Source organism: Pseudomonas sp. B21-035 (assembly GCF_024748945.1).
Taxonomy (GTDB): Bacteria; Pseudomonadota; Gammaproteobacteria; order Pseudomonadales; family Pseudomonadaceae; genus Aquipseudomonas.
On sequence record NZ_CP087179.1, the window covers coordinates 1 to 55,128 of the forward strand.

A 55,128-nucleotide genomic window follows, 5' to 3' on the forward strand; every position below is an offset into this window, starting at 1 on the left:
GTGTCAGTGGAACTTTGGCAGCAGTGCGTGGAGCTTCTGCGCGATGAACTGCCTGCCCAGCAATTCAACACCTGGATCCGTCCGCTACAGGTCGAAGCCGAAGGCGACGAGTTGCGCGTCTATGCGCCTAACCGTTTCGTTCTCGACTGGGTCAATGAAAAGTACCTGAGCCGTCTGCTCGAACTGCTGGGTGAACACGGCAACGGTATTGCGCCTGCCCTTTCCTTATTAATAGGCAGCAGACGCAGTTCGGCACCACGTGCCGCACCCAATGCGCCGCTGGCTGCAGCCGTCGCCGCCTCGCAGGCCCAGGCTGCCCAAACCGCGGTGGTCAGCGAACCGGTCGCCGCACCTGTTGCAGCGCCGGCACCGGTGGCAGAAGTCGAGCAAGCGCCTTCGCGTGACAGCTTCGATTCCATGGGCGAGGCCAACGCCGCGCCAGCTCCAAGTGGCCGCACCGAACAACGCACCGTGCAGGTCGAAGGTGCGCTCAAGCACACCAGCTACCTGAACCGCACCTTTACCTTCGAGAACTTCGTCGAAGGTAAGTCCAACCAGCTGGCCCGCGCCGCGGCCTGGCAGGTTGCCGACAACCCCAAGCATGGCTACAACCCGCTGTTCCTGTACGGCGGCGTGGGCCTGGGTAAAACGCACTTGATGCATGCTGTGGGTAACCACCTGCTCAAGAAGAACCCGAATGCCAAGGTGGTGTACCTGCACTCCGAGCGTTTCGTCGCCGACATGGTCAAGGCGCTGCAGCTCAATGCCATCAACGAATTCAAGCGCTTCTACCGTTCGGTCGACGCGCTGCTGATCGATGACATTCAGTTCTTTGCCCGTAAAGAGCGTTCCCAGGAAGAGTTTTTCCATACCTTCAACGCCCTGCTCGAAGGCGGCCAGCAAGTCATTCTGACCAGCGACCGTTATCCGAAGGAAATCGAAGGCCTGGAAGAGCGCCTGAAGTCGCGCTTTGGCTGGGGCCTGACCGTTGCGGTAGAGCCTCCGGAGTTGGAAACCCGGGTAGCGATCCTGATGAAGAAGGCCGACCAGGCCAAGGTCGACCTGCCCCACGATGCGGCTTTCTTTATCGCCCAGCGTATTCGCTCGAACGTGCGTGAACTCGAAGGCGCCCTGAAGCGGGTGATTGCTCATTCACACTTCATGGGCCGCGACATCACCATCGAGCTGATTCGCGAATCGCTCAAGGATCTTCTGGCACTGCAGGACAAACTGGTGAGTGTGGATAACATCCAGCGCACCGTTGCCGAGTACTACAAGATCAAGATCTCCGATCTGTTGTCCAAACGTCGTTCCCGTTCGGTAGCCCGTCCGCGGCAGGTCGCCATGGCCTTGTCCAAAGAGCTGACCAACCACAGCCTGCCGGAGATCGGCGACGTATTCGGCGGCCGCGATCACACCACCGTGTTGCATGCGTGCCGCAAGATCAACGAACTCAAGGAATCCGACGCGGATATCCGCGAGGACTACAAGAACCTGCTGCGGACTCTGACGACTTGATGAACGTCAGCGCAGCTTATTAAAGGCAAGGGACTAGACCATGCATTTCACCATTCAACGCGAAGCCCTGTTGAAACCCCTGCAACTGGTCGCAGGCGTCGTCGAGCGCCGCCAGACCTTGCCGGTACTGTCCAACGTACTGCTGGTGGTACAGGGTCAGCAATTGTCGCTGACCGGTACTGACCTGGAAGTGGAACTGGTTGGCCGCGTGCAACTGGAAGAGCCGGCCGAGCCAGGCGAAATCACCGTGCCTGCGCGCAAGCTGATGGATATCTGCAAAAGCCTGCCCAACGACGTGCTGATCGACATCAAGCTCGATGAGCAGAAGCTCGTGGTCAAGGCTGGCCGTAGCCGCTTCACACTGTCGACCCTGCCGGCCAATGACTTCCCGACTGTCGAAGAAGGCCCAGGCTCGCTGACCTGCAACCTGGAGCAAAGCCGTCTGCGCCGCTTGATCGAGCGCACCAGCTTCGCCATGGCCCAGCAGGACGTACGCTACTACCTCAACGGCATGCTGCTGGAAGTGTCCACCGACACCCTGCGCGCTGTCGCCACCGACGGTCACCGTCTGGCCATGTGCTCGATGCGTGCCGATATCGGCCAGGCTGATCGCCACCAGGTCATCGTGCCGCGCAAAGGTATCCTCGAACTGGCGCGCCTGCTTACTGAGCCGGATGGCATGGTCAGCATCGTGCTGGGTCAGCATCACATTCGTGCTACTACTGGTGAGTTCACCTTCACCTCGAAGCTGGTCGATGGCAAGTTCCCGGACTACGAGCGCGTGCTGCCCAAAGGCGGTGACAAGCTGGTCGTCGGTGACCGCCAGGCACTGCGCGAGGCCTTCAGCCGTACCGCGATTCTGTCCAACGAGAAGTACCGCGGCATCCGTCTGCAACTGGCCAATGCCCAGTTGAAGATCCAGGCCAACAACCCTGAGCAGGAAGAAGCGGAAGAAGAAATCAGCGTCGAGTACAACGGTAGCTCGCTGGAAATCGGCTTTAACGTCAGCTACTTGCTCGACGTCCTGGGTGTCATGACCACTGAGCAGGTTCGTCTGATCCTGTCGGACTCCAACAGCAGCGCCCTGCTGCAGGAAGCTGACAACGACGACTCCGCTTATGTTGTCATGCCGATGCGTCTGTAATTTGTCCAGCAGACTCTAGATGTCCCTCAGTCGCGTTTCTGTCACCGCGGTGCGTAACCTGCACCCGGTGACCTTCTCTCCCTCCCCCCGCATCAATATCCTGTACGGCGCCAACGGCAGCGGTAAAACCAGCGTGCTGGAAGCCGTTCATCTGTTGGGTCTGGCCCGTTCGTTTCGCAGCACCCGCCTGACACCGGTGATTCAGTACGAGCAATTGGCTTGTACTGTGTTCGGCCAGGTCGAGTTAAGTGAAGGCGGTTCCAGCAACCTGGGGATTTCGCGGGATCGGCAAGGTGAGTTCACCATTCGCATCGATGGGCAGAATGCTCGCAGTGCAGCCCAGTTGGCAGAGATTCTGCCCCTGCAACTGATCAATCCGGACAGCTTTCGCCTGCTCGAAGGCGCGCCGAAAATACGCCGGCAGTTCCTCGATTGGGGGGTGTTCCACGTGGAACCCCGCTTCATGGCCACTTGGCAACGCCTGCAGAAGGCTTTGCGGCAGCGGAACTCATGGTTGCGGCATGGTACACTTGACGCTGTTTCGCAAGCGGCCTGGGACCGGGAACTGTGCCTGGCCAGCGCGGAAATAGATGAATACCGTCGCAATTACATCAAGGCCTTGAAGCCAGTCTTTGAGCAAACCCTGAGCGATTTGGTCGAGCTCGAAGGGCTGACCCTGAGCTATTACCGTGGCTGGGACAAGGATCGCGAACTCAGTGAAGTGCTCGCCTCCTCCCTGCAACGTGATCAGCACATGGGCCACACCCAGGCCGGCCCACAACGTGCAGACCTGCGCCTGAGACTCGGCGCCCATAACGCGGCTGACATTTTGTCTCGCGGCCAGCAGAAGCTGGTGGTCTGTGCATTGCGTATTGCTCAAGGCCATCTGGTTAGCCAAGCGCGTCGCGGCCAATGTATTTATCTGGTGGATGACTTGCCGTCGGAACTCGACGACCAGCACCGCCGCGCACTTTGTCGCTTGTTGGAAGACTTACGCTGCCAGGTGTTTATCACCTGTGTAGATCAAGAATTATTGAGGGAAGGCTGGCAGACGGAAACGCCAGTTGCTTTGTTCCACGTGGAACAGGGCCGTATCACCCAGACCCACGACCATCGGGAGTGAAGGCATGAGCGAAAATCAAACGTACGACTCCTCCAGCATTAAAGTGCTGAAAGGGCTAGATGCCGTGCGCAAGCGTCCCGGTATGTACATTGGCGACACCGATGATGGTAGCGGCCTGCACCACATGGTGTTCGAGGTGGTCGATAACTCGATCGACGAGGCACTCGCCGGCCACTGCGATGACATCACCGTAATTATTCACCCAGACGAATCCATCAGTGTTCGCGACAACGGTCGCGGCATTCCGGTCGACGTGCACAAAGAGGAAGGCGTATCTGCTGCCGAGGTCATCATGACCGTCCTCCACGCCGGCGGTAAGTTCGATGACAACTCCTACAAAGTATCCGGCGGTCTGCACGGTGTAGGTGTGTCGGTGGTTAACGCCCTTTCCGAGCAGTTGATCCTCACCGTTCGCCGCAGTGGCAAGATCTGGGAACAGACTTACGTCCACGGTGTTCCACAAGCGCCGATGAAAATCGTTGGCGACAGTGAAACCACCGGTACCCATATCCACTTCAAGCCGTCGGCTGAAACTTTCAAGAACATCCACTTCAGCTGGGACATCCTGGCCAAGCGGATTCGCGAACTGTCCTTCCTCAACTCCGGCGTCGGCATCCTGCTGAAGGACGAGCGTTCCGGTAAAGAAGAACATTTCAAATACGAAGGCGGTCTGCGTGCGTTCGTCGAGTACCTGAATACCAACAAGACCCCGGTCAACCAGGTCTTCCACTTCAGTGTTCAACGCGAAGACGGCGTGGGCGTGGAAATCGCCCTGCAGTGGAACGACAGCTTCAACGAGAACCTGTTGTGCTTCACCAACAACATTCCGCAGCGCGACGGTGGTACCCACCTGGTCGGTTTCCGCTCGGCGTTGACCCGTAACCTGAACAACTACATCGAGCAGGAAGGCCTGGCCAAGAAGAACAAGGTTTCGACCACCGGCGACGACGCCCGTGAAGGTCTGACCGCGATCATCTCGGTGAAGGTACCTGATCCGAAGTTCAGCTCGCAGACCAAAGACAAGCTGGTGTCCTCGGAAGTGAAAACAGCCGTGGAACAGGAGATGGGCAAGTACTTCTCCGACTTCCTGCTGGAGAACCCGAACGAAGCCAAGGCCGTTGTCGGCAAGATGATCGACGCCGCGCGTGCTCGTGAAGCTGCTCGTAAAGCGCGGGAAATGACTCGCCGCAAAGGTGCGCTGGATATCGCCGGCCTGCCGGGCAAACTGGCGGACTGCCAGGAGAAGGACCCTGCCCTTTCCGAACTGTACCTGGTGGAGGGTGACTCCGCGGGTGGTTCGGCCAAGCAGGGTCGTAACCGCAAGACCCAGGCGATCCTGCCGCTCAAGGGCAAGATCCTCAACGTCGAGAAAGCACGCTTCGACAAGATGATCTCGTCCCAGGAAGTGGGCACGCTGATCACCGCGCTGGGCTGTGGTATCGGCCGCGAAGAGTACAACATCGACAAGCTGCGCTATCACAACATCATCATCATGACCGATGCTGACGTCGACGGTTCGCACATTCGTACCCTGCTGCTGACTTTCTTCTTCCGTCAGCTGCCGGAACTGGTCGAGCGTGGCTACATCTACATTGCCCAGCCACCGCTGTACAAGGTCAAGAAAGGCAAGCAAGAGCAGTACATCAAAGACGACGACGCCATGGAAGAGTACATGACCCAGTCGGCTCTGGAAGATGCCAGCCTGCACCTGGACGAATCCGCACCACCTGTTTCCGGCGTCGAGCTGGAGCGTCTGGTCAACGAATTCCGCACCGTGATGAAGACCCTCAAGCGCCTCTCGCGCCTGTACCCGCAGGAGCTGACCGAGCACTTCGTCTACCTGCCGGCGGTATCGCTGGAGCAGTTGGGCGACCACGCTGCCATGCAGGAGTGGCTGGGCAAATTCGAAGAGCGTCTGCGCACCAGCGAGAAGTCCGGCCTGCTGTACAAGGCCAGCCTGCGCGAAGACAAAGAGCGCAATGTCTGGCTGCCGGAAGTGGAAATCACCTCTCACGGCCTGGCCAGCTACGTCACCTTCAACCGTGACTTCTTCGGCAGTAACGACTACCGCACCGTCACCGCCCTCGGTGCACAGCTGAGCACCCTGCTGGGTGAAGGCGCCTACGTGCAACGTGGCGAGCGCAAGAAAGCCATCACCGAGTTCAAGGAAGCACTGGACTGGCTGATGACCGAAAGCACCAAGCGCCACACCATCCAGCGATACAAAGGTCTTGGTGAGATGAACCCGGATCAGCTGTGGGAAACCACCATGGACCCAACCGTGCGCCGCATGCTCAAGGTGACCATCGAAGACGCGATCGCTGCCGATCAGATCTTCAACACCCTGATGGGCGACGCCGTTGAGCCACGTCGTGAGTTCATCGAGAGCAACGCCCTGGCGGTGTCCAACCTGGACTTCTGATCAGCTGTAGGTTCAAAGTAAAGCAACATCATCAAGCCCGCTCACGCGGGCTTTTTGTTGTGCTGTTTTTCCTGTGTTGAGCTGTTCGGTTCAGCGCCCCTCTTCCTCGTCCTTTACTTCGCTCCAACTGCTGTCGGGGTCGAAACGGGTAATCGCGGCAGCGCGCTTGGCGCTGTCGCGGCCGAGGTCTTTCTCGAACAGTTCGCCGTCGTGGCTGATCATGAAGCTCATCACGCCCGTGTCGCCATAGTCCGCCGGCCAGGCGATCACGGCAAAGCCGCGGGTCATGTGATTACCGATCTTGTAGTCATAGGCGCCGCCCGGCGCCGAAGGGCCTTGGCCAGTGAGGATGCGATAGTGGTAGCCGTGCCAATCATCGCCCTTTGCGGTATCACCAAAAAGCGGTCCGAGCGGACTTTCTTCAACGCCCTCCTCTTGCGGCCAGTACAAACCGTCGAACTGCCCGTCGCTGCTGATGAGTTTCTGCGCGTACTCGAGTATCCCATCGTCATTGCGATCAACCTCGGCGTAATCCATCTGCGCGTCGTGATAGGCGCGCACTGATTGAATGGTCGCCAGCTCGTTGCGTCCGATGCGGCGCAGGCGGATTTCCGCGGCGCCGGCTTTGGTGTCGAATGCCCAACCGTCAGTACTGTGTCTGATGGGAATCGGGAACACCCAGGGCGTGTCGCCGACGACCAGATGTGCACGCTTCGGGTTGTCGGACTGAACCTGATGTTTTTCCTTGTAGAGGGCGAGAAAGGCATCGACATCTTTGCGATCGATGTTCTTGGTCGGGATGTAACTCTCCCAGTCGTTGCCAAGCAATTTCGCCAACAGTTGGCTATCGGCCTTTTCGCTACCAAGCGCCTGCACCAGTGCTTCGCCGGCGGCTTCGGGGTGTGGGAAATGTTCCTGAGCGTAGCTGCTGGACGTCCAGCACAGCAGCAGAATCAGCACAATTCGGCTAGCAGCATTCATGACTGATTCTCCTCTCAACGGCGACGGCCGCCACCGCCGGATTGCATCCGCGCGGGTCGTTGTACCTGGTGGCCCGCAGCGGCTGCAGATGGTCGGCTGGCGCTGCGTTGGCTGAGCTGGCCACGATTGCTTGCGATGCGTGACTGCGAAGGGTTGCGCACACCGGCCAACGCATTGTTGCGCGGTGCCTGGGCGCTAACATGTTGCTGACGGGCTTGCTGGCGTACTTGTTGGTTGCGCCCCGCCTGCTGAGGCTGGCGGTTGTTCTGCGGCGCCTGTGCTCGCTGGCGGGCCTGACCGTCATTTTTCAGTTGGCGGTCGGCAACCTGAGCGCGCTCGCGTGCGTTGCCGGACGGGTTGATGCCCTGTTTTTCCAGGCGCTGTTGGGCGCGCTCGCGGTCGGCACTCTGCACCCGTTGGCGGGCTTCAAGGTTGCTGGTTGCCGGTGCTTCGATGCCGCGCTGTGCCAGGGTTTCACGGGCTCGTGCGCGATCTTCGACCCGGGCCGGGGTGTCACCGCGGTAGGCTGTGCGCTCTGCACTGCCGGGTAAGCGTCGGTCGAACTGGGCTCGACTGGCCTGGTCGCGGTACGGGACGCCGTCGCGATACGCAGGATTATGGCGCCAGGTGTTCTGGTTGGCATCGAGCCTGCGGTTGACGTTGTTGATATTGTTGTAGCGATTGACGTTGATATCGACGTCATGATCGTCCCAGTCGCAATCCCCCCAGAGTGAATTGACGATTGCGACGCCTGCACCAAAAGCCAGGCCGGAGGCTAACGCCGTGCCGATGGCATACCCCGGTGGCGGCGGATAATACGCGGGTGGGTAGGACGGCGAGGACCAACTGCCGTACACCACGGAGGGGTTGTAGCTTGGTACGTATACAACCTGCGGGTTGGTAGGCTGGATAACGATAGTCTGTGCTGGCGCGGCACCTTGTACCACCGTGGTCGTGCCGCCTGCGGGGGCGCTTGATGGTTGCACGATAACCGTCTGCTGTTCGTTGGACTCCAGGTGCCCGGCAGCCTTGGCCTTGGCGCGCAGGCGCTGCACCGAGTTCATCACCGCGTCGGGCTGGGCGAGAAAGGCATCGCCGACGCGCTGCACCCAGACCGGGTCCTGGCCAAGTGTCGCCAGCACCTGCGGGAAAGCCACCAAGGATTGCACGCTGGGGTCCCACGGCTGCTCGGCGACCTGCTTGACCGCGGCATCACCGCTGACGTTCGGATGCGCCTTGGACCAGGCAACCGCGTCGGCGACATTGCCTGGATAGGTGGTGGCCATCAGCACCTGTGCGAGTAAAGCGTCCGGATACAACGCCAACGGTGCGAGCATTTGATCGAGCTGTTCGGTGCTGAACACCGCCTCGCTCGGCGCCGCCGGCGCGGCTGGTGTAGCCGGTGCAGCCGCTGCGGGTGCCGTAGCCGTGGCCTTGGGTTGCGCGTCCTCTTCGAAACAACCAGAAAGCGCGAGCATGGCGATGCTGAGCAGGATCGCCCGGTGAAGGCAGGAAGACATGACGATGCTCCTGTGGCAGAAAAGACAGAGCGGAACGTCAGGCGTCCTGGCACCTGGTTACCGACTCGGCAATCGACGCATGGAACGCTCTGCGGTGGGTGAGCAGTTTCAGCGTAGAAGAAAAAGCCGCAGTTGGTTGTCTTGCGTCAGTCTCAAAGACCCAGTTCGCGCAGGCGCCGGTACAAAGTGCGTTCACTCATGCCCAGGTGACGCGCCAGCTCGCTGCGTGATCCATTGAAGCTGTCCAGGGCCTGGGCCAGTTGCCCGAGGCTGTCTTTGCTGCGGCGGCTGATGCTTGGCGTCGGCTCAAGTCTCGAACCGAGCTCAGCAGGCAGGTGCTCGGCACGGATCAGTCCGTCGTCGGCGAACAGCCGCGCTCGTTCGAGGATATTACGCAGCTCGCGAATGTTGCCAGGATAGGCGTACAAGCTCAGTCGATTCATCGCATCTGGGTTGACCTTCGGTGCCGCCGCCCCTGCCATCCGTTGCAACAGGCTCTCGATCAACAACGGCAGATCGTCGACCCGTTCGCGCAATGCCGGCAAGCGGATCGGAAAACCGCTGATGCGGTAATACAGGTCTTCACGGAAGGTGCCCGCTGCAGCCATTTCCTTGAGCGGTTTGTGGGTCGCCGAGACCAGCCTGAAGTCGGAGTGAACCGTACGCAGGCTGCCGACCGGGCGAAAGCTGCCAGACTCGATCAGGCGCAGCAGTTTGACCTGCATCGCCAACGGTACTTCGCCGATTTCATCGAGGAACAAGGTGCCGCCATGGGCCGCTTCCGCCAGGCCGATCTTGCGCTGATGGGCGCCGGTAAAGGCGCCCTTCTCGTAACCGAATAGCTCGCTCTCGAATAACGACTCAGTCAGGCCGGTGCAGTCGACCACCACCAGTGGGCCGCTGGCCCGAGGGCTGCCCAGGTGCAGAGCGCGCGCAAACAACTCTTTGCCGGTCCCGGATTCACCCTGGAGCAACACCGGAATTTGCGCAGGTGCCGCGCGCTGCAGGCTGGCCAGTGCGTCCTGGAACGCCGCTGAGCGGCCGACCAAGCCTTGTTGCTGGGGCTGCGCCGAGGCGACGGTGATGCTGGTCAGGCGCTCGACGAACGCCACCACCTCACCTTGCTCATCGAGGATCGGGCGCAACTCGACATCCACATGTTCCGGCCCGCGCGGGGTGTGGTGCACATGCAGAACACGCTCGGGGACACGGCTGTCCCAGGCCTTGCGCATCGGGCAGTGTTCGCCGGCCTGGTCGCAAGGCACGGCGTAGTGATGGGACACCCGGTGGCACTTGGCGCCGATGGGCGGTTGGCCGTCGATGCCGAACTGGCGTCGGTAGGCGCCGTTGGCGGCAAGAATGTTGTAGTCGGTGTCCAGCACGATGGTCGGCTGGGCGTCGTGTTCGAGGTAGGACACCAGGGCCTGCACGGCAGGATGAGGAACAACAGTGGACGAGAAGGACATGGCGACACCTGGGCAAGCTCGGGCGAAGCTTAACTGAAGCTGCCAGGGACTGCCAAAAACTGCCAACTGCTGCCATGTCACTGCCAACTATGCTGACAGTCTGGCAGTGTTTTTCCCTACGCAGCCCGCGAACATTGGGAAACAGCCTACCGGTTCGATGGCACATATCTTGATGACAGCCTGTCCATTGCCAGCAAGGCTTGATAGCTGGCACCTGTGATGAATTCGGAGCGTGGTAAATGATCATCGGCGGCAACTTGTATGTGGAGGCACTGTTCGACAGTGTCACCTCGACCATCAGCTATTTGCTGATGGACCGGAGCAGTGGCGACTGTGCCTTGATCGACAGTGTGCTGGATTACGATCCGAAGTCCGGACGCACCAGCAGTGCTTCGGCAGACAAGCTGATCGAGCGGGTGACTGAACTGGGCGGCAAGGTCCAGTGGATTCTCGAAACCCACGTGCACGCCGATCACCTGTCGGCGGCGGCTTACCTCAAGCAGGCGCTGGGCGGCCAGATTGCCATTGGCAGCCAGATCACCCAGGTGCAGAAAGTCTTCGGTGCGCTGTTCAATGCCGATGGCGGCTTCGCCCGCGATGGCAGCCAGTTCGATGTGCTGTTCGACGACGAGCAGCCCTTCACCATCGGCAACCTCAAGGCACGTGCCCTGCACACGCCCGGCCACACGCCGGCGTGCATGACCTACGTGGTGGAGGTCGACGGGCAAAGCATCGCCTTTGTCGGCGACACGCTGTTCATGCCCGATTACGGCACCGCCCGTTGCGACTTCCCTGGCGCCAGTGCGCGCACTTTGTATCGCTCGATCCAGCGCATCCTTGCCCTGCCCGCCGAGACGCGCCTGTTCATGTGCCACGACTACCTGCCGGGTGGCCGCGAACTGCGCTACATGACCACGGTGGCCGAACAGCGCGCCAGCAACATCCACATCCGTGAAGGCATCAGCGAAGACAGCTTCGTCAGCATGCGCGAAGCCCGCGACGCCACCCTGGAGATGCCGGTACTGATCCTGCCTTCGGTGCAGATCAACATGCGCAGCGGCCAACTACCTGAACCTGAAGACAACGGAGTGCGCTACCTGAAGATCCCGCTCAACGTGCTCTGAGTTTCACCCCAGAATTATTATTAGAAGGACCCTGCCATGCTTGCTCAACCCTCCCCTGCCGAGGTGCCGAAAGGCGACCACCATAAAGTGCTGATCGTCGGTGCCGGTGCTGCCGGTGTCGCTGCCGCCTCCAGCTTGATCTGCCGCGACCCTTCGCTGGATGTCGCGATCATCGACCCGGCCGATGTGCACTATTACCAACCGGGCTGGACCATGGTCGGCGCCGGTATCTTCCAGGCGCCTTCGACGGCGCGCACCATGGCCTCGACCATTCCCGGCGGCGTGCAGTGGATCAAGGCGCGGGTCGAGAGCTTTGATCCGCAGGCGCAAACGGTGACGCTGAATGACGGGCGACTGCTCAGTTACGAACAGCTGGTGGTCTGCCCTGGGCTGAAGCTCGACTGGGATGCCATCGAGGGCTTGAGCGAAACCCTTGGGCGTAACGGCGTGACTTCCAACTACCGCTATGACCTGGCGCCCTACACCTGGCAACTGGTGCAGAACCTGCGTGAAGGCCGGGCGTTGTTCACCCAGCCGCCGATGCCGATCAAATGTGCCGGCGCACCGCAAAAGGCCCTGTACCTGTCGTGTGACCACTGGCTGCGCAACGGTCGGCTGGGCAACATCCAGGCGCAGTTTTTCAATGCCGGTGGCGTGCTGTTCGGGGTGCCTGACTATGTGCCGGCCTTGATGGAGTACATCGACAAGTACGCGGTAGACCTGCAGTACGCGCATCGCCTGGTGGCGGTCGATGGCCCGGGCAAGCGCGCTACCTTTGTGCGCACCTTGCCCGATGGCAGCAGCGAAACCCGGGTGCAGCCTTTCGACATGCTGCATGTGGTGCCGCCGCAGGTTGCCCCTGATTTTATTCGCAACAGCCCACTGGCTGACCAGGCCGGCTGGATCGATGTCGACCCGGCTACCCTGCGTCATAAACGCTATGGCAACATCCACGCCTTGGGCGATGGCATCAACACCAGCAATGCCAAGACTGCAGCGGCTGCGCGCAAGCAAGCGCCGGTGGTGGCCAACAATGTGCTGGTGGCGCTGGGGCGCCTGCCCAACCTCGCCCACTACGATGGTTATGGCTCCTGCCCGTTGACTGTCGAACGCGGCAAGATCGTGCTGGCCGAATTTACCTATGGCGGCAAGCTGGCGCCGAGCTTCCCGCGTTGGCTGCTCGATGGTCGCCGGCCAACGCGCCTGGCTTGGCTTCTGAAGGCGCAGATCCTGCCACCGCTGTACTGGCGTTGCATGCTCAAGGGCCGTGAGTGGCTGGCCAAGCCGCGGGTTGCCGCCGAGGGCCTGCGGTGATCGAGCATCAATTTCTTGCGGCTGGGCTGGGCGCGATCATTGGTGCGGTGCTGGCGCTGACCGGCGCCGGTGGCGGCATTCTGGCCGTACCCTTGCTGGTATTCGGTCTGGGCTTGTCGATGGTCGAGGCGGCGCCAGTCGGCTTGCTCGCCGTCGGCATGGCGGCGGCGGTGGGTGCCCTGTTGGGCCTGCGCCAAGGTCTGGTGCGTTATCGTGCGGCGTTGTTTGTGGCGGTGATCGGCATTGCGATTGCGCCCTTCGGCTTGATGCTTGCCCATCGCTTGCCGAACGGGCCATTGGCTCTGACTTTCGCCGTGGTGCTGGTCTATGCCTGTGCACGCATGTTGCTCAAGGCGCACCGCGAACTTCGTGGTCAGCCACCACTGGGCCAACGCATGGTCATGCCTTGTGTGCTCAACCCCTTGCAGGGGCGGCTGCGCTGGACCCTGCCCTGCGCCCGCGCCCTGGCGTTTACCGGCGCGATGTCCGGATTGCTGTCGGGGTTGCTCGGGGTTGGCGGCGGCTTTGTGATCATCCCGGCGCTGAGCCGTTACACCAACCTGGACATGAAGAGCATCGTTGCCACTTCGCTGGCAGTGATCGCCCTGGTGTCGACCGGCAGCGTGGTCAGCGCCACGGTTGGCGGCGTCATGCATTGGTCTGTGGGCGCGCCGTTTGCCGGCGGTGCGGTGCTCGGGCTGCTGCTGGCGCGTCAGGTCGCCAGCAAACTGGCCGGGCCACGACTGCAGCAGATGTTTGCGACCGTGGGTATCTGTGCGGCGGTGCTGTTGGCGGCGAAAACCCTGGGCGGCTGAGGCCCTACTCCGCCAGCAAGGCGTCCTGCTCCTGCGCGCACAGGGCCAGGAGAAAATCCCAGACCACGCGCAGGCGCACCGACTTGTGCAGCTCACGGCGGGTACAGATCCAGTAGCTACGCTGGATGGTCTCGCTGGGCAGCACCCGCACCAGCGCCGGATCGTGGCGGGCCATGTAGTTGGGCAACACGGCAATGCCCAGGCCGGCGCGAGCCGCTTGTTGCTGGGCGATCACGCTGGTGCTGCGAAACACCACGTTGGGTGCCCGGCAGAAGCTGTTCAAAAACAGCAGCTCCTGGCTGAACAGCAGGTCGTCGACGTAGCCGATCCAGCTGTGCTTGGCCAGGTCTTCGCGGTGATTGAGCGCTGGTGCGTGGGCCAGGTACTCGGGGCTGGCGTACAGCGCCAAGCGGTAATCGGTAAGTTTGCGGGTTATCAACAGGTCGGCGTTGGGCCGCTCCAGGTGAATGCTGATCTCCGCTTCGCGGTTGAGGATGCTGACAAACCGCGGTACCGCCACCAGCTCCACCTCAAGGCCTGGGTAGCGTTCGAACAGGCTGCCCATGCGCGGGGTGAAGAACATGATGCCGATGCCTTCGGTGACTCCCAGGCGAATCTTGCCCAGCGGGGTGATGGCCTGGGTGATTTCTTCCTGGGCCAGCAGGGCGACGTTTTCCATGGCTTCGGCGTGCTTGAGCAGGGCCTGGCCGGAGGGCGTCAGTTCGTAGCCCTGGGCGTGCTGGACGAACAAGGCGGTACCCAGGCTCTGTTCGATATTGTCGATATGCCGGGCCACGGTGCTGTGGGTGGTGTTCAGACGTTTGGCCGCAGTCAGCAGCCGGCCGCTGCGCTGCAACTCGAGAAAAAACCGCAGATCATTCCAGTCGAACATGCTTTTCCTTGTGAATCAGGTGTTCACGGACGTTGTGTTAAAACGCACAGCACTTGAGTGAAATCTAACGTTTTCATCCCGAAATTAATCAATAACATGGGCTGGGACAAGAATAATAATCAGGCGCGAGGTTGCCCATGCCATCAGCCGATCCTGTCTACGACTATGTGGTGGTTGGTGCCGGTCCTGCCGGGTGCCTGCTAGCCAATCGCTTATCCGCCGACCCAGGCTGCCGGGTGCTGTTGCTCGAAGCGGGTGGGCGCGACAACTACCCCTGGATTCACATTCCGGTGGGTTACCTCTACTGCATCGGCAACCCACGCACCGACTGGTGCTTCAAGACCGAAGCGCAACCCGGCCTCAATGGCCGTGCCCTGGGTTATCCACGGGGCAAGGTGCTCGGTGGCTGTTCTTCCATTAACGGCATGATCTACATGCGTGGTCAGGCGGGCGATTACGATCGCTGGGCCGAGCAGGGCAATGCCGGTTGGGCGTGGAAGGATGTGCTGCCACTGTTCAAGGCCAGCGAAAACCACTTCGGTGGCGCCAGCGAAGCCCATGGCAACGAAGGCGAGTGGCGGGTCGAGCAGCAGCGCTACTCCTGGCCGATCCTCGACGCCTTCCGCGAAGCCGCGGCGCAGAGTGGTATCCCTAACGTTGCTGACTTCAACACTGGGGATAACCAGGGCTGTGGATACTTCCAGGTCAACCAGCGTTCCGGCATTCGCTGGAACTCGGCCAAGGCGTTTTTGCGCCCGATCCTTAAGCGCCCCAATCTGACGGTACTGACCGATGTGCTGGTTGACCAGGTGGTGCTGGTAGAAGGCCGCGCTTCGCAGGTACGTGCTCGCTGGCAAGGCAATTGGCAGAACTTCAGCGCACGCCGGGAGATTATCCTGTGTGCCGGCTCCGTGGGTTCACCCGGTATTCTCCAGCGCTCGGGCATCGGCCCGCGTGGCTTGCTCGAGAGCCTGGGGATAACTGTTCGCCACGAATTGCCCGGGGTTGGCGGCAACCTGCAGGACCATCTGCAACTGCGCCTGATCTACCAGGTTACCCAGGCGCGCACCCTCAACCAGGTTGCCAACAGTCCCTGGGGCAAGCTCGGCATGGGCCTGCGTTACCTTTACGATCGCAGCGGCCCGCTGGCGATGGCGCCGAGCCAGTTGGGGGCGTTCGTACGTTCCGGGCCCGAGCAGGCTTCGGCCAACCTGCAGTACCACGTGCAGCCCTTGTCGCTGGAGCGCTTTGGCGAGCCGCTGCACCGCTTCCCGGCGTTTACCGCCTCGGTGTGCAACCTGCGCCCGGCCAGCCGCGGGCGTATCGATATCCGCTCGGCCAACCCGGACGACGCGCCACTGATCGACCCCAACTACCTGAGCGACCCTGAAGACCTGCGCGTCGCCGCCCAAGCCATTCGCCTGACCCGCAAGATCGTCCAGGCCCCTGCCCTGGCGGCGTTCAGCCCGCGTGAGTATCTGCCAGGCGCCGACCTGCAAAGCGAACAGCAGTTGCATGAAGCCGCCGGGCAGATCGGCACTACCATTTTCCACCCGGTAGGCACCTGCCGCATGGGCAACGGGCCGCTGGATGTGGTCGACGACCAGTTGCGCGTGCACGGCGTGCCGGGGTTGCGGGTTGCCGACGCCTCGATCATGCCGCAAATCGTCTCCGGCAATACCTGCTCCCCTACCCTGATGATTGCCGAAAAGGCGGCGCAATTGATTCGCCGGGAAAGCTTATCCACAAGCCGCATCGATAAAAAAAACGCAGTACCGACGCCCTGACCAGGGTGCGTAGCAACAACGACGCCGGACGCAGTCTGCCGGCGTCGACAGTGGAACAACAAGAATAATCACTGGGGCCTGCAGGCCGAGGACAGCAACGATGTCGGATTACATTCAAGAGCAGGGCGCTGCAACGGCGAGCACCAGCCGCCGGGAAGAACGCAAGATCATTTTCGCGTCATCCCTCGGGACAGTTTTCGAGTGGTATGACTTTTTTCTTTATGGGGCATTGGCCGCGGTCATCAGCAAGCAGTTCTTTGCCGGGGTGAACGACACCACTGCCTTTATCTTTGCCTTGATGGCCTTTGCCGCCGGCTTTCTCGTGCGGCCCTTCGGCGCGCTGGTGTTCGGCCGCCTGGGCGACATGATCGGGCGCAAGTACACCTTCCTGGTGACCATCGTGCTGATGGGCTTGTCGACCTTTGCCGTCGGCCTGTTGCCGACCTACGCCAGCATTGGCATTGCTGCACCGATCATTCTGGTGGTGTTGCGCATGCTGCAGGGCCTGGCGCTCGGTGGTGAGTACGGCGGCGCGGCGACTTATGTTGCCGAACACGCACCACCTGGCAAACGCGGCTTCCACACCGGTTTTATCCAGTCCACCGCGACCCTCGGCCTGCTGTTGTCGCTGCTGGTGGTGCTCGGCAGCCGTTACATCAGTGGCGACCAGTTCGAAGTCTGGGGCTGGCGCCTGCCGTTCCTGCTGTCGATCGTGCTGTTGGGGATTTCCACCTGGATCCGCATGAGCATGCACGAGTCGCCAGCCTTCGTGAAGATGAAGGCCCAGGGCAAGGCCAGTAAAGCGCCGATCCGTGAATCGTTCGGCTCCTGGCCCAACCTCAAGGTAGTACTCACTGCCCTGTTCAGCATCAACGCCGGGCAAGCGGTGACCTTCTACACCGCGCAGTTCTATGTGCTGTTCTTTCTTACCCAGATGCTCAAGATGGACCCGGCCCAGGCCAACACTTTGCTGATTATCAGCGTGGTGATCGGCGCGCCGTTCTTCGTGTTCTTCGGTTGGTTGTCGGACCGGGTCGGGCGCAAGCCAATCCTGATGCTCGGCTTGCTGCTGGCCACGGTACTGTACTTCCCACTGTTCAAGGCTCTGAGCCATTACGCCAACCCGCAGATCGACGCCGCCAGCCGCCAGGCCCCGATTGTGGTGATGGCCGATCCGCAAGGCTGCACCTTCCAGTTCGATCCGGTGGGCAAGGCGCGTTTTGACAGCCCCTGCGACAAGGTCAAAACCTTCCTGGTCAAACAGGGCCTGCCCTACAGCTCGGCTGAAGCGGCTGCTGGTGCCGAAGTGGTGGTGAGCATTGGCGAGCAGAAGATCAATGGGTTTGACGAAGCAGCCCTGCGTGCAGCGATCGAAAAAGCCGGCTACCCGGCCAAGGCCGATCCAGCCAGCGTCAACCAGCCGATGGTGGTGGTGCTGATCGTCGCCATGATCCTGATCGCGACCATGACCTACGGCCCGCTGGCGGCGGTGATGGTCGAGCTGTTCCCAACGCGTATCCGCTACACCTCGATGTCGCTGCCCTACCACATTGGCAACGGCTGGTTCGGCGGCTTCCTGCCCACCGTGTCCTTTGCCCTGGTGGTGTACACCGGCGACATCTTCTACGGGCTCTGGTACCCGGTGCTGATCACCGGTATCAGCCTGGTGGTGGGGCTGTTCTGCCTGAAAGAAACCCGTGATGTGGATATCGACAAGGTGTGAGGATTTGCAGGCATAAAAAAAACCGGCGTAAGCGCCGGTTTTTTTATGCCGCGAAAAAACTTATGCACGATTTTCAGAAAACAGTCATACAGAGAAATAAGTAGCTAAATTAATCACTTAGCGAATTTTTCGTTAAGAAATCCAAATACTGTACACAAGTTATCCACAGATCGGTCAGGCCACGCCCTGTGCCGCGTTCGGCGCCGCTGCAGGCAGTGAGCCGAGCTCGCGCTGGGTCTGTTCATTCCAGGCTGCAGCACGATCGTTTAACTCGGCAATCGCCCGTGGGCCGCTGCCTTCGGCAAACATCGGGGCGCCAATTACCACCTCGATGGTGCCGGCACGTTTGCCCCAGCCCTGCTTGGGCCAGAACTTGCCGGCGTTGTGGGCGATCGGCAGTACCGGTAGGCCAGCGTTGACCGCCAACGCGGCCCCGCTGCGCGAGAACTTGCCAATCTGGCCGAACGGCACACGGGTGCCTTCGGGGAAGATCAGCACCCAGACGTTCTCCTTGAGCAATTTATCGCCCTTGCTGGCGACTTGCTTCAAGGCTGCCTTGGGGTTATCGCGGTCAATGGCGATCGGCCGCAGCATGGCCATGGCCCAGCCGAAGAACGGCACGTACAGCAGTTCACGCTTGAGCACTTGGCTCAAGGGCGAGAAATAGGCGGAAAGGAAAAAGGTTTCCCAGGTGCTCTGGTGGTTAGAGAGGATCACACAGGGTTGCTTGGGGATGTTTTCAGCCCCGGTGACCTTGACCTTGATGTTGAGAAACACCCGTACCAACACCAGCGCAAAGCGGCACCAGTAGACGTTGATGAAGCGGTAGCGGGCGCTGAAAGGCAAAAACGGCGCGATAAAAAAGCTCAGGGTGCACCACAGCAAGGAGCTGGTACCCAGCAGCAGGTAAAAAAGAAAAATTCTGATCGCCTGCAAGATCGACATAGCGGCATGTACCGTTGCGGGCTTGCCCGCCTAGTAAAAGTGCGCCTGTTATGCAGACGCGCTATTTGTGGATAAGTTCTCTGGCGATGGCTGCCAGATCATCGAAAATCAGCGTGTTTTCTGGAATTCCCTTGCTCAGGGTCTTCTCGCCTTTTCCGGTTTTTACCAGAACTGGTTGAGCATCGACGGCCAAAGCGGCTTCCAGGTCACCCTTACTATCACCGACAAACCACACGCCGGCCAGATTCACGCCGTAGTGCGCGGCAATGGTGGTGAGCATGCCCGGCTTGGGTTTGCGGCAGGCGCAGCCCTCATCGGGCCCGTGCGGGCAATAGACGATCAGCCCGACCTCGCCGCCCTGCTCGGCCACCAGCGTGCGCAATTGCCCGTGCATGGCCTCGAGGGTCGGCAGGTCGTAGTAGCCACGGGCAATGCCGGACTGGTTGGTGGCCACCGCCACCGTCCAGCCGGCTTTGCTCAACTGCGCAATCGCTTCGATCGAACCCGGGATCGGAATCCACTCGTTCAGCGACTTGATGTAGGCGTCGGAGTCCTGGTTGATCACCCCGTCCCGATCGAGAATCAGCAGCTTCAAGACTTACCCCAGCAGCGAAATGTCGGCCACGCCCAGGAACAGACCGCGCAGGCGGCTGAGCAGGGCATAACGGTTGGCGCGGACATTGGCGTCGTCGGCATTGACCATCACCGCCTCGAAGAAGGCGTCGACCGGTTCACGCAGAGCGGCCAGGCGTGCCAGCGATTCGCTGTACTGGCGCGCCGCAGCCATTGGCTGAACGGCCTGGTCGGCTTGCTGGATCGCCGAGTACAGGGAGAACTCGTTGGCGTTGTCGAAGTACTTCGGCTCGACCGTGGTGGCGACAGCGCCTTCGGCCTTGCTCAGCAGGTTTGACACGCGCTTGTTCACCGCGGCCAGGGCAGCGGCTTCCGGCAGCTGGCGGAAGGCCTGTACGGCCTGCACGCGCTGGTCGAAGTCCAGGGCCGAGCCTGGCTTGAGGGCACGCACCGACAGGTAGGTGGCAACGTCAATGCCTTCGTCTTCGTAACGGGCACGCAGACGATCGAAGACGAATTCCAGCACCTGCTCGGCCAGGCCCGCGGCCTTGACCTTGGCACCGAACTGGCTGACGGCGAAGTTCACTGCTTCGTTCAGGTCCAGGTCCAGCTGCTTCTCGATCAGGATGCGCAGTACGCCCAGCGCTGCACGACGCAGGGCATAGGGGTCTTTGCTACCGGTCGGGAGCATGCCGATACCGAAGATACCGACCAGGGTGTCGAGCTTGTCGGCAATCGCCACGGCCGCGCCGGTCAGGGTCGACGGCAGTTCGGCACCGGCACCGCGCGGCATGTACTGCTCGTTCAGGGCCAGGGCGACGTCTTGCGGCTCGCCGTCGTTGAGGGCGTAGTAGTAACCGGCAACACCCTGCATTTCAGGGAATTCACCGACCATCTCGGTGGCCAGGTCGCACTTCGACAGCAAACCTGCACGCGCCGCGCGCTGGGCGTCGCCGCCAATGCGCTGGGCGATGAAGGCGGCCAGTTTGGCAACCCGCTCGGCCTTGTCGAAGACGCTGCCCAACTGGGCCTGGAACACCACGTTCTGCAGGCGCTCGTTGAAGCTTTCCAGCGGCTGCTTCTTGTCTTGCTTGAAGAAGAACTCGGCGTCGGTCAGGCGCGGGCGCACGACCTTCTCGTTGCCTTCGACGATCTGCTTCGGATCGCGGCTCTCGACGTTGGCCACGGTGATGAAGCGCGGCAGCAGCTTGCCGTCGGCATCCAGCAGGCAGAAGTACTTCTGGTTGTCCTGCATGGTGGTGATCAGCGCTTCTTGCGGCACTTCCAGGAAGCGCTCTTCGAACGAGCACACCAGCGGCACAGGCCATTCAACCAGGGCGGTCACTTCATCGAGCAGGGCTGGCGGCACGATGGCGCTGCCTTCCTGCTGCAGGGCGAGTTCGGCGGTACGCTTGCTGATCAGCTCGCGGCGCTCGGCAAAATCGGCCAGCACGTAGGCCTTGCGCAGGTCTTCCTGGTAATTGGCCGGGGCGCTGATGCGCACGTTTTCCGGGTGGTGGAAGCGGTGGCCACGGGATTCGCGACCGGCTTTCTGCGCCAGCAAGGTGCAGTCGACCACCTCGTCACCGAGCAGCATCACCAGCCACTGGGTTGGACGCACGAACTCTTCCTTGCGCGCACCCCAGCGCATGCGCTTGGGGATCGGCAGGTCGTTGAGCGAGTCTTCGACGATGGTTGGCAGCAGGCTGGCGGTGGCCTTGCCCGGAATGTGCTGGGAGAAGCGCAGCTTGGCGCCGCTCTGGTCGATATCCGACAGCTCTACACCGCACTTCTTGGCAAAACCCAGGGCGGCCTGGGTCGGGTTGCCGTCAGCGTCGAAGGCGGCCTGACGCGGCGGGCCGTCGAGGTTGACGCTGCGGTCCGGCTGCTGGGTGTCGAGGTTGCGGATGAGTACGGCCAGGCGGCGCGGCGCGGCGAACACCTGCTTGTCGGTGTAGTTCAGGCCAGCGGCCTGCAGGCCTTTCTCGATACCGGCGAGGAAGGCGTCACCGAGGCTGCTCAGGGCCTTGGGTGGCAGTTCTTCGGTGCCCAGTTCAACCAGGAAATCTTGAGCACTCATTGTGCAGCCTCCAGCTTAGCCAACACTTCATCACGCAATTCAGGGGACGCCATCGGGAAGCCCAGCTTGGCGCGGGCTTGCAGGTAGCTCTGGGCCACCGCCCGAGCCAGGGTCCGTACGCGCAGGATGTAACGCTGACGCTCGGTCACCGAGATGGCGCGACGGGCATCGAGCAGGTTGAAGGTGTGCGAGGCCTTGAGGACCATTTCATAGGTCGGCAGCGGCAGTTCCAGCTCGATCAGGCGGTTGGCTTCGCTTTCGTAGAAGTCGAACAGTTCGAACAGCTTCTCGACGTTGGCGTGCTCGAAGTTGTAGGTCGACTGCTCCACTTCGTTCTGGTGGAACACGTCGCCGTAGGTCACCGTGCCGAACGGGCCGTCGGTCCAGATCAGGTCGTAGACCGAATCAACGCCCTGCAAGTACATGGCCAGGCGCTCCAGGCCGTAGGTGATTTCACCAGTGACCGGGAAGCATTCGATGCCGCCCACTTGCTGGAAGTAGGTGAACTGCGTGACTTCCATGCCGTTGAGCCAGATTTCCCAACCCAGACCCCAGGCGCCGAGGGTCGGCGATTCCCAGTTGTCTTCGACGAAACGGATGTCGTGCACCAGCGGGTCGAGGCCGATGGCTTTCAGCGAGCCCAGGTACAGTTCCTGGAAGTTCGCCGGGTTCGGCTTGAGGACCACCTGGAACTGATAGTAGTGCTGCAGGCGGTTCGGGTTTTCGCCATAACGGCCATCCGCCGGACGACGGCTAGGCTGCACATAGGCGGCGTTCCAGGTTTCCGGGCCGATGGCGCGCAGGAACGTGGCAGTATGGAAAGTGCCGGCGCCTACTTCCATATCGTAGGGCTGAAGCACCACACAACCTTGCTCGGCCCAGTAGTTCTGCAGGGCGAGGATCAAGTCTTGGAAGGTACGCACGGCTGGCGTAGGCTGGCTCACGAAAATCACCTGTTTCTAGGGCTGCGAATATAAAGAGCGGGAGTATAACCCGATTCGCGCAGGCCTCTACCCTTGGAGCCTTATGCCACGTTGCTTTTGGTGTACCGACGATCCGCTTTACCAGGCGTACCACGACCAGGAATGGGGCACGCCGCAGCGCGATCCGCGCCAGCTGTTCGAGATGCTCCTGCTCGAAGGCTTCCAGGCCGGGTTGTCGTGGATTACCGTGCTGAAAAAGCGCGAACGCTACCGCCAGGTGCTGTTCGGTTTCGACCCAGAGCGTCTGGCGCAGATGAGCGACGACGAAATTGAAGAGCGCATGCTCGACCCGGGCATCATCCGCAATCGCCTCAAGCTCAACGCCGCGCGGCGCAATGCGCGGGCCTGGTTGGCGCTGGAAAACCCCGGGCAATGGCTCTGGTCGTTCGTCGGCGGCGCGCCGAAGATCAATCATTTCGTCCAGCGCAGCGAGGTGCCGGCGGTCACCGACGAGGCCAAGGCAATGAGCAAGGCGCTGCAGAAAGCTGGCTTCACCTTTGTCGGACCGACCATTTGCTATGCCTTCATGCAGGCCACCGGCATGGTCATGGACCACACCACCGATTGTGATCGCTACGCCGCTCTGCTGCGCTGAGGGTTACAATGGCCGGCTTGCAGAAAGAGGAACCAGCCTGTGGATAAATTCAAGGGCGCCTTGATGGTCGGGGCGTTGCGGTTGTTTGCCAAGCTCCCCTGGGGCGCGGTACAGCGGGTCGGCGCGGCCATCGGCTGGATCATGTGGAAGGTGCCGAACAGTTCGCGCAACGTGGTGCGCATCAACCTGGCCAAATGCTTCCCGGAAATGGACCCGGTTGCCCGTGAGCAACTGGTGGGCCGGACCCTGATGGACATCGGCAAGTCCTTTACCGAAAGCGCCTGCGCCTGGATCTGGCCGGCCCAGCGTTCGCTCGACCTGGTGCGCGAGGTCGAAGGCCTGGAAGTGCTTGAGGCGGCCCTGGCATCGGGTAAGGGCGTGGTTGGCATCACCAGCCACCTGGGCAATTGGGAAGTGCTCAACCACTTCTATTGCAGCCAGTGCAAACCGATCATTTTCTACCGCCCGCCCAAGCTCAAGGCGGTCGATGACCTGCTGCGCGAACAGCGCGTGCAATTGGGCAACCGCGTCGCGGCGTCGACCAAGGAAGGCATCCTGAGCATCATCAAGGAAGTGCGCAAAGGCGGTCAGGTGGGCATTCCGGCCGACCCGGAGCCGGCCGAGTCGGCGGGTATCTTCGTGCCGTTCTTCGCCACCAAGGCGCTGACCAGCAAGTTCGTGCCGAACATGCTCGCTGGCGGCAAGGCGGTAGGGGTGTTCCTGCATGCCTTGCGCCTGCCGGATGGCTCGGGCTTCAAGGTCATCCTGGAAGCCGCGCCCGAGGCGATGTACAGCGAAGACACCGAGACCTCGGCGGCGGCCATGAGCCAGGTGGTCGAGCGCTATGTGCGGGCGTATCCGAGCCAGTACATGTGGAGCATGAAGCGCTTCAAGAAGCGCCCGCCGGGCGAGCCGCGCTGGTATTGAAAGCCCTGTCGCGGGGCAAGCCCGCTCCCACAGTTATCCACAATCCCTGTAGGAGCGGGCTTGCCCCGCGATGGCTCAACCAGCCTTATCGAGCTTCTTCAGAAACACCGTCATCTCTTTCTCTGCCTGCTTGTCGCCGTGCGCGCGAGCCGCTTCCAGCCCCTGCTCCCAGGCCTTGCGCGCAGCTGCCAGGTCACCCTCGAGCTGATGCGCCTTGCCCAGCAGCTTCCACGCCGCCGAATACTTCGGGTCCTGCTCGACGCAGCGCTGTAAATGCACGGCCGCCTCGGCGCCGTTGCCTTCATCGAGCCAGGCCTTGCCCAGGCCAAAGCGCAACAGGGCGTTATCCACACCCTTGGCCAGCATCTTTTCCAGTGATTCGCGCATTCCAGCTCCCTCTTTAGAAGAAGCTCAACCCTACATGGAAGAGCTTCTCGACGTCACGGATGTACTTTTTATCCACAACGAAGAGGATCACGTGGTCGCCCGCTTCGATCACCGTGTCGTCATGGGCGATCAGCACTTCTTCGTCGCGGATGATTGCGCCGATGGTGGTGCCTGGTGGCAGGGCGATGTCTTCGATGGCCTTGCCGATTACCTTGCTCGACTTCGAGTCGCCATGGGCGATCGCCTCGATGGCCTCGGCCGCACCGCGGCGCAGTGAGTGCACGCTGACGATATCGCCGCGGCGCACGTGGGCCAGCAAGGTGCCGATGGTGGCCAGCTGCGGGCTGATGGCGATGTCGATTTCGCCGCCTTGGACCAGGTCGACGTAGGCCGGGTTGTTGATGATGGTCATCACCTTGCGCGCGCCCAGGCGCTTGGCCAGCAGCGAGGACATGATGTTGGCTTCGTCGTCGTTGGTCAGGGCCAGGAAGATGTCGGCTTCGGCGATGTTCTCTTCAAGCATCAGGTCGCGGTCCGAGGCACTGCCCTGCAACACCACGGTGCTTTCCAGGGTGTCGGACAGGTGCCGGCAACGGGCCGGGTTCATCTCGATGATTTTCACCTGGTAGCGGCTTTCGATTGCCTCGGCCAGGCGCTCGCCGATTTGCCCGCCGCCAGCGATGACCACGCGCTTGTTGGTTTCGTCGATGCGCCGCAACTCACCCATCACCGCGCGGATGTGCGCCTTGGCGGCAATGAAGAACACTTCGTCGTCGGCTTCGATGACCGTGTCGCCCTGCGGCAGGATCGGCCGGTCGCGGCGGAAGATTGCCGCTACGCGGGTGTCGACATTGGGCATGTGCGCGCGGATCTGGCGCAATTGCTGGCCCACCAGCGGCCCGCCGTAGTAGGCCTTGACGGCTACCAGCTGGGCCTTGCCCTCGGCGAAGTCGATCACCTGCAGGGCGCCGGGGTGTTCGATCAGGCGCTTGATGTAGTGGGTGACCACCTGCTCGGGGCTGATCAGCACGTCGACCGGAATGGCGTCGTTGTCGAACAGCCCGGCGCGGGTCAGGTAGGCCGATTCGCGCACCCGGGCGATCTTGGTCGGGGTGTGGAACAGGGTATGGGCAACCTGGCAGGCGACCATGTTGGTCTCGTCGCTGTTGGTGACCGCCACCAGCATGTCGGCATCGTCGGCGCCGGCCTGGCGCAGCACGGTCGGGAAGGAGGCGCGGCCCTGCACGGTACGGATGTCGAGGCGGTCGCCGAGGTCGCGCAGGCGGTCGCCATCGGTGTCGACCACGGTGATATCGTTGGCTTCGCTGGCCAGGTGTTCAGCCAGCGTGCCGCCGACCTGCCCTGCGCCGAGGATGATGATCTTCATCCGCTGTTCCTTTCTCTTGTTATCCGCGCGCGGCGGCGATTTTGATCAGCTTGGCATAGTAGAAGCCGTCGTGTCCGCCTGCCTGGGCCAGCAACTGGCGGCCATGGGGCTGGCGGATACCGGCCTGGGTCGCCAGGTCCAGCTCACGGGCGCCGGGAGTGCGGGCGAGGAAGGCCTCGATCACTTCGGTGTTTTCCGTCGGCAGCGTCGAGCAGGTGGCGTAGAGCAGGATGCCGCCGACCTCAAGGGTTGGCCACAGGGCGTCAAGCAGCTCGCCTTGCAGGCTGGCCAGGGCGGCAATGTCATCGGCCTGGCGGGTCAGCTTGATGTCCGGATGGCGGCGGATTACGCCGGTGGCCGAGCACGGCGCGTCGAGCAGGATGCGCTGGAAGCCCTTGCCGTCCCACCAGCTGGCGGTGTCGCGGGCGTCGCAGGCGATCAACTGGGCGTCGAGGCCGAGACGATCGAGGTTCTCGCGCACGCGGGTCAGGCGCTTGGCTTCCAGGTCGATGGCGACCACGGCGTCGAGCCCGGTCTGGGCTTCGAGCAGATGGCAGGTCTTGCCGCCCGGGGCGCAGCAGGCGTCGAGCACGCGCTGGCCGGGGGCCAGGTCGAGCAAGTCGGCGGCCAGTTGTGCGGCTTCGTCCTGGACGCTGATCCAGCCCTGGTCGAAACCGGGCAGGCCACGTACATCGCAGGCTTCAGCGAGCAAGATGCCGTCGCCGCTGAACTGGCACGGCGCCGCTTCAAGGCCGGCTTCACCCAGCAGTTCGAGGTAGGCATCACGGCTGTGATGGCGTCGGTTGACCCGCAGGATCATCGGCGGGTGGGCATTGTTGGCGGCGCAGATGGCCTCCCACTGCTCGGGCCAGAACGCCTTGAGCGACTTTTGCAGCCAGCGCGGGTGCGCGGTGCGCACGACCGGGTCGCGCTCAAGCTCGGCGAAGATATCGCCGCTTTCGCGTTGCGCACGGCGCAGCACGGCGTTGAGCAAACCCTTGGCCCAGGGCTTTTTCAGCTTGTCGGCGCAGCCGACGGTCTCGCCGATGGCGGCGTGGACGGGGATGCGCGTGTAGAGCAACTGGTACAGGCCGACCAGCAGCAGCGCCTCGACGTCGGCATCGGCGGCCTTGAACGGTTTTTGCAGCAGGCGTTCGGCCAGGGCCGACAGCCGTGGCTGCCAGCGCGCAGTGCCGAAGGCCAGGTCCTGGGTCAGGCCACGGTCACGCACTTCGACCTTGTCCAGCTGGCTTGGCAGCGAGCTGTTCAGCGACGCCTTGCCACTGAGTACTGCCGCCAGGGCGCGGGCGGCTGCCAGACGTGGATTCATTGGCCAAGCACCGTGCCGGTGGTGAATTTCTCGCGGCGGCTGTTGAACAGGTCGCTGAAGTTCAGCGCCTTGCCACCCGGCAATTGCAGGCGGGTCAGGCACAGCGCCTGCTCGCCGCAGGCGACGATCAGGCCGTCCTTGCTGGCAGAGAGGATTTCACCCGGGTTGCCGGAGCCTGTGGATAAGTTCGCGCCGAGCACCTTCAGCGCTTCACCGTTGAGGGTGCTGTGGCAGATCGGCCACGGGTTGAAGGCGCGAATCAGGCGCTCCAGCTCAACGGCCGGGCGGCTCCAGTCCAGGCGCGCTTCGTCCTTGTTCAGCTTGTGTGCATAAGTGGCCAGGCTGTCGTCCTGGACTTCACCCTGCAAGGTGCCCGCGGCGAGACCGGCAACGGCCTCGAGCACGGCCGGCGGGCCCATTTCGGCCAGGCGGTCGTGCAAGCTGCCACCCGTGTCGCTGGCGCTGATCGGGGTGCTGACCTTGAGCAGCATCGGCCCGGTGTCCAGGCCCGCTTCCATGCGCATCACGGTGACGCCGCTTTCGCTGTCACCGGCTTCGACCGCGCGCTGGATCGGCGCGGCGCCACGCCAGCGCGGCAGCAGCGAGGCGTGGCTGTTGATGCAGCCCAAGCGCGGAATATCCAGCACCGCCTGGGGCAGGATCAGGCCATAGGCGACCACTACCATCAGGTCCGGCTTGAGCGCCGCCAGCTCCGCTTGGGCCTCGGCATTGCGCAGGGTCGCTGGTTGCAGCACCGCAATGGCGTTATCCACAGCCAATTGCTTGACCGCGCTGGGCATCAGTTTTTGCCCACGACCGGCCGGACGGTCCGGTTGGGTGTAGACCGCTACCACTTCATAGGGGCTGGCGATCAGGGCCTTGAGGTGTTCGGCGGCAAACTCTGGGGTGCCTGCGAAGACAATGCGCATGGAGTTCTCGCTTAAAAAGAAAAAGGCTTGCCGGAGCAAGCCTTTGGGAAGAGCAGATCAAGCTTGCTGGCGATGCTGTTTTTCCAGCTTCTTCTTGATCCGGTCGCGTTTGAGCGTCGACAGGTAATCAACGAACAGCTTGCCGTTGAGGTGATCGCATTCGTGCTGGATGCACACCGCCAGCAGGCCTTCGGCGATCAGCTCGTACGGCTTGCCGTCGCGGTCCAGCGCCTTGACCTTGACCCGCACCGGGCGGTCAACGTTCTCGTAGAAGCCGGGCACCGACAGGCAGCCTTCCTGATACTGGTCCATTTCGTCGGTCAGCATCTCGAGCTCGGGGTTGATGAACACCCGTGGCTCGCTGCGATCTTCGCTCAGGTCCATGACCACGATGCGCTTGTGCACGTTGATCTGGGTAGCGGCAAGGCCGATGCCAGGGGCTTCGTACATGGTTTCAAACATGTCATCGATCAACTGGCGAACGCCGTCGTCGACTTCGGTCACCGGCTTGGCGATGGTGCGAAGGCGCGGGTCCGGGAATTCGAGGATGTTCAGAATGGCCATAAGCGTATGAGCTGCACTGTGCGATGAATTACAAACATGAGTACACATAATAAAGGGATTCGGCGCATTCGGCACCTGGCAAAGGTCAGCTAAGGTTTCAGGGTGCTTTTCCACCCATGGCGCCAAGCCTGAAAGAATGCCGCCGAGGGAAATCCGTCAACCGGTTGTCAAAGTATTATCAACAGAGTTATCCACAGCTTGTTCACGGCTGGCCCACGCTTCCCGATCAAGGATGATCGTCATGTCGCAACCCTTATCGCCGGCGTGTTCTCCCGCCGAACTCGAAGCGCGATTGCGCCTTCACTTGCTGCCGTCCCTAGGGCCGCGGCGTTTTCACACATTGATCCAGGCCTTTGGCAATGCCTCGGCAGCGCTCAGTGCGCCGGCCACGGCCTGGCGTACGCTGGGCGTACCCGCAGACAGCAGCGATGCCCGGCGCAGCCTTGAAGTACGCGAAGGCGTCGCCGCGGCAATGCGCTGGCTAGAGGCCCGCGACCAGCATTTACTGATGTGGGACGACCCTGGCTATCCAGGTTTGCTGGCGGAACTGGGCGACGCCCCACCGCTGCTGTTCATCGCCGGCAACCCGGCGATTCTGGAAAAACCCCAGCTGGCGATCGTCGGCAGCCGCAGGGCATCGAGGCCGGCGCTCGATACGGCTGCGGCCTTCTCGCGCAGCCTCGCTCGGGGTGGTTTTGTCATTACCAGCGGCCTGGCCCTGGGCGTCGATGGCGCCGCACACCAGGCTGCCCTGGACGCTGGCGGGCAGACCATCGGCGTGCTCGGCACAGGGCTGCAAAAACTTTATCCACAGCGGCACAGAGCGCTGGCGGCGGCGATGATCGAGCAAGGTAGCGCGGTGGTCTCCGAGTTTCCGCTGGATGCCGGGCCCGTTGCGGGCAACTTTCCCCGGCGTAACCGGATCATCAGTGGCCTGTCGCTGGGTGTATTGGTGGTCGAGGCGAGCCTTGCCAGTGGCTCGCTGATCACCGCGCGTTTGGCGGCCGAGCAAGGCCGCGAGGTATATGCCATTCCGGGTTCGATTCATCACCCGGGATCCAAGGGGTGTCACCAGTTGATTCGCGACGGCGCCTTGCTGGTGGAGACTGTCGATCAGATCGTCGAAACCCTGCAGGGTTGGCAACGCTTGCCGCCGTTGCAGGTGGACGCCATTGCCGGCCATGAACTGGTCGATCTGTTGCTGGCCGCACCGCAAACTACCGAGGGCCTGGCCAGCAGCAGCGGCTGGCCGTTGCCCCGGGTGCTGGCGGCGCTGACCGAGCTGGAACTGGCTGGAAGGGTCTGTAGTGAAGCCGGGCGTTGGTTTGCCCGGCCCGGCTAAGTACACTGCTCATCTGCCTTTATGCGGAGTGAAAACAATGGTGAGCAGTTGGCGTGTGCAACAAGCCGCGCGTGAAATTCGGGCCGGTGCGGTGATTGCCTATCCGACCGAGGCGGTCTGGGGCCTGGGCTGTGACCCATGGAACGAAGAGGCGGTGGATCGCCTGCTGGCGATCAAGTCGCGTTCGGTCGATAAGGGTCTGATCCTGATCGCCGACAATATCCGCCAGTTCGACTTCCTTTTCGAGGATTTCCCTGAAACCTGGCTCGACCGCATGTCTGCCACCTGGCCGGGGCCGAACACCTGGCTGGTGCCACATCAGAACCTGCTGCCCGAGTGGATAACCGGGGTGCACGACACCGTGGCGTTGCGCGTTAGCGATCACCCGGTGGTACGTGACCTTTGTGCATTGGTCGGCCCGCTGATTTCCACTTCAGCCAACCCGCAAGGTCGCCCGGCAGCCAAGACCCGCTTGCGCGTCGAGCAGTACTTCCGTGGACAGTTGGACCTGGTGCTCGGTGGCGCTTTGGGCGGGCGGCGTAACCCGAGTGTGATTCGCGATTTGGCGAGCGGTGAGGTTGTGCGGGCTGGTTGAGGCCAATCGCGGGACAAGTCGGGTCGCCGCACCGCCGCTCCTAGCGACTGTGTAGGAGCGGGCTTGTCCCGCGATCAATTCACCACTGTTTCAAGGCAGCAACACCGTCGACCCCACTGTCCTGCGCGCCGACAGCTCGCTCTGCGCCTTGGCCGCCTCGCTCAGTGGATAACGCTGGTGGATATCCACAGCCAGCTTGCCGCTGGCGATCATCGCAAACAGGTCGTCGGCCATGGCCTGGGTGTTCTCGGCGTTGTTGGCGTAGCTGGCCAGGGTTGGCCGGGTGACATACAGCGAGCCCTTCTGCGCCAGTATTCCCAGATTGACCCCGCTCACCGCCCCTGAGGCATTGCCGAAGCTGACCATCAGCCCGCGCGGCGCCAGGCAGTCCAGTGAGGTCAGCCAGGTGTCCTGGCCAACGCCGTCGTACACCACCGGGCATTTCTTGCCGTCGGTCAGCTCCAGCACTCGCTGGGCGACGTCTTCCCGGCTGTAGTCGATGGTTGCCCAGGCGCCCAGGGCCTTGGCCCGCTCGGCTTTCTCGGCAGAACTGACAGTACCGATCAACCTGGCGCCCAGGGCTTTGGCCCATTGGCAGGCCAGGGAACCGACGCCACCAGCGGCGGCGTGGAACAAAATGGTCTCGCCCGGCTGCACTGCGTAGGTCTGCTTGAGCAGGTACTGCACGGTCAGGCCCTTGAGCATCACCGCCGCCGCCTGCTCAAAGCTGATGCTGTCGGGGAGTTTGACCAGATTGGCTTCGGGCAGCACGTGCACTTCGCTGTAGGCTCCGAGCGGGCCGCCGGCGTAGGCGACGCGATCGCCAACCTTGAGCCGGCTGACCTGCTCGCCTACCGCCTCGACCACCCCGGCGCCTTCGGTACCCAGCCCGGAGGGCAGCGACGGCGGAGCATAGAGGCCGCTGCGAAAGTAGGTGTCGATGAAGTTCAGGCCGATCGCCTGGTTTCGCACGCGAACCTGCTGCGGGCCGGGCGCTGCCGGCTCGAAGTCGACCAGGGTCAGGACTTCGGGGCCGCCATGCTGGCTGAACTGGATACGCTTGGCCATCTGCACTCTCCTGAAGCTAGCGGGAAAACCCCTATCGGACGCCTTTGCTTGATCGCCGTCAACTGCGGCCAGCCCGCCGCCGGTGGTATGCTACGCGCCGAATTTGCCTTAGCCCGCTTCCAGGTGACCTGATGACTAGCCGCACCGAGGCCGTGAAAGCCTACCTGCTCGACCTGCAAGACCGTATCTGCACCGCCCTCGAAAACGAAGACGGCGGCGCCCGTTTTGTCGAGGACGCCTGGACGCGCGAGGCCGGCGGTGGCGGGCGGACCCGGGTGATCGGCGACGGCAAGGTCATCGAAAAAGGCGGTGTGAACTTCTCCCACGTATTCGGCAGCGGTTTGCCGCCGTCGGCCAGTGCTCATCGACCAGAACTGGCCGGGCGCGGTTTCGAAGCCCTGGGGGTGTCGCTGGTGATCCACCCGCACAACCCGCATGTGCCGACTTCCCACGCTAACGTGCGGTTTTTCATCGCCGAGAAAGAAGGCGAAGAAGCGGTCTGGTGGTTTGGCGGCGGCTTCGACCTGACCCCCTACTACGGCAACGAAGAAGACTGCGTGCACTGGCACCAGGTTGCCGAGCGCGCCTGTGCGCCGTTCGGTGCCGATGTTTATCCGCGCTATAAGGCCTGGTGCGACCGCTACTTTCATCTCAAGCACCGTGGCGAGCCTCGCGGCATCGGCGGTCTGTTCTTCGATGACCTCAACGAGTGGGACTTCGACACCTGCTTCGCTTTCATCCGCGCCATCGGCGATGCCTATGTCGAGGCCTACCTGCCGATCATCCAGCGCCGTAAAGACCAGCCCTATAGCGCCGAGCAGCGTGAGTTCCAGGAATACCGTCGCGGCCGTTATGTCGAGTTCAACCTGGTTTACGATCGTGGCACGCTGTTCGGCCTGCAATCGGGCGGACGTACCGAATCGATCCTCATGTCGCTGCCACCGCAGGTGCGTTGGGGGTACGATTGGAAGGCCGCGCCAGGCAGCGAAGAAGCGCGCCTGACCGAGTATTTCCTGCAGGACCGTGACTGGCTTGGTGAGGCCAAGGCCAGCCACTGAGCCGTTGTGGATAACTTTCCGGCCCTGCCCGACCTTGACCCAGGAACCGCCTGAATGGACCAGTACGTTGTATTCGGCAACCCGATCGGCCACAGCAAGTCACCGCTGATCCATCGCCTGTTCGCCGACCAGACCGGCCAGCAACTGGAGTACAGCACCCTGCTGGCGCCGCTGGATGACTTCAGCATGTGCGCCCAGGGCTTTTTCAAGCAGGGCCTGGGTGCCAACGTCACCGTGCCGTTCAAGGAAGAAGCCTATCGCCTGGTCGATAGCCTGACCCCACGGGCCCAGCGCGCGGGGGCGGTAAATACCCTGAGCAAGCTCGCCGATGGCACCTTGCAGGGCGACAACACCGATGGCGCCGGCCTGGTCCGCGACCTTACCGTCAATGCCGGGGTGCCACTGAGTGGCAAGCGCATCCTGTTGCTCGGCGCCGGCGGTGCCGTGCGCGGGGTGCTGGAGCCATTGCTGGCGCACAAACCGGCTTCGCTGGTAATCGCCAACCGCACGGTGGAAAAAGCCGAGCAACTGGCCCGTGAATTCGCCGACCTGGGGCCGGTGGCTGCCAGCGGCTTCGACTGGCTTGAAGAGCCGGTCGACCTGATCATCAACGCCACCTCGGCGAGCCTTGCCGGTGAGCTGCCGCCGATCTCCCCTAGCCTGATCGAGCCCGGCAAGACCGTGTGCTACGACATGATGTATGGCAAGGAGCCTACGCCTTTCTGCCGTTGGGCCAGCGAGCACAAGGCGGCCAAGGTCCTCGATGGCTTGGGTATGCTTGCCGAGCAGGCCGCCGAGGCGTTCTACATCTGGCGCGGCGTGCGCCCCGACACCGCGCCGGTGCTCGACGAACTGCGCCGTCAACTGGCGCGCGGCTAATCTTCGAAGCGGATCGGGCAGTGCGCTGCCCCCTCCAGCTTGTGCAACTCCTCGATCACTTGCGCCCGCGCCCGGCGCAGCGTCAGGCTGCCGCCAGCACGACCCAGGCGGCGCGCTTCGCGATGAAGCATGTCGACCCCGGAATAATCGATGAAGTTGATCTGCCGGGCATCGATCACTACCTGCGGCCCTGGGCAACGCTGCAAGCGCACCTGCAGGTAGTGGCTGGCGCCGAAGAAGATTGACCCACCCACCCGCAACACGTCGGCATCCCCTTCGCGGGACTGCTGCACCCGTGGCCGTGAGGTGCGTTTGAGGTAAAAGAACAGCGACGCCAGCACCCCGGCGTAGATCGCCGTTTGCAGCTCGAGCAACAGTGTTGCTGCTGCCGTTAGGGCCATCACCAGGAATTCCGAACGGCTGACGCGAAACAGCGCGCGGATCGCCCGATGATCGACCAGGCCCCAGCAGATCAGCAGGATGCTGCCGGCCATGGCCGGGATCGGAATATGCGCGATCAGCCCCGCCCCTGCTACTGCAAACAACGTTACCCACAGGGCGGAAAACACCCCGGCCAGGGGCGAGCGGGCGCCGGCCTCATAGCTGAGCCCGGAGCGGGTGAAGGAACCGGATGACAGGTAGCCGGAGAAAAACCCCCCGACCATGTTTGAAAGGCCCTGGGCGCGGATTTCCTGGTTGGCATCGATCAGTTGCTCGGAGCGTGCTGACAGCGAGCGGGCAATCGACAGGCTGGTAACCAGGCCAAGCATGCCGACCGCCACGGCGCTGGGTAGCAGACGCAAAATCAGCTCCAGGTCCAGCAGCGGCAAGGGGCTTATCGGTGGAAGCTGACCGATGAAGCCGGGCACCAACTGCACATGGCCGAAAACACCTGGGAGCAGCCAGACCAGCACGCTGGCCACCGCCAGAGTTATCAACAGGCCCGGCCAGCGCGGCTGCAACAGCTTCAACGCAATACCCAGCAGCAGCGTACCCAGCCCCAGCAACAACGAGGGCCAATCCACCTCCGGGGCATGCGCCAGCAGGTTTTGCACGGTCTTCAGCGCGGTGGCCTGGCTGGGCAAGTCGATACCCATCAGGTTGGGCAATTGCCCGAGGGCAATGACCAGCGCAGCACCGAGGGTGAAACCCAGCACTACCGACTGCGAGACGAAATTGACCAGCGCGCCGAAGCGCAGCAGCCCCAGCAACCACTGAAACACCCCGGCGAGGAAGGTCAGCAGCAGGATCAGGGTGATGTAGTCACTGCTGCCCGCAACTGCCAGGGGGCTGATGCTGGCATAGAGGACAATCGAGATTGCCGCCGTCGGCCCGCAGATCAGGTGCCAGGACGAGCCCCACAGGCAGGCGATGATCACCGGTACGATCGCTGCGTACAGCCCGTACTCGGCCGGCAGCCCGGCAATCAGGGCATAGGCGATTGATTGCGGCAGGGCCAGGATCGCCCCGCTCAGGCCCACCAGCAGATCGCGACGCACGCTGGCCCCGGTCTGGCGCGCCAACCAGGTGAGAAACGGCAGCAGTCGATGGCGGTCAGGCCAGGCCATGAGCACTCTCTATTGCAGGCGGAAGCTGTTCAGGGTGCGATGTCGGGCGCTCGGGTGCAAGCCGCGTCAGAAAACAAAGTTCACATGCTCGCCATGGTGCAGCTTGAGCTCCAGGGCATCGACCATGGCCGCTGCCACTCGGGCCAGGCGTTGCAGTGGTTCGGCCAGGCCCGGCTCGAGGGTGCCATGGGTCTGGTGAAAATGCTCGATGCCCAGGCCGGCAACTTGCTGCGGGGTGTTGATCAGGGTCCAGTGCAGCGGGCTGCGCTGCAACAGGTCGACGATCCGTTCGGCGCAGGCCCGTTGCTGCCGATTGTGCCCCTCGCTTTGCTCCAGTACGGTGAAATCGCCCACCAGCAATAGCCGGCGTATAGTGGTGCGGGACATGCCGGCGATCAGCGCCTGGCTCATGCGCAGTTGCGCGGCAAAGTCATCGGGCGCCAGTGCTGGCAACAGGCAGACCACCGCCGAGCCGCCGGCCACGCTTTGTTCGGCCTGATCGGCAGTATCGAGGCCGCCGGTCTTGAAGTGCAGGCCGGGGCGTGGTGCCAGGGTATTGAGATCATCGAGCACGGCGATCACCTCATGCTGGCGCTTGAGCAATTCGGCCATCAGGGCGCTGCCCAGGCTGCTCAAACCTCCAAGCAGGACCAGTTTGAACACTGGGGTTTCGGCATTTTTCACCAGATCACTCCATTGGCAACGGGTGATCGTTTGACCCGCGTAGCCAGGCGCAGGTTCGTTGCGATTAAGGAGTTTTCGTGCAAAGGATCAAGGGCTATCACGCGCATATCTACTATGACGCCAGCACCCTGGAGCAGGCTCGCCAGTTGTGCGAAGAAGCCGCTCGGCTGTTTCCGGTGACCATGGGGCGCATGCATCAGAAGCCGGTCGGGCCGCACCCGGACTGGAGCTGCCAGTTGGCCTTCGGGCCTGAAGTGGTGGGGGTGGTGCTGCCCTGGCTGGCGTTATATCGCCAAGGGCTGGTGGTGTTTCTGCATCCGTTGACTGGTGACGAGCTGGCCGATCATCGTGATCATGCGATCTGGATGGGGGCGGTGCGGCCGCTGGATCTTTCGATTTTCAAGTAATTTTTGGTTCCGGGGTAGGAGCGGGCTTGCCCCGCGATTGCGATCTGTCTGATGGACCGCAATCGTGGGGCAAGTCGAGGCGTCGCACCGCCGCTCCCACAGGGATCAGGCCTTGCGTGCACCCCGCACACCCTGGGCCAGCGCCGAGCACAGCTCGAGCACATCACCCACAGCCTGCTCGGCAGTGGCCGCATTGGCTATCTTGTCGACCAGCGCCGAACCGACCACGACGCCATCCGACAGCCTGGCAATCGCCGCAGCCTGCTCTGGCGTGCGGATACCGAAGCCGACGCTGATCGGCAGGTCGGTGTGCCGGCGCAGGCGCTTGATGGCGCTGCTGACGTGTTCAGTGGACGCAGAACCGGCACCGGTAACACCGGCAACCGACACGTAGTAGACGAAGCCCGAGCTGCGTTCCAGCACGCGCGGCAGGCGCACGTCGTCGGTGGTCGGGGTGGTCAGGCGAATGAAGTCGATGCCCGCGGCCTGGGCCGGGGTGGCCAGCTCGGCGTCGTGCTCCGGCGGCAGGTCGACGATGATCAGGCCATCCACGCCCACTTTCTTGGCTTCAGCCACGAAGGCCTCGACGCCAAAGCGGTGAATCGGGTTGTAGTAGCCCATCAGCACGATCGGCGTGGTCTGGTTGTCGACGCGGAACTCGCGAACCATTTGCAGGGTTTTCGCCAGGGTCTGACCGGCGTCCAGGGCGCGCAGGGTGGCGAGCTGGATTGCCACGCCGTCGGCCATCGGGTCGGTGAACGGCATGCCCAGTTCGATGACGTCGGCGCCAGCAGCCGGCAGGCCTTTGAGGATCTGCAGCGAAGCGTCGTAGCCAGGGTCGCCTGCGGTGATGAAGGTGACCAGTGCCGAGCGGCCTTCGGCCTTCAGTTCGGCGAAGCGTTGTTCAAGACGGCTCATGCCTGTTTCTCCTGGGCGGCCATATGGCTCATCACGGTTTGCATGTCTTTGTCGCCGCGCCCGGACAGGCACACCACCATCAGGTGATCCTTGGGCAGAGTCGGTGCGCGTTTGATCGCTTCGGCCAGGGCGTGGGAGGTTTCCAGGGCCGGAATGATGCCTTCCAGGCGGCAGGTAGTGTGGAACGCGGCCAGGGCTTCGTCGTCGGTGATGCTGACGTACTCGACGCGTTTCACTTCGTGCAACCAGGCGTGTTCCGGGCCGATGCCGGGGTAGTCGAGGCCGGCGGAAATCGAGTGGGCGTCGGTGATCTGGCCGTCGGCATCCTGCAGCAGGTAGGTGCGGTTGCCGTGCAGCACGCCCGGTACGCCACCGTTGAGGCTGGCGGCATGCTTGTCGGTGTCGACCCCGTGGCCACCGGCTTCGACGCCGATGATTTGCACACTGGCGTCATCGAGGAAGTCGTGGAACAGGCCCATGGCGTTGGAGCCGCCGCCGACGCAGGCGATCAGGCTGTCGGGCAGGCGCCCTTCCTTGGCTTGCAGCTGTTCACGGGTCTCTTTTCCGATGATCGACTGGAAGTCGCGGACCATTGCCGGGTACGGGTGCGGGCCCGCTACAGTACCGATCAGGTAGAAGGTGTCGTCGACGTTGGTGACCCAGTCGCGCAGGGCTTCGTTCATCGCGTCCTTGAGGGTGCCGGTGCCGGCGGTGACCGGAACGATTTCTGCGCCCAGCAGCTTCATGCGGAACACGTTGGCTTGCTGGCGCTCGATGTCGGTGGCGCCCATGTAGATCACGCAAGGCAGGCCGAAGCGCGCGGCGACGGTGGCAGTGGCCACGCCGTGCATGCCGGCGCCGGTTTCGGCGATCAGGCGTTTTTTGCCCATGCGCTTGGCCAGCAGCACCTGGCCGATGCAGTTGTTCACCTTGTGCGCGCCGGTGTGGTTGAGCTCTTCACGCTTGAAGAAGATCTTTGCACCGCCGCAGTGTTCGGTCAGGCGTTCGGCGAAGTAGAGCGGGTTCGGGCGGCCGATGTAGTCGCGCTGAAAGTACGCCAGTTGCTCGAGAAATTCCGGGTCGGCTTTGGCTGCTTCATATTCGCGGGCAAGGTCGAGTACCAGCGGCATCAGGGTTTCTGCCACGTAGCGGCCGCCGAATGCGCCAAACAGGCCATTGGCATCGGGGCCGGCGCGGAAGTTGGTCTGGGTCATGGGTCGCTCCAGGGCGGTAGTGAAGTCGGGAATGGCTTTACTCTAACCACGACACGCGCAACTGAAAACCGATAAGATTGCGACAACCTGTCAGGAAAACTCACACGTCATGCGCCAGGACCTGCCCCCACTCAATGCCCTGCGGGCCTTTGAAGCCACTGCCCGGCTCAATAGCGTCAGCCAGGCGGCCGAACAGCTACACGTTACCCACGGCGCGGTCAGCCGGCAATTGAAGGTGCTCGAAGAACACCTTGGGGTGGCCTTGTTCGTTAAGGAAGGACGTGGCCTTAAACTCACAGATGCCGGGGTGCGTTTGCGCGATGCCAGTAGTGATGCCTTCGAGCGCTTGCGCGGCGCGTGTGCGGACATCAGCCAGAGCGGCGCCGATGCGCCGTTCGTCCTCGGTTGCTCCGGCAGCCTGCTGGCGCGCTGGTTCATCCCACGGCTGGGGCGATTAAAAGCGGATTTGCCGGAACTGCGCCTGCACCTGTCGGCCGGTGAAGGTGATCTCGACCCGCGTCGCCCAGGGCTGGATGCCTTGCTGGTGTTTGCCGAGCCGCCCTGGCCTGCGGATATGCAAGTGCATGTGCTGGCGCAGGAGTGTATTGGCCCGGTGCTCAGCCCGCACTTTGCCGGGTTCAGCCGCTTGCAGCAGGCGCCAGCCGAGGCGTTGCTGACGCAAACCCTGTTGCAGACCACTTCGCGCCCGCAAGCCTGGCCAAGTTGGGCGGCGCAGCAAGGTATCGACCCGCAGGCGCTGCGTTACGGGCAGGATTTCGAGCATTTGTATTACTTGCTGGAGGCTGCAGTGGCAGGGTTGGGCGTGGCGATTGCGCCGCAACCGCTGGTAGCCGACGACTTGCGCGCCGGGCGCCTGGCGGCGCCATGGGGTTTTTGCGAAACCCAGGCCGCGCTGGCCCTGTGGGTGCCGCGACGCGCCGCAGACGGGCGCGCCGAGCAATTGGCCGGCTGGTTGCGCGCGGAGCTTGCGCGCCAGGCCGCTTAGTTACCGCGTTTGCACATCAGGTAGGCGGCCAGCAAGCCGAGGGCGCCAACGGCGACGCCGGCGGTGGTCCACGGGTGTTCCTGGGCGTAATCGCGGGTGGCCAGGCCAGTCTCGCGGGTCTTGGTTTTTACTTCTTCGTAGGCATCGCTGAGCAGGCTGCGCGAATGGCGCAGGGCATTCTCGGCGTTGCCCTTGAGCGTCTTGAGGGTTTTGCGCGACTCATCCGAGGCATCGTCCTTGAGGCTTTCCAGTGACTTGAGCAGGCTTTCGATTTCCGCTTCCATGCTTTGCAGCGAAGCTTTACGCAGCGAGGTGTTGGCCATGGTGACTCTCCTTCGAGGTTGAGTTGAGCTGTGTAGGTTCCGACTACAGGCTGCTGGGAAAGTGCAGTCGAACTTTTAACGGCATTTACCCCTCGCAGGTAAAACAGCCCGGCGCTGCTAGGCTCTATCTCACATTAAAAAAGGAGATTGCTTATGTCTGATCATCACACCTACAAGAAAATCGAACTGGTCGGCTCGTCGCCCACCTCTATCGAAGAGGCGATCAACAATGCCCTGGCCGAAGCAGGCAAGAGCATCAAGCACCTTGAGTGGTTCGAAGTGGTCGACACCCGAGGCCATATCAAGGACAACAAGGCCGCGCATTTTCAGGTCACGCTCAAAGTGGGCTTTCGCATCGTCAACAGCTGATGCGGCGACACTGGCTTGTGCGGGTCAATTGCGTTACACAGTCCTGAGGCGCCCGGCCTTCCTGGCGCCCTTCTCTATTTTGATCTGAACAAGGAAAGCGATCGATGAAGAAGTTGGTAGTAGCGATAGGTTTGATGACGCTGGCCGGTACTGCGCTGGCAGCCGGCAAGCCATGTGAAGAGCTCAAGGGCGAAATAGCAGCCAAGCTGGACGCCAAGGGTGTCAGCGGCTACTCGCTGGAGATCGTCGATAAAGGCGCTGCCGCAGACGGCAAGGTCGTGGGTAGCTGCGAAGGCGGTACCAAGGAAATCGTCTACAAGCGCGGCTGATCGATATTGAATCCATCGCAGGTCAAGTCGAGTCGTCGCACCGCTGCTCCTACATGTGGGAGCGGCGGTGCGACGACTCGACTTGACCCGCGATGGGGCCCTCAGCTGCGCAAAACCGTCTGCGCCAGCAGCTCATAAGAGCGTATGCGGTCGGCATGCTCATACAGGTCGCAGGTGAAGATCAGCTCATCCGCCTCGGTCTGCTCCAGCAACACCTCCAGTTTGGCGCGGATTTTCTGCGGACTGCCGACCATCGCCAGGCCCAGGAAGCTGCCCACCGCTTCCCGCTCATGCGGCAACCACAGGCCGTCCATGGTCTCCACTGGCGGGCGTTGCACCAGGCTTTGCCCGCGCATCAGGGCGAGGATGCGCTGATACACCGAGGTGGCCAGGTAGTCGGCCTGTTCATCGGTCTCGGCCGCCACCAGTGGTACGCCAAGCATGACATAAGGCTTGTCGAGCACCGCCGAGGGCTGGAAGTGGTTGCGGTACACGCGAATCGCCTCGTGCATGTAACGTGGAGCGAAATGCGAGGCGAAGGCATAGGGCAAACCGCGCATGCCGGCCAGTTGTGCACTGAACAGGCTCGAACCCAGTAGCCAGATCGGCACTTCGGTACCGTAACCCGGCACGGCAATGACCTTCTGCTCCGGCGTGCGCGGGCCCAGGTAGCGCATCAGTTCTTCGACGTCATCGGGAAAGTCGTCGGCACTGCCCGAGCGTTCGCGGCGCAGGGCGCGGGCGGTCATCTGGTCGGAGCCCGGCGCGCGGCCCAGGCCCAGGTCGATTCGCCCGGGATACAGGCTGGCGAGTGTGCCGAACTGTTCGGCGATCACCAGTGGCGCATGGTTGGGCAGCATCACCCCGCCGGCGCCAACACGAATGGTTGAGGTACCACCGGCCAGGTAGCTGAGCAGCACCGAGGTTGCGGAGCTGGCGATACCATCCATGTTGTGGTGCTCGGCCACCCAGAAGCGGTTGTAGCCAAACTTCTCGACGTGTTGCGCCAGGTCCAGTGAGTTGCGCAGGGACTGCGCCGGGCCGCTGTCGGCGCGTACTGGCACCAGGTCGAGGGTGGAAATCTTGATATCGGCAAGTTGCTTCATGGGCGTTGGCGCCTCCTGGGCAGTCGAGTGGCCGCAAACAATCCAACGGCCTTTCTAGCTCTGTATGGGCACATCTGCAGGAATCAATGCCGGGGCTTGTAATCCTTCTGAACTTGCCTGCGTCAGGGCTCTCTGAAATTAAGGCAAGGCGCGATATCCCGCGCCCCAGGGAGCTCAGGAGGCTTTATGAAAAAGACAGCATCAGCTATCTGGCAAGGTGGCTTGAAGGATGGCAAGGGCCTGCTTTCCACTGAAAGCGGCGCTCTCAAGCAGAACCCTTATGGCTTCAATACCCGCTTCGAAGGCCAGCCGGGTACCAATCCGGAGGAACTGATTGGCGCGGCGCATGCAGGCTGCTTCTCCATGGCCCTGTCAATGATGCTCGGTGAAGCGGGCCTGACCGCCGAGCGCATCGATACCATCGCCGAAGTGACCCTCGACAAACTGCCGGATGGCTTTGCCATTACTGCCGTGAACCTGATCCTCAAGGCCAAGGTCCCCGGGGCTAGCGAAGCGCAGTTTCTTGATATTGCCAACAAGGCCAAGGCCGGTTGCCCGGTGTCGAAAGTGCTCACCGCGAAAATCAGCCTGGATGCGACGCTGCTGAGTTAAGGCAGAACCGGGGCGCGCTTCTTGTGGTCAAATGAGGGTCGGTAGAACGACTGCCGCCACAAGGAGCTGTCCCATGATCCGTGTTGCAATCGCTGTGCTGGCTTCGCTGCTGGCAACCGCTGCGCTGGCCGCGCCGAAACCCTGTGAAGAGCTCAAGGCCGAGATCGAAGCCAAGATCCAGGCCAACAACGTGAGTTCCTACACCTTGGAAATCGTCAAGAATGACGAGGTCCACGACCAGAACATGGTGGTCGGCAGCTGTGAAGGCGGCACCAAGAAGATCATTTACCAAAAGAACGATCGCTAGGCCTCAGGGGGTGCAGAAGACGTCGTTGGACTCTTCGGCGACCATCTTGCGCTGGGCATCATAGAGGTAGGCGCTGGGCTGCATGGCCGGGGCCCGGGCTTCCAGGCGATAGCGCTGGCCGGCCTTGAAATGCGCGAACTTGATGGTCAGGTAGCAGGTGCGCTCGGTCGGGTCGGTACTGAATCCACCGGAGTAGATCTCGTAGTCGAACCGCACCACCAGCTCGTGGGCACCGGGCGTCACCTGAAAGAACCGGCCGTCGGTCAGGCGTTTGCCATCGAGCCGTTCGGCCATCAGTGTCTTGCCCGGCGTGATGGTGTAGAGGTCGACCCAGGCCTGTTTGTTATCCACAGGTGGCAGGGGGCTAACGCAAGCTCCAAGGGTACTGATTGCGAGCAGCATCACAGGCTGGCGCATGGCGAACTCCGACGTGCGGGTTACAAAGCATAAGCATAGCGCCATTCACGCCTTTAGGTACGCTGGCAGCCCGCCGGCTGGCCTTTGCCGACCACTTTGCGCTGTTCGTCATAGAGCTTGGCCCAGGGGCGGAAGCCGATGCTACCGGCTTCAAGCTGGTAGCGCTGGCCGGCACTGAAATCCTTGAATTTCACATTGAGCTGGCAATCGCGCCACAGTGGCTCTTCGACCGGGCCGATATTGCTTGGCGTAACCGCAAACAGATAGCGCACGGTCAGCTCATGGCTGCCTGGCGGTACTTCGAAATAGCGTTTGTCGGCCCAGGCGCGCTCGTCTACTTCGACGGCGTGCAAGGTGTCGTCCTCACCAGGGGCAAGGTCGATCCAGGCCAGGTTGGGGTCAGGCGCAGGAAGGCCGGCGCAGCCGGACAGAAGCACAACAGTGCTGACGACGAGCAGTGTACGCATGGCAAAACTCCAGCCGGGCAGGATAGTCTTGAAGCGGATGAGTACTTGAGCGGATACAGGACACCAATGCTTCGACTATTTCTTTTGTTGCGCTCAAGTCATGGGGCACTCGACCGTCTTTTTCGCTACTTGGTTCCCTTGTTGGCCATCGGGCTGCTGAGCGGTTGTGCCAGTGTCAGTTACTACGGGCAACTGGCCAGCGGTCAGTGGCAGCTGTTGCGGGCGCGCCAGCCGGTTGCCGAACTGGTAGCAGACCCGGCCACCGACAGTAAATTGCGCCAGCAGTTGCTGCACGCCGAGCAAGCTCGCGCCTTCGCCAGCGCGCAGCTGAAGCTGCCGGACAACCGCAGCTATCGGGTTTATGCCGATATCGGTCGGCCCTTCGTGGTCTGGAACGTATTCGCCACACCCGAGTTGTCGCTGGAGCCGCAGACCCATTGCTTCCCCATTGCCGGCTGTGTTGCCTACCGTGGTTATTACAACCAGGGCGCCGCGCGCGGGGCGGCTGCGCTGCAGAAACAACAAGGGCTGGATGTCTATGTCGGCGGTGTCGAAGCCTATTCGACCTTGGGCTGGTTCGACGATCCGATCCTCAGCTCCATGCTTGGCTGGGGTGATGAACGCCTGGCCACGGTGATCTTTCATGAGTTGGCCCATCAACGCGTCTATGTCCAGGACGACACTGCGTTCAACGAGTCCTTCGCCACTTTTGTCGAGCAGGAAGGCACTCGCCAATGGCGGGCGGCGCGGGGCCTGCCAACGCTGGTCGAAGATGGCAGCCAACAGCGCGAGCAGTTCGTCGCCCTGGTGCTGGCCAGTCGCGAACGGCTCAAGGCGTTGTATGCGGCGCCGCTCACCGAACCCGCCAAGCGTGCGGGCAAGCAGGCCGAATTCGAACGCTTGCGCCGTGAATACCGGGCCTTGCGCGATAACCAGTGGGGCGGTGTCGGACGCTATGACGCCTGGATCAATGCGCCGATGAACAATGCCAAGTTGTTGCCGTTTGGTCTGTACGACCAGTGGGTGCCGGCGTTTTCCCAGCTGTTTGCCGAGGTGGGCGGCGATTGGCAGGTGTTTTATCAGCGAGTAGAAGCATTCGGGCGGCTACCCCTTGAGCAGCGTCAGCAGGCGCTGAAAAGCATTGCGGGGCAAGTCGAGTCGTCGCACCGCCGCTCCTACAGTGGGAGCGGCGGTGCGGCGACCCGACTTGCCCCGCGATAGGGTCTCAGCCGCGCTGGAACGCCTGGTGCAGTTGCGCCAAGGTCGCAAAGTGGTAGGCCGGCTGCTCCGCCGTCAACTCTTCATGGCTACCAAAGCCATACCCCACCGCTACCGCTTCCAGGCCGTTGCTGCGGGCGCCGATCAGGTCGTGCTTGCGGTCGCCGATCATCAGGGTGTGCGCAGGGTCCAGGGCTTCTTCGGCCAGCAGGTGGCGGATCAGCTCGACCTTGTTGGTGCGGGTGCCATCCAGCTCGCTGCCGTAGATCACCTTGAAGTGTTTGGCGAAGTCGAAATGGCGGGCGATCTCGCGGGCAAACTCCCAAGGTTTGGAGGTGGCGATATACAGGGTGCGGCCCTGCCCTTGCAGGGTTTCGAGCATTTCGCTGACGCCGTCGAACACCTGGTTTTCGTATAGGCCGGTGACCTTGAAGCGTTCGCGATAGAAATTCACCGCGTCCCAGGCCTTGGCCTCATCAAAATCATAGAACTGCATGAAGGCCTGCAGCAGCGGCGGGCCGATGAAGTGTTCCAGGCGCGTCAGGTCCGGCCCGTCGATGCCCAGCTTGGCCAGTGCGTACTGGATCGAGCGGGTGATACCCAGGCGCGGGTCGGTCAGGGTACCGTCGAGGTCAAAGAGGATGTTTTGCTGGTGCATGGCGGTCTCGAATAAGGCGGTGGACAGGTTCACTCGGGCAGGTGATAGCCTTCGGCCAGGTGCTGGTCCTTGAGTTTGACGTAGTTGCCGGCGCTGTAGGGGAAGAACGCGCGCTCCTTCTCGCTCAGGGCGCGGGCCTGCTTGACCGGGCTGCCGACGTACAGAAACCCGCTTTCCAGGCGCTTGCCCGGCGGTACCAGGCTGCCAGCGCCGATGATCACTTCGTCTTCGACCACGGCGCCATCCATGATGGTACTGCCCATGCCGACCAGGATGCGGTTGCCCAGGGTGCAGCCGTGGAGCATGACTTTGTGACCAATGGTTACCTCATCGCCGATCAGCAGCGGGAAGCCGTCCGGGTTGAACGGCCCGGCATGGGTGATGTGCAGCACGCTGCCATCCTGCACGCTGGTGCGCGCACCGATGCGGATGCGGTGCATATCGCCGCGGATCACCGTCAATGGCCACACCGAGCTGTCGGCACCGATCTCGACATCACCCAGTACCACGGCACTGCGGTCGACAAAGGCGCGTTCGCCAAGCCTGGGAGTGTGATGCTGGAAGCTACGGATGGCCATGATAGTAATTCTCTTTGGTATGGATAGGGCTGCGGTCGGCGTCGATTGTAATTAAGATGGGTAAGTGTTTCTTCTGCCAAGGTGTTTAACCGTGAGTGCGAACAACCCGCTTCTGCAGTCTTATGACTTGCCGCCCTTCTCGGCGATCCGTGCCGAGCATGTGCAGCCGGCGATTGAACAGATCCTGGCCGACAACCGTACAGCCATTGCCGACATCCTCAAGGCCCAGGGCAAGAGCCCGAGCTGGGCCGGCCTGATCCTGGCCATGGACGAACTCAACGACCGCCTGGGCGCCGCCTGGAGCCCGGTCAGCCACCTCAATGCCGTGTGCAACAGCGCCGAACTGCGCGAAGCCTACGAGGCTTGCTTGCCGGCGTTGAGCGCGTATGCCACCGAAATGGGCCAGAACCGCGAGCTGTTTCAGGCCTATGAGGCATTGATCGCCAGCCCCGAAGCTGCCGGCTTCGATGTGGCACAAAAAACTATTCTTGAACACGCCCTGCGAGACTTCCGCCTGTCGGGTATCGACCTGCCGGCCGAAAAGCAGCAGCGTTACGCGCAAGTGCAGAGCAAGCTCAGCGAGCTGGGCAGCCGTTTCTCCAACCAACTGCTAGACGCCACCCAGGCCTGGACCAAGCATGTCAGCGACGAAGCGGCGCTTGCCGGCCTGACTGATTCGGCCAAAGCACAAATGGCCGCCGCGGCGCAGGCCAAGGGCCTCGACGGCTGGCTGATCAGCCTGGAGTTCCCCAGCTACTACGCGGTAATGACCTACGCCGAAGACCGCGCCCTGCGCGAAGAAATCTACGCCGCCTACTGCACTCGCGCCTCCGACCAGGGCCCGAATGCCGGCCAGTTCGACAACGGCCCGGTGATGGCCGAGATTCTCGACCTGCGTCAGGAGCTGGCCGAGCTGCTCGGTTACGCCAACTTCGCCGAGCTGAGCCTGGCGACCAAGATGGCCGAGTCCAGCGACCAGGTGCTGAGCTTTCTGCGTGACCTGGCCAAGCGCAGCAAGCCGTTTGCCACCCAGGACCTGGCCCAGCTCAAGGCCTATGCCGCCGAGCAGGGTTGTCCGGACCTGCAGAGCTGGGACAGCGGCTTCTACGGGGAAAAACTCCGTGAACAGCGCTACAGCGTTTCCCAGGAAACCCTGCGCGCCTACTTCCCGATCGACAAGGTGCTGAGCGGCCTGTTCACCATCGTCCAGCGCCTGTACGGCATCGAAATTGCCGAACTCAAGGGCTTCGACAGCTGGCACCCGGACGTGCGCCTGTTCGAAATCAAGGAGCACGGCCAGCACGTCGGGCGCTTCTTCTTCGACCTCTATGCCCGCGCCAACAAGCGTGGCGGTGCCTGGATGGACGGCGCCCGCGACCGTCGCCTGACCGCTGACGGCCAGCTGCAGAGCCCGGTGGCCAACCTGGTGTGCAACTTCACCCCGGCCGCCCCCGGCAAGCCGGCGTTGCTGACCCACGACGAAGTCACCACCCTGTTCCACGAATTCGGCCATGGCCTGCATCACCTGCTGACCCGCATCGAGCATGCCGGTGTCTCCGGTATCAACGGCGTGGCCTGGGACGCGGTCGAGCTGCCGAGCCAGTTCATGGAAAACTGGTGCTGGGAGCCTGAAGGCCTGGCGCTGATTTCTGGCCACTACGAAACTGGCGCAGCCCTGCCCCAGGATTTGCTGGAGAAGATGCTGGCGGCGAAGAACTTCCAGTCCGGGCTGATGATGGTTCGCCAGCTGGAATTCTCGCTGTTCGACTTCGAACTGCATGCCAGCCACGGCGACGGCCGCAGCGTGCTGCAAGTGCTCGAAGGCGTGCGCGACGAGGTTTCGGTCATGCGCCCACCGGCGTACAACCGCTTCCCTAACAGCTTTGCGCATATCTTTGCCGGTGGCTACGCAGCCGGTTACTACAGCTACAAGTGGGCGGAAGTGCTGTCGGCCGACGCCTTCTCGCGCTTCGAAGAAGAAGGCGTGCTCAATGCCGACACCGGCCGCGCCTTTCGCGAAGCGATCCTGGCCCGTGGCGGTTCCCAGGAGCCGATGCTGCTGTTCGTCGACTTCCGTGGCCGCGAGCCGTCAATCGATGCACTCTTGCGCCACAGTGGCCTGAGTGAGGAAGTGGCGGCATGAGTGATGGGCCTGTGGTAACGAAAAAGCGCTTTATCGCCGGGGCGGTCTGCCCGGCGTGCAGCGAGCCGGACAAACTGATGATGTGGAGCGAAGACAGCGTTCCGCACCGGGAATGTGTGGCCTGCGGTTTTTCTGACACCCTTAACGAGCAAGGGCTGTCGGTGCCCAAGGAACTGGGTACGCGGGTCAACAAGGTCGAGGTGAAACCTGCCGCGACCACGGTGCAGACGGTGCAGTTCTTCCCCAATCCGAAGTTGAAGAAGACAACCGAGTAAACGCGCCAGCGCCAGCATTTTCGGCTGGCGCCCAGCGGTACTGGAATCGAACACTAGTCCCGTGTACTGTATATAAAAACAGTATCCGGGGTTTTTCATGTTCAATCCTCAAGGGCCGGTGCGGGGTCGTGGCACCGCGAGCAATCCCCATAACCGCTTCGCCCCGAATCGCTCGGTGGCCGAGGATGACGGTTGGTACCAGGAAGTGCCCCTGACCCAGGGTACCGAAGTACGCATCGAAACCGCCAAGACCATCATCACCCGCAACAACTCGCCCGACCTGCCCTTCGATCGTTCGATCAATCCTTATCGCGGCTGCGAGCACGGCTGTATCTACTGCTATGCCCGGCCCAGCCACGCTTATTGGGATCTGTCGCCGGGGCTCGACTTCGAAACCAAGCTGATTGCCAAGACCAACGCTGCCGCCGTGCTCGAACAGCAACTGAGCAAGCCTGGCTATGTGTGCGCACCGATCAACCTGGGCTCCAACACCGACCCCTACCAGCCCATCGAACGCGAGCAACAACTGACCCGGCGCCTGCTCGAAGTGCTGCTGCGCTACCGGCACCCGGTCACCATCGTCACCAAGGGCTCACTGATTCTGCGCGACCTGGACCTGCTCGCCGAGCTTGCCCGGCAGAATCTGCTACAGGTGATGATCAGCCTGACCACCCTGGACGACGAGCTCAAGCGTACGCTGGAGCCACGGGCAGCGGCGCCCAAGGCACGTCTGCGGGCGATCCGGGTGCTGACCGAGGCCGGTGTGCCGGTGGGTGTGCTGTGTTCGCCGATGATCCCGATGATCAACGACAGCGAGCTTGAGCACTTGCTCGAGGCGGCCAAGGCTAGCGGCGCCCTGAATGCGGCCTACATGATGCTGCGCCTGCCGCTGGAGGTGGCACCGCTGTTCGAGCAATGGTTGCTGGACCATTACCCCCAACGGGCCAATCATGTCCTTAGCCTGATTCGCCAGAGCCGCGGTGGTGAGTTGTACGACAGCCGCTTCGGTACGCGCATGCGCGGCGAGGGGGTATTTGCCGAGTTGCTGGCGCAACGCTTCAGCAAGGCGATCCGCCGCCTGGGGCTGAATCGGCGCGAAGGCTACGCGCTTGATTGCACAGCGTTTTGTCCTCCAGGCGGGCAGATGTCGCTGCTCTGATTTCATTAATGGGTATTGGCCATTAATGTTTTTTTGCTATTATCCAGACACCTCTTTGAATCTCTGGAACGCCCGTTCTAGAGCCTCGCAATTCAGTTTGAGTTAAGTTTCGCCGAGTAGCGTAGGAATTCAGTCAACAACTGATGTGATGGTTGGCGCGCGTATTTCATCCAACTGTCATACGCCGTTTGAATCATCAACCCGGTAAAATGGACTTAACCCAAAACCGTCAAAGAGGATGAATCATGCCCGTCAAGGACCCATCCAAGGTTGTCCCGCAAGCCCCAGCCGAGAGCGCCGATGCCGCTCTGAAGCATATCGTCGACGGCTTCCTGCGCTTCCATCATGACGTTTTTCCCGAGCAGCAAGAGCTGTTCAAGAAACTCGCCACCGCGCAAAAGCCCCGTGCGATGTTCATCACCTGTGCCGACTCGCGCATCGTGCCCGAATTGATTACCCAGAGCTCCCCTGGCGACCTGTTCGTGACCCGCAACGTCGGTAACGTCGTGCCTCCTTACGGGCAGATGAACGGCGGTGTGTCCACCGCCATTGAGTATGCGGTGCTGGCCCTGGGTGTTCACCACATCATCGTCTGCGGTCACTCCGATTGCGGCGCCATGCGCGCGGTGCTCAACCCCCAGAGCCTGGAGAAAATGCCGACGGTCAAAGCCTGGCTGCGCCATGCCGAGGTCGCCCGCACGGTGGTCGAAGACAACTGCTCCTGTGGTAGCGAGCATGAAAGCATGCAGGTGCTGACCAAAGAAAACGTCATCGCCCAGCTGCACCACTTGCGCACTCACCCGTCGGTGGCTTCGCGCCTGGCAGCCGGCCAGCTGTATATCCATGGCTGGATCTACGACATCGAAACCAGCCAGATCGAGGCCTATGACGCCGCCAGCGACAGCTTCCTGCCGCTAGCCCAAGGCCAGCCGATCCCCTGCGCCACCCCAAAAGGCCGCTACTAAGCGTCCCTGACACCCCCGCGAATCGCTGATTGACGGCTGCACCTGCCTGGTGCGGCCTGGTCATCGGCTGCCTTGAATCTCCCTGATTGCCGTGCCGGCGCCCGCTGGCGGTATGCGGCTGCGCGTAAGTCAGGGGTTGTGCCAGCGGCCATTGGAATGGCCATGAAACGTGAGAGAAGGAGTAACAGGGTGAACAAGACACAAGTGAAAGCGGCCTTGCCGCGTGAATTACTGGCGTCAGTAGTCGTGTTTCTGGTCGCCCTGCCCTTGTGCATGGGCATCGCCATCGCCTCGGGCATGCCACCGGCCAAGGGCCTGATCACCGGGATCATCGGCGGTATCGTCGTTGGCTGGCTGGCCGGCTCGCCGTTGCAGGTCAGCGGTCCGGCCGCCGGCCTGGCGGTGCTGGTGTTCGAACTGGTGCGCCAGCATGGCGTGGCGATGCTCGGCCCGATCCTGCTGTTGGCCGGCCTGCTGCAACTGCTCGCCGGCCGTTTGCGCCTGGGCTGCTGGTTCCGGGTCACGGCGCCGGCGGTGGTGTACGGCATGCTCGCGGGTATCGGCGTGCTGATTGTCTTGTCCCAGGTGCATGTGATGTTCGACAGCGCCCCGCAACCTTCGGGCCTGGCCAACCTGCTGGGCTTTCCGGCGACCCTGGCCCAGGCATTGCCGCTGGAAAGCCCGGGCAACGGCTGGAAGGCCGGTGCGCTCGGGCTGGGCACCATCGCCATCATGTGGGGGTGGGAGCGCTTGCGCCCGCAGTCGCTGCGCTTCGTGCCTGGGGCTTTGCTAGGCGTGGCCTTGATGACCGCGATCAGCATCTGGCTGGCAGTGCCGGTGAACCGCGTCGAAGTGCCGGCTAACCTCAGCGAAGCCATCGACTGGCTGAGCCCGGCCGACCTGCTCCACCTGGCCGACCCCAACCTGCTGGTCGCCGCCTTTGCCCTGGCCTTTATCGCCAGCGCCGAAACCTTGCTATCTGCAGCCGCTGTCGATCGCATGCACAACGGCCAGCGCTCGGACTTTGACCGCGAACTGTCGGCCCAGGGCCTGGGCAATATGCTCTGTGGCGTTCTGGGGGCACTGCCAATGACCGGGGTTATCGTGCGCAGCTCGGCCAACGTCCAGGCCGGGGCGCAAACGCGCCTGTCGGCGATCCTGCATGGGGTCTGGTTATTGGCTTTCGTGGTGGTGCTCAGCAGCGTGCTGCAGCAGATTCCGGTGGCTAGCCTGGCGGGTGTGCTGGTCTACACCGGGATCAAGCTGGTCGACTTCAAGGCCTTTCGCGGGCTGGGGCGGTATGGCCGGATGCCGATGTTCACCTATGCGGCGACAGCGTTGGCGATCATCTTCACCGACCTGCTGACCGGCGTACTGCTCGGTTTTGCCCTGACCCTGCTGAAGCTTGCGCTCAAGGCCGCACGCCTGAAAATCAGCGTGGCCAGCCTTGATCAACCGGGCCATATGCAACTGCGCCTGAGCGGTGCGGCGACCTTTCTCAAGGTGCCGGCACTGGCCCAGGTGCTGGAAGGCATTCCGCCCGGGACCACCCTGCACGTGCCGTTGGCCAACCTCAGCTACATCGACCACTCCTGCCTGGAGCTGCTCGAGGACTGGGGCCGGGCCAATTCCGGCAAGGGCTCGCGGCTGCTGATCGAGCAGCGGCGGCTCAAGCGCCGGGTCGAAGGGCGGGTGCGGACAACCGCCGGGTTGGGGGCTTGAACCGAATCAGCCTCAAGCCGACTGATCCAGCTCCAGGCCCACACCCAGCTGACGCGACAGGCACGGCCAGCGCTTCCAGGCTTCGCCGGTGTTCGGGCTGCTGAGCTTGTCGCGGTACTGCTCGACCGACTCCAGGGCAAAGCTTTCTTCGTTGAGCATCTCGTCCACCGAGTGGTGCACCACTTCATCCAGCTGATTGGCAAACTGCTCGCCGATCAGCTGGTGGGCGATCAGGTTGGCCACCGTGGTGTCGAGCGGGATCAGCGGCTGGTTGAAGTGCTTGATGTACAAGTCGTTAACTTCTTCCACCAGGCGATGGGCCAGGTAGGCCTCATCCAGCAGGCAGCCCAGGCCGAGGTGGGTATCGGTGATGGCGGGCGGTTGCAGGAAGTACTGCTCGGCGATTTTCAGCACCGGTTTGATCTGCGACTCGATGCCGGCTTCGCGGGCAACCTCGTTGGCCGCCTCCAGCAGTTCCGGTACCTGATCGATATAGGCGTCGACGAAGCGCACCAGGGCGCCTTGGGCATCGGCCTCTGGCAGATGGATCGAAGGGTGCAGGCGGGGCAGCTGGTTTTCCAGTTGAGTTTTCAGTTGGCCGGTTTCGGTCTCATGTTGACGGGCACGGGTAATCTGCTCGCGCAAAGCGGCGATGTTCATGACAACTCCAGGGTAAAGGCGTGACAAACGGAAGACATAAGGTAGCTCGGTTCTGAAAATGCCTAAGACGCATTTGGCATAACCATTAACAACTTAATATTCGCCAATTATATCTAAATGCCATCATTGTGCCTCAAGCCAGGTAATTAGCGGCTTTGCGCGCAAACGTTCAACTTCTGCCGATGTTTTCCCTGTGCGCATTGCGGCGCCGGGGTCGCTGTCTATACTCCGGTTTGAAAGTGATTCGCTGATGAGGCCCGACTGCAGTTCGCAGGGGCTCGGTCGTCGAAGTTCGCAGTCTTGGCCGCCGTACCCTTAGCCGTAGGTCCACGCCTCCGGGATAACAAGAACGATAAGGGGAACCCGCAATGATGCGACATCCACATGTCTGGATGGGCCTCCTGTTGTGGTCGGTATTCGGTCAGGCGCACGCCGCCTGGACCGTGAACATGGCGCCAGGGGCGACTGAAGTCAGCAACGCAGTGTTCGACCTGCACATGACCATTTTCTGGATTTGCGTGATCATCGGCCTGGTGGTCTTTGGCGCAATGTTCTGGTCGATGATCATCCACCGTCGTTCCACCGGCCAGCAGCCCGCGCATTTTCACGAGCACACCTGGGTCGAGATCATGTGGACGGTGGTGCCGTTCCTGATCCTGGTGGCCATGGCCATTCCGGCGACCAAGACCCTGATCGATATCTACGATGCCAGCGAGTCGGACGTCGATATCCAGGTCACCGGCTACCAGTGGAAATGGCATTACAAATACCTGGGCCAGGATGTCGAGTTCTTCAGCAACCTGGCTACCCCCGCCGATCAAATCCACAACAAAGCACCCAAGGACGAGCACTACCTGCTCGAAGTCGACCAGCCGCTGGTGCTGCCGGTGGGTGCCAAGGTGCGCTTCCTGGTCACCGCCGCCGACGTTATCCATTCCTGGTGGGTGCCGGCCTTTGCGGTCAAGCGCGATGCCATTCCAGGCTTCGTCAACGAAGCCTGGACCCGGGTCGAGAAGCCCGGCATCTACCGCGGCCAGTGCACCGAGCTGTGCGGCAAGGACCACGGCTTCATGCCGGTGGTGGTCGAAGTCAAGTCCAAGGCCGACTACGACACCTGGCTCGGCGAGCGCAAGGCCGAGGCGGCCAAGCTCAAGGAGCTGACCAGCAAGGAATGGACCCTGCAAGAGCTGGTCGAGCGCGGCGACAAGGTTTACCACACCACCTGCGTGGCCTGTCACCAGGCCGAAGGTCAGGGCCTGCCGCCGATGTTCCCGGCGCTCAAGGGCTCGAAAATTGCCACCGGGCCCAAGGAAGATCACCTGAGCCTGGTCTTCCACGGCAAGCCGGGCACGGCCATGGCCGCCTTCGGCAAGCAGCTCTCGGAAGTCGATATCGCCGCCGTAGTGACCTACGAACGCAACGCCTGGGGCAACAACAAGGGCGATATGGTCACGCCAAAAGACGTGCTGGCGATCAAACAGGCAGAAAGCAAATGAGCCGGGTTGATGCCTATCCGCGCCCCCGCCACCGGACTGCAGGAGACAGGACATGAGCGCAGTGATCGACGACCACAGCCACGGTCATGAGCACGCCCACGGGCCGGCCAAGGGCCTGATGCGCTGGGTGCTGACCACCAACCACAAAGACATCGGCACCATGTACCTGTGGTTCAGTTTCATGATGTTCCTGCTCGGCGGCTCGTTCGCCATGGTCATCCGCGCCGAGCTGTTCCAGCCCGGGCTGCAGATCGTCCAGCCGGAGTTCTTCAACCAGATGACCACCATGCACGGCCTGGTGATGGTCTTCGGCGCGGTGATGCCGGCCTTCGTTGGCCTCGCCAACTGGATGATCCCGCTGATGATCGGCGCGCCGGACATGGCCCTGCCACGCATGAACAACTTCAGCTTCTGGCTGTTGCCGGCCGCGTTCCTGCTGCTGGTCTCGACCCTGTTCATGCCCGGTGGCGGACCGAACTTCGGCTGGACCTTCTACGCCCCGCTCTCAACCACCTACGCGCCGGAAAGCGTGACCTTCTTCATCTTCGCCATCCACCTGATGGGCATCAGCTCGATCATGGGCGCGATCAACGTCATCGCCACCATCCTCAACCTGCGTGCCCCGGGCATGACCCTGATGAAAATGCCGCTGTTCGTCTGGACCTGGCTGATCACCGCCTTCCTGCTGATCGCGGTGATGCCGGTACTGGCAGGCGTGGTGACCATGATGCTGATGGACATCCACTTTGGCACCAGCTTCTTCAGCGCTGCCGGCGGTGGTGACCCGGTATTGTTCCAGCATGTGTTCTGGTTCTTCGGCCACCCCGAGGTGTACATCATGATCCTGCCGGCCTTCGGCGCGGTCAGCTCGATCATCCCGGCGTTCTCGCGCAAGCCGCTGTTCGGCTACACCTCGATGGTCTATGCCACCGGCGCGATTGCCTTCCTGTCGTTTATCGTCTGGGCCCACCACATGTTCGTGGTCGGCATTCCGGTGGTCGGCGAGCTGTTCTTCATGTACGCGACCATGCTGATCGCGGTGCCCACCGGGGTGAA

54 protein-coding genes (1 of these 54 only partly in view) are annotated in these 55,128 nt (G+C 62.2%); 29 read left to right on the top strand and 25 right to left on the bottom strand.

Translation table 11 applies throughout. The features are described 5' to 3' along the window. The 4 genes from dnaA to gyrB are packed head-to-tail and all read left to right on the top strand — an operon-like array spanning window position 1 to window position 6,207. The gene (gene dnaA / locus LOY22_RS00005; protein ID WP_093377769.1) at window positions 1-1,518 is read left to right on the top strand and encodes a chromosomal replication initiator protein DnaA; all 1,518 of its coding nucleotides are present in this window, start codon (window positions 1-3) and stop codon (window positions 1,516-1,518) included. A gap of 40 nt (window positions 1,519-1,558) precedes the next feature. Next, window positions 1,559-2,662 carry a DNA polymerase III subunit beta gene (dnaN, locus tag LOY22_RS00010; RefSeq protein ID WP_038997897.1) on the top strand — a complete coding sequence of 368 codons (1,104 nt, stop codon included), beginning with the start codon at window positions 1,559-1,561 and terminating at the stop codon, window positions 2,660-2,662. Between the two features lie 19 nt (window positions 2,663-2,681). Then, window positions 2,682-3,785, top strand: coding sequence for a DNA replication/repair protein RecF (gene recF, locus LOY22_RS00015; RefSeq protein WP_010222707.1), 1,104 nt, complete (start codon window positions 2,682-2,684; stop codon window positions 3,783-3,785). Window positions 3,786-3,789: 4 nt separating this feature from the next. After that, a complete protein-coding gene (gene gyrB, locus LOY22_RS00020; RefSeq protein WP_045199388.1) occupies window positions 3,790-6,207 on the top strand; it encodes a DNA topoisomerase (ATP-hydrolyzing) subunit B in 2,418 nt (805 codons plus the stop codon). A 90-nt stretch (window positions 6,208-6,297) separates the two neighbouring features. Here the strand turns inward: gyrB and LOY22_RS00025 are convergent, their stop codons facing one another. From LOY22_RS00025 to LOY22_RS00035, 3 genes are all read right to left on the bottom strand, one after another. Further along, entirely contained in the window at window positions 6,298-7,188 is an 891-nt protein-coding gene (locus LOY22_RS00025; RefSeq protein ID WP_258595634.1) for a DUF2950 domain-containing protein, read from the bottom strand. 14 nt (window positions 7,189-7,202) lie between these two features. After that, a complete protein-coding gene (locus LOY22_RS00030; RefSeq protein ID WP_258595636.1) occupies window positions 7,203-8,708 on the bottom strand; it encodes a DUF3300 domain-containing protein in 1,506 nt (501 codons plus the stop codon). A 152-nt stretch (window positions 8,709-8,860) separates the two neighbouring features. Then, on the bottom strand, window positions 8,861-10,174 hold the full coding sequence (locus tag LOY22_RS00035; protein ID WP_093377751.1) for a sigma-54-dependent Fis family transcriptional regulator: 1,314 nt from the start codon (window positions 10,172-10,174) through the stop codon (window positions 8,861-8,863). 239 nt (window positions 10,175-10,413) lie between these two features. Between LOY22_RS00035 and LOY22_RS00040 the strand changes: the two genes are divergently transcribed. Genes LOY22_RS00040 through LOY22_RS00050 form a run of 3 tightly spaced genes read left to right on the top strand, consistent with a single transcriptional unit; the run spans window position 10,414 to window position 13,427 of the window. Further along, window positions 10,414-11,298 (top strand): MBL fold metallo-hydrolase, encoded by an 885-nt coding sequence (locus tag LOY22_RS00040; RefSeq protein WP_045199380.1) that lies wholly within the window; start codon window positions 10,414-10,416, stop codon window positions 11,296-11,298. Between the two features lie 36 nt (window positions 11,299-11,334). Further along, on the top strand, window positions 11,335-12,612 hold the full coding sequence (locus tag LOY22_RS00045) for an FAD/NAD(P)-binding oxidoreductase (protein WP_195885357.1): 1,278 nt from the start codon (window positions 11,335-11,337) through the stop codon (window positions 12,610-12,612). Beyond that, on the top strand, window positions 12,609-13,427 hold the full coding sequence (locus LOY22_RS00050; protein ID WP_093377741.1) for a sulfite exporter TauE/SafE family protein: 819 nt from the start codon (window positions 12,609-12,611) through the stop codon (window positions 13,425-13,427). The genes LOY22_RS00045 and LOY22_RS00050 overlap by 4 nt, the downstream gene beginning before the upstream one ends. A 4-nt stretch (window positions 13,428-13,431) precedes the next feature. On the opposite strand, the gene LOY22_RS00055 is transcribed toward LOY22_RS00050, so the two are convergent. After that, entirely contained in the window at window positions 13,432-14,319 is an 888-nt protein-coding gene (locus LOY22_RS00055) for a LysR family transcriptional regulator (RefSeq protein WP_093377737.1), read from the bottom strand. Window positions 14,320-14,456: 137 nt separating this feature from the next. Between LOY22_RS00055 and LOY22_RS00060 the strand changes: the two genes are divergently transcribed. Both LOY22_RS00060 and LOY22_RS00065 read left to right on the top strand, forming a co-directional pair. Beyond that, window positions 14,457-16,106, top strand: coding sequence for a GMC family oxidoreductase (locus LOY22_RS00060; protein ID WP_258595648.1), 1,650 nt, complete (start codon window positions 14,457-14,459; stop codon window positions 16,104-16,106). A 100-nt stretch (window positions 16,107-16,206) separates the two neighbouring features. Then, window positions 16,207-17,829 (top strand): MFS transporter, encoded by a 1,623-nt coding sequence (locus LOY22_RS00065; RefSeq protein WP_045199370.1) that lies wholly within the window; start codon window positions 16,207-16,209, stop codon window positions 17,827-17,829. Window positions 17,830-18,003: 174 nt separating this feature from the next. Here LOY22_RS00065 and LOY22_RS00070 read toward each other — a convergent pair whose 3' ends face one another. From LOY22_RS00070 to glyQ, 4 genes are all read right to left on the bottom strand, one after another. Beyond that, entirely contained in the window at window positions 18,004-18,774 is a 771-nt protein-coding gene (locus LOY22_RS00070) for a 1-acyl-sn-glycerol-3-phosphate acyltransferase (RefSeq protein WP_045199369.1), read from the bottom strand. Between the two features lie 61 nt (window positions 18,775-18,835). Continuing rightward, window positions 18,836-19,369 carry a D-glycero-beta-D-manno-heptose 1,7-bisphosphate 7-phosphatase gene (gmhB, locus tag LOY22_RS00075; protein ID WP_258595650.1) on the bottom strand — a complete coding sequence of 178 codons (534 nt, stop codon included), beginning with the start codon at window positions 19,367-19,369 and terminating at the stop codon, window positions 18,836-18,838. A gap of 3 nt (window positions 19,370-19,372) precedes the next feature. Continuing rightward, the gene (gene glyS / locus LOY22_RS00080; protein ID WP_045199365.1) at window positions 19,373-21,427 is read right to left on the bottom strand and encodes a glycine--tRNA ligase subunit beta; all 2,055 of its coding nucleotides are present in this window, start codon (window positions 21,425-21,427) and stop codon (window positions 19,373-19,375) included. Then, window positions 21,424-22,371: a glycine--tRNA ligase subunit alpha gene (gene glyQ / locus LOY22_RS00085; protein WP_045199646.1), complete on the bottom strand. Its 948-nt coding sequence runs from the start codon at window positions 22,369-22,371 to the stop codon at window positions 21,424-21,426. Before glyQ ends, glyS begins: the two co-directional genes overlap by 4 nt. An 82-nt stretch (window positions 22,372-22,453) precedes the next feature. Here glyQ and LOY22_RS00090 point away from each other — a divergent pair, with 82 nt between their 5' ends. Together LOY22_RS00090 and LOY22_RS00095 are read left to right on the top strand one after the other, a co-directional pair. Beyond that, window positions 22,454-23,005, top strand: coding sequence for a DNA-3-methyladenine glycosylase I (locus tag LOY22_RS00090; protein ID WP_045199362.1), 552 nt, complete (start codon window positions 22,454-22,456; stop codon window positions 23,003-23,005). Between the two features lie 39 nt (window positions 23,006-23,044). Next, complete coding sequence (locus LOY22_RS00095; protein ID WP_093377718.1) at window positions 23,045-23,932, top strand: lysophospholipid acyltransferase; 888 nt, start codon at window positions 23,045-23,047, stop codon at window positions 23,930-23,932. A 75-nt stretch (window positions 23,933-24,007) separates the two neighbouring features. Here the strand turns inward: LOY22_RS00095 and LOY22_RS00100 are convergent, their stop codons facing one another. The 5 genes from LOY22_RS00100 to def are packed head-to-tail and all read right to left on the bottom strand — an operon-like array spanning window position 24,008 to window position 28,529. Further along, entirely contained in the window at window positions 24,008-24,319 is a 312-nt protein-coding gene (locus tag LOY22_RS00100; RefSeq protein ID WP_213602828.1) for a tetratricopeptide repeat protein, read from the bottom strand. A gap of 13 nt (window positions 24,320-24,332) precedes the next feature. Beyond that, window positions 24,333-25,706 carry a Trk system potassium transporter TrkA gene (trkA, locus tag LOY22_RS00105; protein WP_010222685.1) on the bottom strand — a complete coding sequence of 458 codons (1,374 nt, stop codon included), beginning with the start codon at window positions 25,704-25,706 and terminating at the stop codon, window positions 24,333-24,335. Between the two features lie 19 nt (window positions 25,707-25,725). Then, window positions 25,726-27,036 (bottom strand): 16S rRNA (cytosine(967)-C(5))-methyltransferase RsmB, encoded by a 1,311-nt coding sequence (gene rsmB / locus LOY22_RS00110; protein ID WP_258595659.1) that lies wholly within the window; start codon window positions 27,034-27,036, stop codon window positions 25,726-25,728. Beyond that, the gene (gene fmt / locus LOY22_RS00115) at window positions 27,033-27,965 is read right to left on the bottom strand and encodes a methionyl-tRNA formyltransferase (protein WP_093377705.1); all 933 of its coding nucleotides are present in this window, start codon (window positions 27,963-27,965) and stop codon (window positions 27,033-27,035) included. Before fmt ends, rsmB begins: the two co-directional genes overlap by 4 nt. Before the next feature lie 57 nt (window positions 27,966-28,022). Continuing rightward, on the bottom strand, window positions 28,023-28,529 hold the full coding sequence (gene def / locus LOY22_RS00120; RefSeq protein WP_038605133.1) for a peptide deformylase: 507 nt from the start codon (window positions 28,527-28,529) through the stop codon (window positions 28,023-28,025). Between the two features lie 241 nt (window positions 28,530-28,770). Between def and dprA the strand changes: the two genes are divergently transcribed. Further along, the gene (gene dprA / locus LOY22_RS00125; protein WP_093377700.1) at window positions 28,771-29,871 is read left to right on the top strand and encodes a DNA-processing protein DprA; all 1,101 of its coding nucleotides are present in this window, start codon (window positions 28,771-28,773) and stop codon (window positions 29,869-29,871) included. 37 nt (window positions 29,872-29,908) lie between these two features. Then, complete coding sequence (locus LOY22_RS00130; protein WP_045200754.1) at window positions 29,909-30,466, top strand: L-threonylcarbamoyladenylate synthase; 558 nt, start codon at window positions 29,909-29,911, stop codon at window positions 30,464-30,466. 90 nt (window positions 30,467-30,556) lie between these two features. On the opposite strand, the gene LOY22_RS00135 is transcribed toward LOY22_RS00130, so the two are convergent. After that, on the bottom strand, window positions 30,557-31,534 hold the full coding sequence (locus LOY22_RS00135) for an NADPH:quinone reductase (RefSeq protein WP_045200753.1): 978 nt from the start codon (window positions 31,532-31,534) through the stop codon (window positions 30,557-30,559). Window positions 31,535-31,665: 131 nt separating this feature from the next. Between LOY22_RS00135 and hemF the strand changes: the two genes are divergently transcribed. Together hemF and aroE are read left to right on the top strand one after the other, a co-directional pair. Beyond that, entirely contained in the window at window positions 31,666-32,592 is a 927-nt protein-coding gene (hemF, locus tag LOY22_RS00140) for an oxygen-dependent coproporphyrinogen oxidase (protein WP_045200751.1), read from the top strand. Window positions 32,593-32,646: 54 nt separating this feature from the next. Further along, window positions 32,647-33,471, top strand: coding sequence for a shikimate dehydrogenase (aroE, locus tag LOY22_RS00145; RefSeq protein ID WP_258595672.1), 825 nt, complete (start codon window positions 32,647-32,649; stop codon window positions 33,469-33,471). Here the strand turns inward: aroE and LOY22_RS00150 are convergent. Together LOY22_RS00150 and LOY22_RS00155 are read right to left on the bottom strand one after the other, a co-directional pair. Next, window positions 33,468-35,039 carry a SulP family inorganic anion transporter gene (locus tag LOY22_RS00150; protein WP_258595674.1) on the bottom strand — a complete coding sequence of 524 codons (1,572 nt, stop codon included), beginning with the start codon at window positions 35,037-35,039 and terminating at the stop codon, window positions 33,468-33,470. The two genes, aroE and LOY22_RS00150, sit on opposite strands and share 4 nt — an antisense overlap. A 66-nt stretch (window positions 35,040-35,105) precedes the next feature. Beyond that, a complete protein-coding gene (locus LOY22_RS00155) occupies window positions 35,106-35,723 on the bottom strand; it encodes an NAD(P)H-binding protein (protein ID WP_258595676.1) in 618 nt (205 codons plus the stop codon). A 77-nt stretch (window positions 35,724-35,800) separates the two neighbouring features. Between LOY22_RS00155 and LOY22_RS00160 the strand changes: the two genes are divergently transcribed. Beyond that, entirely contained in the window at window positions 35,801-36,130 is a 330-nt protein-coding gene (locus tag LOY22_RS00160; RefSeq protein WP_093377686.1) for a DOPA 4,5-dioxygenase family protein, read from the top strand. Window positions 36,131-36,235: 105 nt separating this feature from the next. Here the strand turns inward: LOY22_RS00160 and trpA are convergent, their stop codons facing one another. Further along, the gene (trpA, locus tag LOY22_RS00165) at window positions 36,236-37,048 is read right to left on the bottom strand and encodes a tryptophan synthase subunit alpha (protein ID WP_258595678.1); all 813 of its coding nucleotides are present in this window, start codon (window positions 37,046-37,048) and stop codon (window positions 36,236-36,238) included. After that, window positions 37,045-38,262 (bottom strand): tryptophan synthase subunit beta, encoded by a 1,218-nt coding sequence (trpB, locus tag LOY22_RS00170; RefSeq protein WP_038997863.1) that lies wholly within the window; start codon window positions 38,260-38,262, stop codon window positions 37,045-37,047. Before trpB ends, trpA begins: the two co-directional genes overlap by 4 nt. 109 nt (window positions 38,263-38,371) lie before the next feature. Here trpB and LOY22_RS00175 point away from each other — a divergent pair, with 109 nt between their 5' ends. Beyond that, window positions 38,372-39,268, top strand: coding sequence for a LysR family transcriptional regulator (locus LOY22_RS00175; RefSeq protein ID WP_176794201.1), 897 nt, complete (start codon window positions 38,372-38,374; stop codon window positions 39,266-39,268). Here LOY22_RS00175 and LOY22_RS00180 read toward each other — a convergent pair. Beyond that, window positions 39,265-39,591, bottom strand: a complete 327-nt coding sequence (locus LOY22_RS00180) for a YqjD family protein (RefSeq protein ID WP_045200734.1) — start codon at window positions 39,589-39,591, stop codon at window positions 39,265-39,267. The two genes, LOY22_RS00175 and LOY22_RS00180, sit on opposite strands and share 4 nt — an antisense overlap. A 153-nt stretch (window positions 39,592-39,744) precedes the next feature. Here LOY22_RS00180 and LOY22_RS00185 point away from each other — a divergent pair, with 153 nt between their 5' ends. Further along, entirely contained in the window at window positions 39,745-39,960 is a 216-nt protein-coding gene (locus tag LOY22_RS00185) for a dodecin (protein WP_010222667.1), read from the top strand. Window positions 39,961-40,064: 104 nt separating this feature from the next. Continuing rightward, window positions 40,065-40,289, top strand: coding sequence for a DUF1161 domain-containing protein (locus LOY22_RS00190; protein ID WP_093377672.1), 225 nt, complete (start codon window positions 40,065-40,067; stop codon window positions 40,287-40,289). A gap of 101 nt (window positions 40,290-40,390) precedes the next feature. Here the strand turns inward: LOY22_RS00190 and LOY22_RS00195 are convergent, their stop codons facing one another. Further along, on the bottom strand, window positions 40,391-41,395 hold the full coding sequence (locus LOY22_RS00195) for an LLM class flavin-dependent oxidoreductase (RefSeq protein ID WP_093377667.1): 1,005 nt from the start codon (window positions 41,393-41,395) through the stop codon (window positions 40,391-40,393). A gap of 186 nt (window positions 41,396-41,581) precedes the next feature. Here LOY22_RS00195 and LOY22_RS00200 point away from each other — a divergent pair, with 186 nt between their 5' ends. Both LOY22_RS00200 and LOY22_RS00205 read left to right on the top strand, forming a co-directional pair. After that, complete coding sequence (locus tag LOY22_RS00200) at window positions 41,582-42,007, top strand: OsmC family protein (RefSeq protein ID WP_258595682.1); 426 nt, start codon at window positions 41,582-41,584, stop codon at window positions 42,005-42,007. Window positions 42,008-42,080: 73 nt separating this feature from the next. After that, complete coding sequence (locus LOY22_RS00205) at window positions 42,081-42,314, top strand: DUF1161 domain-containing protein (RefSeq protein ID WP_045200726.1); 234 nt, start codon at window positions 42,081-42,083, stop codon at window positions 42,312-42,314. 3 nt (window positions 42,315-42,317) lie between these two features. Here the strand turns inward: LOY22_RS00205 and LOY22_RS00210 are convergent, their stop codons facing one another. Both LOY22_RS00210 and LOY22_RS00215 read right to left on the bottom strand, forming a co-directional pair. Next, complete coding sequence (locus tag LOY22_RS00210; protein ID WP_045200724.1) at window positions 42,318-42,731, bottom strand: hypothetical protein; 414 nt, start codon at window positions 42,729-42,731, stop codon at window positions 42,318-42,320. Window positions 42,732-42,784: 53 nt separating this feature from the next. Continuing rightward, the gene (locus tag LOY22_RS00215; RefSeq protein WP_093377657.1) at window positions 42,785-43,198 is read right to left on the bottom strand and encodes a hypothetical protein; all 414 of its coding nucleotides are present in this window, start codon (window positions 43,196-43,198) and stop codon (window positions 42,785-42,787) included. An 84-nt stretch (window positions 43,199-43,282) separates the two neighbouring features. Between LOY22_RS00215 and LOY22_RS00220 the strand changes: the two genes are divergently transcribed. Beyond that, on the top strand, window positions 43,283-44,419 hold the full coding sequence (locus LOY22_RS00220) for an aminopeptidase (protein ID WP_258597851.1): 1,137 nt from the start codon (window positions 43,283-43,285) through the stop codon (window positions 44,417-44,419). Between the two features lie 4 nt (window positions 44,420-44,423). Here the strand turns inward: LOY22_RS00220 and LOY22_RS00225 are convergent, their stop codons facing one another. Both LOY22_RS00225 and LOY22_RS00230 read right to left on the bottom strand, forming a co-directional pair. Next, window positions 44,424-45,074 carry an HAD family hydrolase gene (locus LOY22_RS00225; protein ID WP_258595684.1) on the bottom strand — a complete coding sequence of 217 codons (651 nt, stop codon included), beginning with the start codon at window positions 45,072-45,074 and terminating at the stop codon, window positions 44,424-44,426. Window positions 45,075-45,103: 29 nt separating this feature from the next. Next, window positions 45,104-45,652 carry a gamma carbonic anhydrase family protein gene (locus tag LOY22_RS00230; protein WP_045200720.1) on the bottom strand — a complete coding sequence of 183 codons (549 nt, stop codon included), beginning with the start codon at window positions 45,650-45,652 and terminating at the stop codon, window positions 45,104-45,106. 91 nt (window positions 45,653-45,743) lie between these two features. Here LOY22_RS00230 and prlC point away from each other — a divergent pair, with 91 nt between their 5' ends. The 5 genes from prlC to LOY22_RS00255 all read left to right on the top strand — a co-directional run bounded on the left by prlC (window position 45,744) and on the right by LOY22_RS00255 (window position 51,916). Then, the gene (prlC, locus tag LOY22_RS00235; protein WP_045200718.1) at window positions 45,744-47,795 is read left to right on the top strand and encodes an oligopeptidase A; all 2,052 of its coding nucleotides are present in this window, start codon (window positions 45,744-45,746) and stop codon (window positions 47,793-47,795) included. After that, window positions 47,792-48,070: a YheV family putative zinc ribbon protein gene (locus LOY22_RS00240; RefSeq protein WP_045200716.1), complete on the top strand. Its 279-nt coding sequence runs from the start codon at window positions 47,792-47,794 to the stop codon at window positions 48,068-48,070. Before prlC ends, LOY22_RS00240 begins: the two co-directional genes overlap by 4 nt. Before the next feature lie 97 nt (window positions 48,071-48,167). Continuing rightward, complete coding sequence (locus LOY22_RS00245) at window positions 48,168-49,229, top strand: PA0069 family radical SAM protein (protein WP_258595687.1); 1,062 nt, start codon at window positions 48,168-48,170, stop codon at window positions 49,227-49,229. 245 nt (window positions 49,230-49,474) lie between these two features. Beyond that, entirely contained in the window at window positions 49,475-50,194 is a 720-nt protein-coding gene (locus LOY22_RS00250; protein ID WP_045200712.1) for a carbonic anhydrase, read from the top strand. Window positions 50,195-50,356: 162 nt separating this feature from the next. Further along, window positions 50,357-51,916 (top strand): SulP family inorganic anion transporter, encoded by a 1,560-nt coding sequence (locus LOY22_RS00255; protein ID WP_258595689.1) that lies wholly within the window; start codon window positions 50,357-50,359, stop codon window positions 51,914-51,916. A 12-nt stretch (window positions 51,917-51,928) separates the two neighbouring features. Here the strand turns inward: LOY22_RS00255 and LOY22_RS00260 are convergent, their stop codons facing one another. Beyond that, window positions 51,929-52,576, bottom strand: coding sequence for a hypothetical protein (locus tag LOY22_RS00260; RefSeq protein WP_093377637.1), 648 nt, complete (start codon window positions 52,574-52,576; stop codon window positions 51,929-51,931). A 368-nt stretch (window positions 52,577-52,944) separates the two neighbouring features. Between LOY22_RS00260 and coxB the strand changes: the two genes are divergently transcribed. Both coxB and ctaD read left to right on the top strand, forming a co-directional pair. After that, window positions 52,945-54,072 carry a cytochrome c oxidase subunit II gene (coxB, locus tag LOY22_RS00265; RefSeq protein WP_045200706.1) on the top strand — a complete coding sequence of 376 codons (1,128 nt, stop codon included), beginning with the start codon at window positions 52,945-52,947 and terminating at the stop codon, window positions 54,070-54,072. A 52-nt stretch (window positions 54,073-54,124) separates the two neighbouring features. Further along, window positions 54,125-55,128, top strand: partial view of a cytochrome c oxidase subunit I gene (ctaD, locus tag LOY22_RS00270; protein WP_045200704.1) — the 5' portion only. The gene runs 586 nt beyond the window's last position; only the first 1,004 of its 1,590 coding nucleotides appear in the window; the start codon lies at window positions 54,125-54,127; its stop codon lies beyond the right edge, outside the window.

Excerpts from the sequence above, each read along its gene's own strand:
- fmt (WP_093377705.1), bottom strand. The coding sequence starts at position 27,965 with ATGCGCATTGTCTTCGCAGGCACCCCAGAGTTTGCCGCCGAACACCTC.
- LOY22_RS00240 (WP_045200716.1), top strand. The coding sequence starts at position 47,792 with ATGAGTGATGGGCCTGTGGTAACGAAAAAGCGCTTTATCGCCGGGGCG.
- LOY22_RS00035 (WP_093377751.1), bottom strand. The coding sequence starts at position 10,174 with ATGTCCTTCTCGTCCACTGTTGTTCCTCATCCTGCCGTGCAGGCCCTG.
- LOY22_RS00055 (WP_093377737.1), bottom strand. The coding sequence starts at position 14,319 with ATGTTCGACTGGAATGATCTGCGGTTTTTTCTCGAGTTGCAGCGCAGC.
- LOY22_RS00190 (WP_093377672.1), top strand. The coding sequence starts at position 40,065 with ATGAAGAAGTTGGTAGTAGCGATAGGTTTGATGACGCTGGCCGGTACT.
- LOY22_RS00225 (WP_258595684.1), bottom strand. The coding sequence starts at position 45,074 with ATGCACCAGCAAAACATCCTCTTTGACCTCGACGGTACCCTGACCGAC.
- LOY22_RS00060 (WP_258595648.1), top strand. The coding sequence starts at position 14,457 with ATGCCATCAGCCGATCCTGTCTACGACTATGTGGTGGTTGGTGCCGGT.
- coxB (WP_045200706.1), top strand. The coding sequence starts at position 52,945 with ATGATGCGACATCCACATGTCTGGATGGGCCTCCTGTTGTGGTCGGTA.
- LOY22_RS00210 (WP_045200724.1), bottom strand. The coding sequence starts at position 42,731 with ATGCGCCAGCCTGTGATGCTGCTCGCAATCAGTACCCTTGGAGCTTGC.
- gyrB (WP_045199388.1), top strand. The coding sequence starts at position 3,790 with ATGAGCGAAAATCAAACGTACGACTCCTCCAGCATTAAAGTGCTGAAA.
- LOY22_RS00185 (WP_010222667.1), top strand. The coding sequence starts at position 39,745 with ATGTCTGATCATCACACCTACAAGAAAATCGAACTGGTCGGCTCGTCG.
- LOY22_RS00045 (WP_195885357.1), top strand. The coding sequence starts at position 11,335 with ATGCTTGCTCAACCCTCCCCTGCCGAGGTGCCGAAAGGCGACCACCAT.
- LOY22_RS00040 (WP_045199380.1), top strand. The coding sequence starts at position 10,414 with ATGATCATCGGCGGCAACTTGTATGTGGAGGCACTGTTCGACAGTGTC.
- LOY22_RS00150 (WP_258595674.1), bottom strand. The coding sequence starts at position 35,039 with ATGGCCTGGCCTGACCGCCATCGACTGCTGCCGTTTCTCACCTGGTTG.
- LOY22_RS00100 (WP_213602828.1), bottom strand. The coding sequence starts at position 24,319 with ATGCGCGAATCACTGGAAAAGATGCTGGCCAAGGGTGTGGATAACGCC.
- LOY22_RS00070 (WP_045199369.1), bottom strand. The coding sequence starts at position 18,774 with ATGTCGATCTTGCAGGCGATCAGAATTTTTCTTTTTTACCTGCTGCTG.
- trpB (WP_038997863.1), bottom strand. The coding sequence starts at position 38,262 with ATGACCCAGACCAACTTCCGCGCCGGCCCCGATGCCAATGGCCTGTTT.
- LOY22_RS00195 (WP_093377667.1), bottom strand. The coding sequence starts at position 41,395 with ATGAAGCAACTTGCCGATATCAAGATTTCCACCCTCGACCTGGTGCCA.
- LOY22_RS00260 (WP_093377637.1), bottom strand. The coding sequence starts at position 52,576 with ATGAACATCGCCGCTTTGCGCGAGCAGATTACCCGTGCCCGTCAACAT.
- LOY22_RS00090 (WP_045199362.1), top strand. The coding sequence starts at position 22,454 with ATGCCACGTTGCTTTTGGTGTACCGACGATCCGCTTTACCAGGCGTAC.
- LOY22_RS00030 (WP_258595636.1), bottom strand. The coding sequence starts at position 8,708 with ATGTCTTCCTGCCTTCACCGGGCGATCCTGCTCAGCATCGCCATGCTC.
- trpA (WP_258595678.1), bottom strand. The coding sequence starts at position 37,048 with ATGAGCCGTCTTGAACAACGCTTCGCCGAACTGAAGGCCGAAGGCCGC.
- LOY22_RS00135 (WP_045200753.1), bottom strand. The coding sequence starts at position 31,534 with ATGGCCAAGCGTATCCAGTTCAGCCAGCATGGCGGCCCCGAAGTCCTG.
- LOY22_RS00205 (WP_045200726.1), top strand. The coding sequence starts at position 42,081 with ATGATCCGTGTTGCAATCGCTGTGCTGGCTTCGCTGCTGGCAACCGCT.
- LOY22_RS00250 (WP_045200712.1), top strand. The coding sequence starts at position 49,475 with ATGCCCGTCAAGGACCCATCCAAGGTTGTCCCGCAAGCCCCAGCCGAG.
- LOY22_RS00200 (WP_258595682.1), top strand. The coding sequence starts at position 41,582 with ATGAAAAAGACAGCATCAGCTATCTGGCAAGGTGGCTTGAAGGATGGC.
- LOY22_RS00130 (WP_045200754.1), top strand. The coding sequence starts at position 29,909 with ATGGTGAGCAGTTGGCGTGTGCAACAAGCCGCGCGTGAAATTCGGGCC.
- LOY22_RS00245 (WP_258595687.1), top strand. The coding sequence starts at position 48,168 with ATGTTCAATCCTCAAGGGCCGGTGCGGGGTCGTGGCACCGCGAGCAAT.
- trkA (WP_010222685.1), bottom strand. The coding sequence starts at position 25,706 with ATGAAGATCATCATCCTCGGCGCAGGGCAGGTCGGCGGCACGCTGGCT.
- LOY22_RS00230 (WP_045200720.1), bottom strand. The coding sequence starts at position 45,652 with ATGGCCATCCGTAGCTTCCAGCATCACACTCCCAGGCTTGGCGAACGC.
- rsmB (WP_258595659.1), bottom strand. The coding sequence starts at position 27,036 with ATGAATCCACGTCTGGCAGCCGCCCGCGCCCTGGCGGCAGTACTCAGT.
- dnaN (WP_038997897.1), top strand. The coding sequence starts at position 1,559 with ATGCATTTCACCATTCAACGCGAAGCCCTGTTGAAACCCCTGCAACTG.
- def (WP_038605133.1), bottom strand. The coding sequence starts at position 28,529 with ATGGCCATTCTGAACATCCTCGAATTCCCGGACCCGCGCCTTCGCACC.
- LOY22_RS00025 (WP_258595634.1), bottom strand. The coding sequence starts at position 7,188 with ATGAATGCTGCTAGCCGAATTGTGCTGATTCTGCTGCTGTGCTGGACG.
- LOY22_RS00175 (WP_176794201.1), top strand. The coding sequence starts at position 38,372 with ATGCGCCAGGACCTGCCCCCACTCAATGCCCTGCGGGCCTTTGAAGCC.
- LOY22_RS00255 (WP_258595689.1), top strand. The coding sequence starts at position 50,357 with ATGAAACGTGAGAGAAGGAGTAACAGGGTGAACAAGACACAAGTGAAA.
- recF (WP_010222707.1), top strand. The coding sequence starts at position 2,682 with ATGTCCCTCAGTCGCGTTTCTGTCACCGCGGTGCGTAACCTGCACCCG.
- aroE (WP_258595672.1), top strand. The coding sequence starts at position 32,647 with ATGGACCAGTACGTTGTATTCGGCAACCCGATCGGCCACAGCAAGTCA.
- hemF (WP_045200751.1), top strand. The coding sequence starts at position 31,666 with ATGACTAGCCGCACCGAGGCCGTGAAAGCCTACCTGCTCGACCTGCAA.
- LOY22_RS00180 (WP_045200734.1), bottom strand. The coding sequence starts at position 39,591 with ATGGCCAACACCTCGCTGCGTAAAGCTTCGCTGCAAAGCATGGAAGCG.
- LOY22_RS00065 (WP_045199370.1), top strand. The coding sequence starts at position 16,207 with ATGTCGGATTACATTCAAGAGCAGGGCGCTGCAACGGCGAGCACCAGC.
- LOY22_RS00215 (WP_093377657.1), bottom strand. The coding sequence starts at position 43,198 with ATGCGTACACTGCTCGTCGTCAGCACTGTTGTGCTTCTGTCCGGCTGC.
- dprA (WP_093377700.1), top strand. The coding sequence starts at position 28,771 with ATGTCGCAACCCTTATCGCCGGCGTGTTCTCCCGCCGAACTCGAAGCG.
- glyS (WP_045199365.1), bottom strand. The coding sequence starts at position 21,427 with ATGAGTGCTCAAGATTTCCTGGTTGAACTGGGCACCGAAGAACTGCCA.